Annotated in this window: 40 protein-coding genes, 3 tRNA genes and 1 pseudogene; 36 read left to right on the top strand and 8 right to left on the bottom strand. The window is 61.0% G+C overall.

Annotated elements, in window-relative coordinates; all coding sequences use genetic code 11:
* The first annotated feature begins 549 nt into the window (after positions 1-549).
* The 3 genes from HMPREF2842_RS01250 to HMPREF2842_RS01240 all read left to right on the top strand — a co-directional run bounded on the left by HMPREF2842_RS01250 (position 550) and on the right by HMPREF2842_RS01240 (position 3,945).
* The gene (locus tag HMPREF2842_RS01250) at positions 550-1,194 is read left to right on the top strand and encodes a MerR family transcriptional regulator (RefSeq protein ID WP_070641985.1); all 645 of its coding nucleotides are present in this window, start codon (positions 550-552) and stop codon (positions 1,192-1,194) included.
* Positions 1,195-1,385: 191 nt separating this feature from the next.
* Positions 1,386-2,198: a ParA family protein gene (locus HMPREF2842_RS01245; protein ID WP_005507726.1), complete on the top strand. Its 813-nt coding sequence runs from the start codon at positions 1,386-1,388 to the stop codon at positions 2,196-2,198.
* A 289-nt stretch (positions 2,199-2,487) separates the two neighbouring features.
* Entirely contained in the window at positions 2,488-3,945 is a 1,458-nt protein-coding gene (locus HMPREF2842_RS01240; protein WP_070641981.1) for a mycothione reductase, read from the top strand.
* Between the two features lie 140 nt (positions 3,946-4,085).
* Here the strand turns inward: HMPREF2842_RS01240 and HMPREF2842_RS01235 are convergent, their stop codons facing one another.
* A complete protein-coding gene (locus HMPREF2842_RS01235; protein ID WP_070641980.1) occupies positions 4,086-6,248 on the bottom strand; it encodes an AMP-dependent synthetase/ligase in 2,163 nt (720 codons plus the stop codon).
* 152 nt (positions 6,249-6,400) lie between these two features.
* Complete coding sequence (locus tag HMPREF2842_RS01230; RefSeq protein WP_070641979.1) at positions 6,401-7,267, bottom strand: alpha/beta hydrolase; 867 nt, start codon at positions 7,265-7,267, stop codon at positions 6,401-6,403.
* Between the two features lie 226 nt (positions 7,268-7,493).
* Here HMPREF2842_RS01230 and HMPREF2842_RS01225 point away from each other — a divergent pair, with 226 nt between their 5' ends.
* Both HMPREF2842_RS01225 and HMPREF2842_RS01220 read left to right on the top strand, forming a co-directional pair.
* Positions 7,494-8,243 (top strand): lysophospholipid acyltransferase family protein, encoded by a 750-nt coding sequence (locus HMPREF2842_RS01225; RefSeq protein ID WP_070641978.1) that lies wholly within the window; start codon positions 7,494-7,496, stop codon positions 8,241-8,243.
* A 322-nt stretch (positions 8,244-8,565) separates the two neighbouring features.
* A complete protein-coding gene (locus HMPREF2842_RS01220; RefSeq protein WP_070641976.1) occupies positions 8,566-9,930 on the top strand; it encodes a class II 3-deoxy-7-phosphoheptulonate synthase in 1,365 nt (454 codons plus the stop codon).
* A gap of 169 nt (positions 9,931-10,099) precedes the next feature.
* On the opposite strand, the gene HMPREF2842_RS01215 is transcribed toward HMPREF2842_RS01220, so the two are convergent.
* Positions 10,100-11,800 (bottom strand): serine/threonine protein kinase, encoded by a 1,701-nt coding sequence (locus HMPREF2842_RS01215; RefSeq protein ID WP_246823127.1) that lies wholly within the window; start codon positions 11,798-11,800, stop codon positions 10,100-10,102.
* Between the two features lie 249 nt (positions 11,801-12,049).
* Between HMPREF2842_RS01215 and HMPREF2842_RS01210 the strand changes: the two genes are divergently transcribed.
* A complete protein-coding gene (locus HMPREF2842_RS01210) occupies positions 12,050-12,418 on the top strand; it encodes an Rv2175c family DNA-binding protein (RefSeq protein WP_005506572.1) in 369 nt (122 codons plus the stop codon).
* Between the two features lie 90 nt (positions 12,419-12,508).
* Here the strand turns inward: HMPREF2842_RS01210 and HMPREF2842_RS01205 are convergent, their stop codons facing one another.
* Positions 12,509-13,741, bottom strand: coding sequence for a polyprenyl synthetase family protein (locus HMPREF2842_RS01205; protein ID WP_070641971.1), 1,233 nt, complete (start codon positions 13,739-13,741; stop codon positions 12,509-12,511).
* Positions 13,742-13,926: 185 nt separating this feature from the next.
* On the opposite strand from HMPREF2842_RS01205, the gene dinB reads away from it, so the two are divergent.
* The 24 genes and pseudogenes from dinB (at position 13,927) to nrdR (ending at position 46,072) form a co-directional block, all read left to right on the top strand.
* Positions 13,927-15,306 (top strand): DNA polymerase IV, encoded by a 1,380-nt coding sequence (gene dinB, locus HMPREF2842_RS01200; RefSeq protein ID WP_070641970.1) that lies wholly within the window; start codon positions 13,927-13,929, stop codon positions 15,304-15,306.
* A gap of 172 nt (positions 15,307-15,478) precedes the next feature.
* Positions 15,479-15,880: a DUF3040 domain-containing protein gene (locus HMPREF2842_RS01195; protein WP_005506566.1), complete on the top strand. Its 402-nt coding sequence runs from the start codon at positions 15,479-15,481 to the stop codon at positions 15,878-15,880.
* 552 nt (positions 15,881-16,432) lie between these two features.
* Positions 16,433-16,864, top strand: coding sequence for a division/cell wall cluster transcriptional repressor MraZ (gene mraZ / locus HMPREF2842_RS01190; protein WP_005507741.1), 432 nt, complete (start codon positions 16,433-16,435; stop codon positions 16,862-16,864).
* A 101-nt stretch (positions 16,865-16,965) separates the two neighbouring features.
* Positions 16,966-18,030: a 16S rRNA (cytosine(1402)-N(4))-methyltransferase RsmH gene (gene rsmH, locus HMPREF2842_RS01185; protein WP_070641969.1), complete on the top strand. Its 1,065-nt coding sequence runs from the start codon at positions 16,966-16,968 to the stop codon at positions 18,028-18,030.
* A 21-nt stretch (positions 18,031-18,051) separates the two neighbouring features.
* Positions 18,052-19,068 (top strand): cell division protein FtsL, encoded by a 1,017-nt coding sequence (locus tag HMPREF2842_RS01180; RefSeq protein WP_070641968.1) that lies wholly within the window; start codon positions 18,052-18,054, stop codon positions 19,066-19,068.
* 62 nt (positions 19,069-19,130) lie between these two features.
* Positions 19,131-20,996, top strand: a complete 1,866-nt coding sequence (locus HMPREF2842_RS01175; RefSeq protein ID WP_049362869.1) for a peptidoglycan D,D-transpeptidase FtsI family protein — start codon at positions 19,131-19,133, stop codon at positions 20,994-20,996.
* A gap of 168 nt (positions 20,997-21,164) precedes the next feature.
* Positions 21,165-22,901, top strand: a complete 1,737-nt coding sequence (locus HMPREF2842_RS01170) for a UDP-N-acetylmuramoyl-L-alanyl-D-glutamate--2,6-diaminopimelate ligase (RefSeq protein WP_070641966.1) — start codon at positions 21,165-21,167, stop codon at positions 22,899-22,901.
* The gene (gene murF, locus HMPREF2842_RS01165; protein WP_070641964.1) at positions 22,894-24,513 is read left to right on the top strand and encodes a UDP-N-acetylmuramoyl-tripeptide--D-alanyl-D-alanine ligase; all 1,620 of its coding nucleotides are present in this window, start codon (positions 22,894-22,896) and stop codon (positions 24,511-24,513) included. Before HMPREF2842_RS01170 ends, murF begins: the two co-directional genes overlap by 8 nt.
* Positions 24,514-24,519: 6 nt before the next feature.
* A complete protein-coding gene (gene mraY / locus HMPREF2842_RS01160) occupies positions 24,520-25,725 on the top strand; it encodes a phospho-N-acetylmuramoyl-pentapeptide-transferase (protein ID WP_005507747.1) in 1,206 nt (401 codons plus the stop codon).
* A complete protein-coding gene (gene murD / locus HMPREF2842_RS01155) occupies positions 25,725-27,311 on the top strand; it encodes a UDP-N-acetylmuramoyl-L-alanine--D-glutamate ligase (protein WP_070641962.1) in 1,587 nt (528 codons plus the stop codon). Before mraY ends, murD begins: the two co-directional genes overlap by 1 nt.
* A gap of 148 nt (positions 27,312-27,459) precedes the next feature.
* The gene (locus HMPREF2842_RS01150) at positions 27,460-29,628 is read left to right on the top strand and encodes a peptidoglycan glycosyltransferase FtsW (RefSeq protein ID WP_070641960.1); all 2,169 of its coding nucleotides are present in this window, start codon (positions 27,460-27,462) and stop codon (positions 29,626-29,628) included.
* Positions 29,629-29,838: 210 nt separating this feature from the next.
* Entirely contained in the window at positions 29,839-30,939 is a 1,101-nt protein-coding gene (murG, locus tag HMPREF2842_RS01145; RefSeq protein WP_070629519.1) for an undecaprenyldiphospho-muramoylpentapeptide beta-N-acetylglucosaminyltransferase, read from the top strand.
* Entirely contained in the window at positions 30,939-32,438 is a 1,500-nt protein-coding gene (gene murC, locus HMPREF2842_RS01140; protein WP_070629518.1) for a UDP-N-acetylmuramate--L-alanine ligase, read from the top strand. The genes murG and murC overlap by 1 nt, the downstream gene beginning before the upstream one ends.
* 9 nt (positions 32,439-32,447) lie before the next feature.
* Positions 32,448-34,118 carry a cell division protein FtsQ/DivIB gene (locus tag HMPREF2842_RS01135; protein ID WP_246822816.1) on the top strand — a complete coding sequence of 557 codons (1,671 nt, stop codon included), beginning with the start codon at positions 32,448-32,450 and terminating at the stop codon, positions 34,116-34,118.
* A gap of 196 nt (positions 34,119-34,314) precedes the next feature.
* Positions 34,315-35,496 (top strand): cell division protein FtsZ, encoded by a 1,182-nt coding sequence (ftsZ, locus tag HMPREF2842_RS01130; RefSeq protein ID WP_005506541.1) that lies wholly within the window; start codon positions 34,315-34,317, stop codon positions 35,494-35,496.
* A 149-nt stretch (positions 35,497-35,645) separates the two neighbouring features.
* Positions 35,646-36,494, top strand: a complete 849-nt coding sequence (locus HMPREF2842_RS01125) for a purine nucleoside phosphorylase YfiH/LACC1 family protein (protein ID WP_070641958.1) — start codon at positions 35,646-35,648, stop codon at positions 36,492-36,494.
* 36 nt (positions 36,495-36,530) lie between these two features.
* Complete coding sequence (locus tag HMPREF2842_RS01120; RefSeq protein ID WP_070635148.1) at positions 36,531-37,364, top strand: YggS family pyridoxal phosphate-dependent enzyme; 834 nt, start codon at positions 36,531-36,533, stop codon at positions 37,362-37,364.
* 792 nt (positions 37,365-38,156) lie between these two features.
* A pseudogene (locus HMPREF2842_RS09315) lies at positions 38,157-38,465 on the top strand (cell division protein SepF); the annotation flags it as partial.
* A 10-nt stretch (positions 38,466-38,475) separates the two neighbouring features.
* Entirely contained in the window at positions 38,476-38,775 is a 300-nt protein-coding gene (locus HMPREF2842_RS01110) for a YggT family protein (RefSeq protein ID WP_070629514.1), read from the top strand.
* A gap of 465 nt (positions 38,776-39,240) precedes the next feature.
* Positions 39,241-39,780 (top strand): DivIVA domain-containing protein, encoded by a 540-nt coding sequence (locus HMPREF2842_RS01105; protein WP_070641954.1) that lies wholly within the window; start codon positions 39,241-39,243, stop codon positions 39,778-39,780.
* 288 nt (positions 39,781-40,068) lie between these two features.
* Positions 40,069-40,716: a signal peptidase II gene (lspA, locus tag HMPREF2842_RS01100; RefSeq protein ID WP_141752165.1), complete on the top strand. Its 648-nt coding sequence runs from the start codon at positions 40,069-40,071 to the stop codon at positions 40,714-40,716.
* Positions 40,717-40,821: 105 nt separating this feature from the next.
* A complete protein-coding gene (locus HMPREF2842_RS01095; RefSeq protein ID WP_005506532.1) occupies positions 40,822-41,808 on the top strand; it encodes an RluA family pseudouridine synthase in 987 nt (328 codons plus the stop codon).
* Positions 41,809-41,898: 90 nt separating this feature from the next.
* Positions 41,899-45,441 carry a DNA polymerase III subunit alpha gene (dnaE, locus tag HMPREF2842_RS01090; protein WP_070641951.1) on the top strand — a complete coding sequence of 1,181 codons (3,543 nt, stop codon included), beginning with the start codon at positions 41,899-41,901 and terminating at the stop codon, positions 45,439-45,441.
* A 175-nt stretch (positions 45,442-45,616) separates the two neighbouring features.
* Positions 45,617-46,072, top strand: coding sequence for a transcriptional regulator NrdR (gene nrdR, locus HMPREF2842_RS01085; protein ID WP_005506525.1), 456 nt, complete (start codon positions 45,617-45,619; stop codon positions 46,070-46,072).
* Positions 46,073-46,204: 132 nt separating this feature from the next.
* Here nrdR and ppgK read toward each other — a convergent pair whose 3' ends face one another.
* Positions 46,205-47,056: a polyphosphate--glucose phosphotransferase gene (ppgK, locus tag HMPREF2842_RS01080; RefSeq protein ID WP_049340710.1), complete on the bottom strand. Its 852-nt coding sequence runs from the start codon at positions 47,054-47,056 to the stop codon at positions 46,205-46,207.
* 97 nt (positions 47,057-47,153) lie between these two features.
* On the bottom strand, positions 47,154-48,065 hold the full coding sequence (map, locus tag HMPREF2842_RS01075) for a type I methionyl aminopeptidase (protein WP_005506520.1): 912 nt from the start codon (positions 48,063-48,065) through the stop codon (positions 47,154-47,156).
* Between the two features lie 220 nt (positions 48,066-48,285).
* On the opposite strand from map, the gene HMPREF2842_RS01070 reads away from it, so the two are divergent.
* Positions 48,286-48,582, top strand: a complete 297-nt coding sequence (locus HMPREF2842_RS01070; RefSeq protein ID WP_083309194.1) for a hypothetical protein — start codon at positions 48,286-48,288, stop codon at positions 48,580-48,582.
* Between the two features lie 149 nt (positions 48,583-48,731).
* Here the strand turns inward: HMPREF2842_RS01070 and panB are convergent, their stop codons facing one another.
* Entirely contained in the window at positions 48,732-49,646 is a 915-nt protein-coding gene (gene panB, locus HMPREF2842_RS01065; RefSeq protein ID WP_070641949.1) for a 3-methyl-2-oxobutanoate hydroxymethyltransferase, read from the bottom strand.
* A gap of 66 nt (positions 49,647-49,712) precedes the next feature.
* Positions 49,713-51,560 (bottom strand): geranylgeranyl pyrophosphate synthase, encoded by a 1,848-nt coding sequence (locus HMPREF2842_RS01060; protein ID WP_070641947.1) that lies wholly within the window; start codon positions 51,558-51,560, stop codon positions 49,713-49,715.
* A gap of 423 nt (positions 51,561-51,983) precedes the next feature.
* On the opposite strand from HMPREF2842_RS01060, the gene glnA reads away from it, so the two are divergent.
* From glnA to HMPREF2842_RS01035, 5 genes are all read left to right on the top strand, one after another.
* Positions 51,984-53,324, top strand: a complete 1,341-nt coding sequence (gene glnA, locus HMPREF2842_RS01055; protein ID WP_049362897.1) for a type I glutamate--ammonia ligase — start codon at positions 51,984-51,986, stop codon at positions 53,322-53,324.
* A 159-nt stretch (positions 53,325-53,483) separates the two neighbouring features.
* A complete protein-coding gene (locus tag HMPREF2842_RS01050) occupies positions 53,484-56,855 on the top strand; it encodes a bifunctional [glutamine synthetase] adenylyltransferase/[glutamine synthetase]-adenylyl-L-tyrosine phosphorylase (RefSeq protein ID WP_210398780.1) in 3,372 nt (1,123 codons plus the stop codon).
* 364 nt (positions 56,856-57,219) lie between these two features.
* Positions 57,220-57,292 (top strand) — tRNA-Gly (locus tag HMPREF2842_RS01045).
* Between the two features lie 47 nt (positions 57,293-57,339).
* A tRNA-Cys gene (locus tag HMPREF2842_RS01040) sits at positions 57,340-57,410 on the top strand.
* 24 nt (positions 57,411-57,434) lie between these two features.
* Positions 57,435-57,506: transfer RNA gene (locus tag HMPREF2842_RS01035), tRNA-Val, on the top strand.
* Positions 57,507-57,671 lie beyond the last annotated feature (165 nt).

Below are 57,671 nucleotides of genomic sequence, written 5' to 3'. Positions count from 1 at the left end.
AACGGGTAGCGGCCTCTAGACTTGGACGAAGCCGACGCTGGCACGCTCGGAATTTCTACCCCTTCGTCCAACACGAAGAGCTTTCTCACCAGGGGGCTCCCGGCCTGCCAAGGCTATTCACTCAACTCAGCTGTAAATGCGTACGGACTACCAGCCCGTACGCATTTACTTTTTAAACCCCCAGGGGTGTGATGGCGCAGAAAAAGAACAGAACGGCGGGGGAGGGGTGCCCCGCAGGGGAACGATACCGAAGAATGAATCTGAAAAGATCGTTCGCTCCGGTGGGTTCAATTTTAAGTAGAGCCCTCTATCAGTTAAAATAGGTTGAACAACCGCGCCTATCGCGCATCGGTCGCACTGTCGAACCGCTGTGTAGTATTGAAAACCGCGCCGGAACCCAGTAGGGGAGCCACGCGAATCATAGACGCAGATTCTAGACCTCAACCCTAGAATCTCACCCCGAGAATCGGGTCTACACCGGAACGACATCGACCGCATTTGATGGGGCGCGGTGAAGCACTTAAAAGGGTTTAACGAAAAGGAGGGACCGTGCTAGAGCAGCAGGTAGCCGAAAATGCAGGCGAGGCCGCAACCGCGCACGCACCCCAGGGCTTCGACCAGCCCCTGGACGGCTTCGACACCCTCTTTCCCGTAGCCCCGCCTCCGCGCGGTGAACAGGGCGTACTCTTCACCGACCCTGTCTCTGTCGTCGAGGAAAACCTCGGCTACCGTGGCGCTGTCGCCTGCAAGGCAGCCGGCATTACCTACCGCCAGCTCGACTACTGGGCACGCACCGACCTGGTCGTACCCACCGTGCGTGGCGCCTCCGGATCCGGTACCCAGCGCCTCTACAGCTTCCGCGACGTGCTCGTGCTCAAGATTGTGAAGCGACTGCTCGACACCGGCGTGTCCCTGCAGCAGATTCGCACCTCCATCGAGCATCTGCGTACCCGCGGTATTGACGACCTCGCGAACATTACCCTCATGAGTGACGGCACCACCGTCTACGAATGCACCTCCCCGAGCGAGGTCATTGACCTGGTTCAGGCAGGTCAGGGCGTCTTCGGCATCGCTATCGGTCGCGTCTGGCGCGAAATCGAAATGAACCTCAACGGCCAGCCCGGCGAAGAGATGCACGAAAACTTCGAAGGCGACGAACTTGCCGCCCGCCGTGCCCGCCGCGCACAGGCATAAAACACAAAACGTGAATCAGCCCGCGCTCACTACCTATCGGGTAGCGAGCGCGGGCTGAAGCTTTAAATGCGAGGGAATATTCAATGCTCACTTGAGAAAAAACTCAAGATACACCCCTGTCAGAGCCAGAAGAAAAGCGAAGATTCGCTAAAATAAAGGGGCATTACACCTCACTCATAAAAGGGACCTGCATGCCCCGCATCGTCAGTATCAGCAGCCTCAAGGGTGGCGTTGGCAAAACGTCCATCACTTTGGGGCTCGCCTCCGCGGCATTACACAGCGGACTCTCCACACTCGTTATTGACCTCGACCCCCACGGCGACGCCAGCACCGGCCTGGCAGTGGATGAAACCATCCCCGACGTCGCCTCCCTGATTGCCAGTTCCAATGAGCGCGCCTTCGCGGAGGAAGCCGGTAGCTCCTCCTGGAACGCGCTCGTCGGCAAACCCACCCTGCTGACCAACAACCCCGTGACCACCGGTAGCGTGAAGGTGGCGCGAGGCTCGGCACGCTCTACCCTCGTAGACCGGCAGGAAGCCGCGCCGTTCATCCGCCGCTTCAAGCGCATGGTGGAGGCGGCTGCGGACGCCTACGACGTCATCCTGATTGACTGCCCGCCGTTCCTCGGAACCCTGTCTTCGATGGGCTGGGCGGTTAGCGAGCGCATCCTTTCGGTCGCAGAGCCTTCCCTTTTCTCCGTGGCGGGCACCGAACGAACCCTGCGCGCCATCGTGCGCTTTCAGCAGGAAAGCGGCATCAGCATTGACGGTGCGGGAGTAGTTATCAACAAGATGCGCCCCAATGACAGCGAACACCGCTACCGACGCGACGAAATGCGTTCCCTCTTCGGCGAGCTCGTGGCAGATCCTGTGCTCGCTGAAAGCCCCGTGCTGCAACGCGCCCAGGGTGCGGCGTACCCGATTCATTTTTGGCCCGACGAAGAATCGGTTGATCCCGCCATTGACTTCACCCGTCTGCTGGCTGGGCTCATGGCAGACCTCTAAGCGCAGACATCTAATCGTCACTAATCCGCGGGCTCACATAGTTTCAACGCTTGAGGTCTCAACGCTTGAGTGCGTCTTCTCAAAGAACCTCTGTATTTTCAGCGCTGTGTTCTCAGTGCTGTGGTTCTTTGGGACGGTGCACCTTTCGCATATCCGTCAACATTGACACCAGATAGTGGGAATAGCCGGAAGCTTCCACGCGTTATAGTGGCAGTAACAGAAATAACCCCGCCATCGAGGGGCACGCTGGGAACGAGCCCAGCCTCAACACCAACAACGAGAGGACCACATGAGCATCGAGAACGTAGAACGCATTGACGGCGTAGCACAATACGACCTCATCGTCATCGGCTCCGGATCCGGCAACACCCTCATCGGCCCCGAATGGGACGACAAGAAGGTCGCCCTTATCGACGGCGGTATCTTCGGCGGCACCTGCCTGAACGTTGGCTGCATCCCCACCAAGATGTACGTCTACCCGGCGACCATCGCGCAGAAGACCCGCGAGGTCAAGCACCTGGGCGTCGACGCACACGTAGACGCCGTGCACTGGGCGCAGATTCGTGACCGCATCTTCGCCTCCCGCATCGACCAGATCTCTGAAGGTGGCCGCGACTGGCGTGCCGGTCTGCCCAACGTCGATTTCTACGACCAGTACGCGCGCTTCGTCGGCTCCCACACCGTTGAGCTGACCGACGGCACCCGCCTGCAGGGCCGCCAGATTGTCATTGCGGCAGGTTCGCGCGCCGTGTTGCCTCCCGTGCCCGGTATCGACTCCTCTAAGGTCTACACCAATGACAACGTCATGCGCCTGGACGAGCTGCCCGCCCGCATGGTCGTCATCGGTGGCGGCGTGATTGCGGCAGAATTCTCCCACGTTTTCTCCGCATTCGGCACCGAAGTAACCCAGCTGAACCGCTCCTCCCGCCTGCTGCGCGGCGTGGATGAAGAGGTCGTGGCACGCTTCGAAGAAGCCGCAAGCAAGCAGTGGAACATCGTCAAGGATGCGTCCCTCTCCGAGATCCGTGAGAACGCCGACGGCAGCGTAACCGTCGTAGCGAAGCGCACCACCGAGAACGGTGAAGAACTGCTCGAAATCCCGGCAGACGCTGTGCTCGTAGCAACCGGTCGCCGCCCCAACACCGACACCCTCAACGCAAAGAACTACTTCGACGTGCAGGACGGCGGTCAGCTCAGCGTCGATAAGTACCAGCGCGTGCTCTACAACGGTGCACCCGTACCCGGTGTCTACGCCCTCGGCGACGTCTCCAGCCGCTACCAGCTCAAGCACGTGGCAAACCACGAGGCCCGCGTTGTGCAGCACAACCTCAGCCACCCCGAGGACCTGCGTGCCAGCGACCACCGCTACGTACCCGCCGCGGTCTTCAGCAACCCGCAGATTGCCGTGGTCGGCATGACCGAAGAGCAGGCGCGCCAGGCCGCTGAGCGTGAAGGCTTTGAGATCACCGTCAAGGCACAGAACTTTGGCGACACCGCCTACGGCTGGGCAATGGAAGACAAGATCGGCCTGTGCAAGCTGATTGCCCGCAAGGACAACGGTGAGCTGCTCGGTGCACACCTGGTCGGTGAAGAGTCCTCCGTGCTCATCCAGCCGCTCCTGCAGGCAATGAGCTTCGGCATGGATGCGCGCACCCTCGCACGCGGCCAGTACTGGATTCACCCGGCACTGACCGAAATCGTTGAGAACGCGCTGCTCGGTCTGGAATTCGACGAGCCCGCAAACTAAGAACCCGCCATCTAACGACGGCTAGATAACGTCCGAAAATCGAGGTTTCTAGCGAACAAACAGAGAGGAGGGGATCGTACCTAAGCGGTACGACCCCCTCCTCTCGTGTATGGCCTCTCGTTAATGGTGGCCAGAGCCGGTTATGCCTTGTCGCTGTCAGACTTCTGAGAGCTCTGCTGCGCGGGCTTCTCAGAGGACTTCTCAGCGGGAGCGGCTGCGGAAGAGTCCTCAGTGGAAGAATCCTCGGCGGAAGAGTCCTTATCCTTCTCTTCATGAGGCTTCTGCATCATTTCGGCGGTCTGCTCACGCAGCTCCTCAAACTTCTCAGCCGCCTGCTCACGCAGCTCGGCAAGACGCTCCGCCTGGTGGTCCGCGTACTCGTGCAGACGCTCTGCCGCCTGCTCACGCAGTTCAGCGAACTTCTCAGACTGCTCCGCCGCGTACTCCTGCAGGCGAGCCAAAGAATCCGACGTGCTATCGGAAACCTTGCCGTACATCTCATCCACGTAGGAGGAGAAGTCCTGCAGAATCTTCGCGCGGCGCAACTTCTGCGAAGGAGTCAGATAGCCGTCCGCCTCGGTCAGATCGCGGTTCATAATGCGGAACTCGCGAATACCCTCAGCGCGGGAAACCAACTGGTTCGCCTCGTCCACGAGCTTCTGAACTGCAGCACGAACCGCCGGGTGAACAGCAGCCTCCGGGATGGAGAGCGAACGCGGCAGACCCAAGTGCTCCAACTGCTCGGGCAGGGTATCCGGATCCAGGGTCACCAGAGCCGCAACGAACGGCTTCTCATCGCCTACCAGCATCGCCTGAGAAACCAGGGGAGAGGTACGAAGATGAGTCTCCGCAATACCCGGAATCACGTTCTTACCGCCGGCGGTGACAATGATTTCCTTCTTGCGGCCCACAATCTTCAGGTAGCCGCGCTCATCGAAATGAGCCAGGTCACCGGTACGGAACCAGCCGTCCTCAGTGAACGCCTGAGCGTCCTCTTCGGGGTTCTTGTAGTAGCTGCTAATCACGCCCACGCCGCGGACCAGGAGCTCGCCGTCCTCAGCAATATAGCCTTCGGAACCGGGGATGAGCGGGCCAATCATGCCAATCTGGTACGGGTTGATGCGGCCAGCCGCAATCGGGGCGCAGGTCTCGGTCAGGCCGTAACCCTCAACCACCTGCACACCCACCGCGTGGAAGAAGTGCGCCAGGCGCTCGCCGAGGGGACCGCCGCCGGAGACCGCGTAGCGCAGCTCGCCGCCCAGAGCCGCACGCAGCTTCGAGTAGACCAGCTTGTCGTAGAGAGCGTACTGCGCCGCCAGCTTCAGCGGGACACGGCCCTCAACCTTCGCCTGTGACCAGCGCACCGCAATATCGGTGGAACGCTCAAAGAGCGACTTATTGAACTTGCCGCCCTTAGCCGCCTTCGCCATGGCGCCCTCGTACACCTTCTCAAAGACGCGGGGCACCACCAGCAGCATGGTCGGCTTGAAGCTATCCAAGTCAGCAGCCAGGTTCTTAATATTGGGGGAGTGACCGATGACCAGACCGGCATCCAGTGCCAGCACCTGAATCAGACGCGCCAGAACGTGCGCCAGCGGCAAGAAAAGAATGGAGGAGTTGCGGGAGTTCGCAATCTCGGGTTCGACCATTTTGGTGTTGACACTCAGGTTTAGGAAGTGGCCGTGAGTCAGCGCGCAACCCTTGGGGCGGCCGGTCGTGCCGGAGGTATACACAATGGTCGCGATGTCATCACAGCCGGCAGCGGAACGTACCTGCTCCAGCTGCTCATCGCTCACCTCGGACGCGCGAGCGCTGAGGGCATCAAGGTCGCCGTTCTCAATGACCCAGCGGTGCTTGAGCTGGCACGGTTCAGAAGTGGAAGCGGCGTATTCTTCAGCCTCAGCCACACGATTCAGGAGCTTCTCATCCTCGACGAAGATGGCGACAGCCTCAGAATGGGACAGCGCCCATGCAGCCTGGGCGGCAGCGTTCGTCTCATATACCGGCACGGAGACAGCACCGGCATACCAGATGGCGAAGTCAATGACGGTCCACTCGAAGCGGGTGCGGCTCATAATGCCCACACGGTCACCCGGGCGGATACCCGCAGCAATCATGCCCTTAGCCAGGTCGGTCACCATCTGGTGGAACTGCTGGGCTCGAACCGGCTGCCAGTTACCCGGCGACATCTGACGGCGGTACAGCACCGGGTTGGAGCTATCGGCTCGGTGGCGCTCAACAATGCTTGTCAGGTTCAGCGAGGGGTCGACAAGAACCTCAGCGGGAGTGGAGAAGACTTTCATAATGCGCCTTTCAAATCAGGGCGTAAGCTCGGGCGGTCCGGTGCCGCGGGCTGTCCTCGATTTCTCGAGGTGCCGTGATGGCTTTCTGAGTGTTCTGTCCACCGCGGCGGGTGATGCATTCGCCGGTGTGCAGCGGGCGGAACTGTCAGAATTTAGTGGTTTAGTGATGCGACAAAAGCTTGAACAGTAGAGAGAAGATACTCGGCGTCGTAGTCGAGCGTTGCCACATGGTAGCTGCGGGTCAGCCACCTAAATTCTACAGGAACTGAACAATGTTCGAGAAAATATTTATGGGAGCTATCCGACACAGTATGATCGCCCAGTGAACGCAAATACAGAACCGGCGACTTCAACTGCGGGATCAGAGCACGAGTCTCAGCACCCAAAAGATGTAGCTGATGCACTGCTGCCGTTGGAACGATAGAATACGCGCCCTCGCTCACACCCGGAACCGCAATATCAGACCCGATCGCCTTGAGCACCGGCAGAACCTTCGACACCTTACCGGCGTGACGCATCATCGGGTTCACATCCACCATGTAGGGGTTGATGAGTACCGTACCCGCCACCGGCAGGCGCGCCGACAGATGGGTCGCCACCGTGCCGCCCATCGACATACCAACGACCACCACACGCAGACCCTGATCGGCTAGGCGACGGTACCCCTGCTCGGCAGAAGCTAGCCACTGCTCATAGGTGCTATCGCGCAAATCTTTCCAATGAGTACCGTGACCGGTCAGCAACGGCATCTCCACCGCATACCCGAGCTCCATAAAATGCTGAGCCAACGGGCGCATGCTATGCGGTGAACCCGTAAAACCGTGCACCAGCAAAATACCCACAGAATGCTGCGCCGGGTCAGGACTAAAAGAAACGGGGGAGTGATCGAACGCTTCCTGGTCGCCCTCGAGGCGACGCGCCAGGGAGTCCTTAACATTTTGGGTCGCTAGAAGCCTGCGCTCGCGAGCCTTGCGGCGCATCCGCTTGAGCGGCTCCAACGAGTTATCAAAAATGCTCATGGTCCTCCTTAGCCAACCTGCGCGAATATGAACGCAGGTGCAGGCTCTATAGCGTACCCCGACCGGCTACCGCGGGCACAGCGCCGATGCTGGTATATCGCCTCCAGCGCACCCAATACACCGGTGCGCAGAAAAATCGTTCTCTTTTCTTTAATTATCGCGCGTTCTCTCGCGCCTCTCCAGACACGCTAGAATTGAGCCGGGAACATTCAGAGAGGAGACCCCAATGCCTAACACCGCCCTCTACTCAACGCTCAAGGTTCTTGGCTCACCCCTGCTGCAGGGACTGTACCACCACGACGTGGTTGGCCTGGAAAACCTGCCCGAGGGACCCTACATTGTTGCCAGCAACCACCTGGCATTCTGCGACTCCATTTTTATTCCTCTCGCCATGCCTCGCACCGTGAATTTCCTCGCCAAGAGCGACTACTTCACTACCCCCGGCGTGAAGGGGCGCGCCATGGCGGCGTTCTTCCGCGGTGTTGGTCAGCTTCCCATGGACCGCTCCGGCGGTCAGAAGAGCCAGGAATCCCTCAACGCCGGTGCGCAGGTCCTTAAGGACGGCGGCGTTATCGGTATCTACCCTGAAGGTACCCGTAGCCCCGACGGACGAGGTTACCGCCCCAAAGTTGGTGTTGCCCGCCTCGCCCTGGAAACCGGCGTGCCCGTAGTTCCCGTCGGCCAGATCGGTACCGACCTGATTCAGCCCTCCGGCTCGAACCGTATTCGCCTGCGCCACGACGGCAAGCCCATTCAGGTGCGCACCATCATCGGCAAGCCTCTCACCTTCGAGGAATACACCGACGGATCGGACCTGAGCCACCGCGTTCAGCGCGAGATTGCCGACCGTATTGGCTCAGAAATTCGCGCCCTGAGCGGCCAGGTATACGTGGACGTGTACGCCGACCGCGTCAAGAAGCTCATGGCTGATAAGAACATGAGCGCTGACGAAGCTATCGCGCACCTGCAGCACTAGACCTGCAGTACTAGACATTGAGACAGTACCCCAAACGGGTGCGCACATACGCCAGAGGGCGGGATGCGGTACGCGCCGCATCCCGCCCTTTCGTATGCCGTTCTGCAACGGCACTTATCAACCCGCTTATCGCCGATACCGGGTGGCGCTATCTAAACATGTGAGATGTACCTGACTGCAGGGTTAGGGGATGAAGCAAGCAAGAGTACAATTAGTCTATTCATCCCTGAGAACCACGTGCACGTACGCCGAACACGGCGCACCGGGCACCCGGACCAGGGCTGAACCAGAAAACGCACAAGACCATCCCGATGGAGTGAAGATGAGCAACCAAAACCTCAGCACCTCGCAGGCCCCCGACCACGGCCTGGACACCTGGCGCGAGCTGCACATTGACCAGCAGCCCACCTGGAGCGAGCACGAAGATTTTGAAAGCACCATCGCCGAACTGAACTCGGTGCCCCCGCTCGTCTTCGCCGGTGAGGTCGACGCCATGCGCCAGGCACTCGGTGAGGTTGCTGAAGGCCGCGCATTCCTCCTGCAGGGCGGTGACTGTGCAGAAACCTTCGCGGGCGCAACCGCCGACAAGATCTCCGGCCGCGTCAAGACCATCCTGCAGATGTCTGCAGTGCTCACCTACGGCGCCTCCATGCCCGTGGTGAAGATGGGCCGTATGGCGGGTCAGTTCTCCAAGCCGCGCTCCGCAGACATGGAAACCCGCGGCGACGTCACCCTGCCCTCCTTCCGCGGCGAAACCGTCAACGGTTTCGACTTCACCCCCGAAGCACGCGTGCACGACCCCAAGCGCATGTTGCGCGGCTACCACACCAGCGCCTCCACCCTGAACCTGGTGCGCGCCTTCACCAAGGGCGGCTTCGCAGACCTGCGCGCCGTACACCAGTGGAACCGCGGCTTCACCTCCAACCCCGCGCATGAGCGCTACGAGAAGACTGCCAGCGAAATTGGTCGCGCCCTCAAGTTCATGGAAGCCTGCGGCGTTAACTTCGATGCACTCAAGACCACCGACATGTACGTCGGCCACGAAGCCCTGGTAATGGACTACGAGCGTGCCCTCACCCGCATCGACTCGCGCACCCAGCTACCCTACGACACCTCCGCACACTTCCTGTGGATTGGCGAGCGCACCCGCGGCGTCAACGACGCACACGTGGACTTCCTCTCCAAGGTCCGCAACCCCATCGGCGTGAAGCTGGGCCCGACCACCACCGCAGAGGATGCACTCGCACTGATCGATAAGCTCGACCCGAACCGCGAACCCGGCCGCCTGACCTTCATCACCCGCATGGGCGCAAAGAACATCCGCGAGAAGCTGCCCGCAATCGTTGAGGGCGTGCAGGCTGAAGGCGCGAAGGTCGTCTGGGTCACCGACCCGATGCACGGCAACACCATCTCCGTGCCCTCCGGCTACAAGACCCGCCGCTTCGACGACGTGCTCGACGAGGTTCGCGGCTTCTTCGAGGTGCATGAGGCACTGGGTTCGTTCCCCGGCGGTATCCACGTGGAAATGACCGGCGACGACGTGACCGAATGCCTGGGCGGCTCCGACGCCATCGACGAGGCAGCACTGGCTGACCGCTACGAGTCCCTGTGCGACCCGCGTCTGAACCACTCGCAGTCCCTGGAAATCGCGTTCCTGGTCTCCGAGTACCTCAAGAACCGCGCATAAAACGTTCATGCGCCTCGCCGTACTAGTCGGTGAGAAATAGCAGAAAAAACAATGCCCGGGTCTTCATTCATCGTGAATGAAGACCCGGGCATTGCGTTTAACCTGCGCGCTGCAAATACGAGGACAGAGTGCACAGACGAGGACGGAGTGCTCGAGTAGGGGAGCACTACTAGAAGGTCAGGAACGCCTCAATATTGCGCCACCACTGCGACTGCACCAGCGAGGTCGCAAGCCACCAACCGGTAAAGCTCGAACCCATGCCCAGCAGAATCAGCGCCAGAGCCCAACCGCCCACCGCCATACCCGAGGGCGGGGTCCTAAACTGCTTGGCGGGTAGGCGAGGATCCTTCTGCGAAGACTGCTCGGATTCCTGAGAAGAAGCGGCCTCCTCTGCCGGTGAAGCCTCCGACGCGCTCGCCGCTCCCTTAGACTTCGAACGACGCGTACCGGAAGGACTCAACGAACGCTCCGCATGAATTGGGGCGTACTCGCCATGAGCTGAGATGAACTCCTGCTCCGTCTGCGGGCCAATACCAACGGACTGAGTCAGCGGGCCCTTCGCCGCGGCGGTACGGCGGCTCATGAATGAGCCCAGACCACGCTTGCCGGATTTGCCCTTTGAATCTTCCTGCTCCTGATCAGTGTCAGAATAGTCATTATCGGAGGCAGAACTCACCAGAGGCGGAATGCCCTGGCGGTTGAGCACGGAGTCCTCAGCATCCACGTCGGCAAGGTGCACGCCCTGACCCGCCGTCGAAGCATCGTACACGAGGCTGTCGGGGGAGTAGACATCGTAGGCGAGCAAATCGCGGGCATCGCTAAAAGCACTAATCGGGGTGTTACGCACCATCTGCGCGGCACCGCTACGCTCCGCAATATCGGCAACAGCCTCCCAAAGGGGAAGCTCCGGCTCCGGGCACGAGGGGGCACGCCAAGCACGCTCAGACTCACCCAACGACTCAGAAATCTCCAGCAGAGCCGTGAACAGCTCGGTCGCATCCTCCGGGCGGGCGTGAGGCTGCTTGCGGGTACACCACGAAATCAGCCCCGCAATATCGCGGTCCGCACCCGGCGCGACATCGGTCAGCGCGGGCATCTCAATATTGGCGTTGTGGTAGAGCACCTGCTGGTCATTCTCCAGACCCACAAAGGGCAGACGACCTGAAAGCATGCGGTACATCATCACGCCGAGCGCAAAAATATCAGCCTGCGCGCCGACCTTCACCTTCGGATCCAGAACCTCCGGCGCCACGTAGGCGGGGGTGCCCATGGGGGCGCCCGCATCCACCTGATCGTCACGGCGGGAAAGACCAAAGTCCGTGAGCTTCACCTGGCCGTTAGCGTCGAGAAGAATATTGCCCGGCTTGATATCGCCGTGCAGGTAGCGGTTCGCGTGAACCTCCGAGAGCGCCTCCACCACCGGAATGAGGATATCCAGAGCCTCACCCAGAGACAGCGCATTACGCACACGTAGCAGCTGGCTCAGCGTACAACCGTGCACGTACTCGAGCACGATATACATGACCATCTGGCCCGAAAAATATTCGGTACCCGACGAAATCACGCCCACCGTATGCCCGCCGCCACCCACCTGGCGCATCGAGCGCTCCTCACGGTGGAACTTCTGACGGTTCGCTGCATCCTCAGCCAAAGCGGGGGAGAGAACCTTGAGAGCAACCGGGTTATTCGACCACAGGTCCAGCGCATAATACACCTCGCTCATGCCGCCGCGGCCAATAAGCGAACCCACCTGGTAGTGACCCTCAATAATGGCGCCACTGAGCCACTGCGAAGAACCAATAGCGGTATCCGGGGCAGCGGGACGAGTGGCGGGAGGAACAGGAGTATTTGCAGAAGAACGAGGGTTCACAGGAGAAATCCGGCGTGGGCTGGGAGTATTCATACGTCTCAACATTTTAGCCCGCCCACCTGGGCAGAAGCGATGCCAAAGGGCGCCGGGCAGGTGAACACTCAGCGAATTCTTACAAAGTGCCGGTGGACCCGACTCCACCGCAAGAACAACGGACAGGGCACAAGAACGAAAGATATATGGCAAGGCTCCAAAGCCTGCGGCGGGTCAAAAGTGGTAAATACGTGTCAGCTCTGGCACTCTTAAAAGGTGACTAACGAAAATATTGCTCAGACCTTCGCCCTCGTCGGCGATTGGGTAACTATCCCCGAAATTGCGCAGGCACTCGACCTGAAGGTGACCCGCGTTCACAACCTGATTTCTGACGGTACGCTCATCGCTCTGCGCGATCCGGAAACCAACGTGCGCAAGGTACCCGCACTGTTCATGAACGGTTCGCGAGTACTCGAATCCCTCAAGGGCACCCTCGCTGTCCTGAAGGACTCCGGCTTTAGCGATGAAGAAGCTATCGTGTGGCTGTACACCAGCGACGAGTCCCTGCCCGGCCGTCCCATCGACGCGCTGATTGACGGTCGTAAGACTGAGATCCGTCGCCGTGCGCAGGCACTGGCTTGGTAATAGCGGCTCAGAACTATAGCTAAATACGTTGAGGCGGCATACTTCGGTATGCCGCCTCAACTTGTTTAACGTTCTAACTGTGTTGAACCTCTACGCCTTACGACGCAGGGCACGGCCCACGATATCGGTCAGTGCCGCATGCGTCAGCTCGTCCAGGTTCATCGCCTCCAGTGCCTCAAACACAGCCTGAGCCTTCTGCTCAATCAGCTGCTCATGCTTGGCGAAAGCGCTCGAAGAAACCATCAGGTCGCGGATGCGCTCCACCTGCTCATCGCTCAGCTCGGGGTTGCCCAGGCTATCGTGCAGGAGTGCCGCATCGCTCTCAGAAATAGCGGCGGAGGTGAGTGCCACCAGCACGGTGCGCTTACCCTCACGCAGGTCATCGCCAGCGGGCTTACCGGTTACCTCGGGCTGACCGAAGACGCCCAGCTCGTCATCACGCAGCTGGAAGCCCTCACCCAGCGGCAGGCCGAACGCACGGTAGCCGGCAAGTACCGGGTGCTGCTCGCTCACGGCACCGGCACCGCTCTCCAGCGCGGCAGCTTGCAGAGCCAGAGCACCACCAATCGTGAAGGGGTGCTCGCACGAGTACTTGGCGGACTTGAAACGAATCACGTTCAGGGCACGCTGCAGAGCCGCCTGAGCGTCCTCGGTTTCGAGAACCTCGGAGTAGACATCCAGATACTGACCCGCTAGAACCTCGGTGCGCATCCGGTCAAAAATAGTGCGCGCAGGGGCGCCATAAATCGCTCCCTCACCCAGGGATGCGAAAACCTCGGCAGACCACGCCAGGGTCAGATCGCCGGCAAGAATACCGCCGGTCAGACCGTAGTTGAAAGCATCACCGCGCCAACTATTCTGCTCGTGCGCCGCTTCGAAACGCTTGTGCACGGAGGGAGCGCCGCGGCGGGTATCGGAGCGGTCGATAATGTCGTCGTGAATCAGCGCGGAGGTCTGGAACAGCTCCACCGCCATGCCGGCCTTCACAATAGACCAGGATGCGCGGTTCTCGGTTACGGGTGCGCCGCCGGCACCTCGCCAACCCCAGTAGCTCAACAGGGCACGCAGGCGCTTGCCGCCGGTGGAGAGGGACTCAATAGCCTCCAGCAGGGGTAGAGTCTCAGAAGAAATGCCCTCGAGTAGCTCGCGCTGGCGGGTAAAAAACTCAGCCATGAGAGTGTCAAAAGCGTGCAGGTAGGCTCGCTGCTCTTCAGCAATACGCTCGGCGAGGTGCGCAGAATCCGCCGGGATATTCGGTGCCGCTACGGTGAGGCTCTCGGTCGCCTGGAGAGTGGGTGCTCCGGAAGGAGAAGGGGGAGTCATACTATCCTCGCTGATGGTTGCTGTGTACGGTCCTGATGCCGTGCGGTGTGCACTTCTTCTAGCTTAGTGGAGAAAAGCCTGAGAGAACGCATTTACGAACACGTTTACGATATATTACCCCTAGTATTCGTAGAAATGTGCTATATTTTTGGTGGGTGGGCGTAGAAGCTATGAGAGGAGGCGACATGGGGCAGACGCGAACCTGCAAGAACAGCGGCGCAAGGAGGGGCCGCGTCATTATGCACCTGGACATGGACGCCTTCTTCGTCAACGTCGAACTCCTCGAAAACCCCGCTCTGCGCGGTGAGCCCATTATCGTGGCGCCCCTGGGTCCCCGCTCGGTCGTATGCTCCGCCTCCTACGAGGCACGCGCCCACGGAGTGCGCTCCGGCATGCCGCTCAGCCGCGCCCGAAACCTCAGCCCCAACGCCACCGTCCTGCCGCTGCGCGGCGACTACCGCCACTACTCCCGCGCCGTCATGGCAATCCTTCACGACCTGAGCCCCTACGTTGAGCAGGTCAGCGTGGATGAAGCCTTCGTAGACCTCACCGGCGCCTACCTGCACGGCCAAGACCCCGTCGCCCTGGCGCAGCGCGCTCGCGACCGCATCGCGCAGGAGCTCTCCCTGCCCTCCTCCGCGGGGGTGGCGCCCAATAAACTACTCGCCAAAATGGCGTCCACCGGTAGTAAGCCGAACGGGCTGTGGGTCATTCCGCCCGAGCGCGTTCAAGAATTTCTTGACCCGAGAAAAGTCTCCGACCTGTGGGGAGTGGGTGCGAAAAGTACCGAGCAGCTCTCCCGATACGGTATTCACACCATTGCCCAGATGAGGTCCATGAGCCTGGATTGGCTCAAAGAACGCTTCGGTGCCGCCCAGGGCGAGCACCTCTGGGCCATGGCGCGCGGCATTGACGAACGCCCCGTGATCACCGAGCGCGAAGAGAAAAGCATGGGTGGCGAGCACACCTTCGAGACGGATACGACCGATGCCCAGGAGGTGAGCGCTGCTATTCGGGAGCTGAGTCTCAAGCTGGGAAAGCGCCTGCGATCCGCGGGGAAACTCGCCGGAGGGCTCAGCCTCAAAATCCGCTACAGCACCTTCGAAACGCACACCCGCGCTATCCCACTAAACGTGCCCGTGGACTCCGGCATGCAGATCGCCTCCCTGGCGTTGGAAGCCCTGCGAGCAGATGAAATTCTGGTGGGTCAGGAGGCGCCACGCGCCCTGCGACTCATCGGAGTGCGCGCCGAAAAACTCGCCCGCGCCGAAGACGGGGTGCAGCAGACCCTCTTTGATGCCATCGAGAACGCGGCAAGCTCACGGTCCGCACAAACTGCCTCCCCACAACGAGGCGGCGGGGGAGCGGACAATAGCCCGCAGAACGGTACTCGCTCGGGAGCTGGCGCTCACTCGGGGTCTGCTGCCCGCCTCGTGAAGAGCGGCAGATGGTCCGAGGTTGAGCACGTCATGGACGCGATTCACCGTAAGTACTCACAGGAAAGCCTCAAGCCAGCCTCCGGAGTTACCGCGCCCGAGAAGAGCATTGACGAAAAGAGGTCATAAAGAGCTTCTGTCCGAAAAAAGAATGCGCCAACCCCACCCCGCGCGGTACGATGGGAAACATACGACCGGAAACATCCAGCGGGAAGAAGCGCCCACCGCGCCAGCTGATGCACTAGCTAACCCGGCTGATACCGACGTCATCTTGAGTAGCGACACCTCAAAGGAGAAAACGATGGCACTGTCCGAGCGTGAACAGAAGGTTCTGGACCAGCTCGAAGAACTCATGAGCAATGAGGACCCGCACTTTGCCTCCTCCATGTCTTCAACCGGCAATACTGCGCCGGTTTTTAGTGCTCGCCATTTGGCTCTCGGTATTCTCTTCGTTCTCATCGGCCTGGGCATCATTATTGGCGCGGTCGCATCTAACATGATTTGGTTGGGCGTATTTGGCTTCCTCTTCGCGGCCGGTGGTGTGTACTTTGCGACTACCAGCAAGAAGACCCCGGTCGACTCCTTCCTCGGCGGTAAGGCAGAGGGCGCAGCTCGCGTGCGTCAGCGCGAGCAGAAGGAGCGTTCCTCCTTCATGAATCGTCTGGAGGACCGCTGGGACGAACGCAATAACGGCCAGTTCTAGTACTGCTTTGGTGCAATAGTTTTTCCCAGCAGTTTTTCCTTAGGCGAGTATCCGTACTCTCTAGGGACCCAAGACTTCATCAAGACTTCACAGGCGGAAGGTAAGAATTCTCTTACCTTCCGCTTTTTCTATGCCCGAAATAGTGAAGCGTGGATGCTTTATGAAAGCTGGTAGACGGGTCACGCCGATTCCTGAAGCTTGCCCTGTTATTGAGCCTTTACTTGAGCCGGGGTATGGCAGGCATGCTGAGGGTATTACGCTGAGCGGACACGCCCGAAGCTGTGTAGAAGCTGTGCGTCAGCGTTAAAAATGCAGGAGAGAGCATAAAAACACTAAAAGATGCTCTGCCGGGTGGGGTGGGTGGTGGAAAGTGGGGTAAAGTGGAGGGGAAAGCTGAAAGTCAGTCCTATCGTCGTGCCCTCAAACACGCGGCGGAGGCACCGGTCCGGCACACCCCGCCACCGGCACCTGCAGGATTGTGGAGCAACCCCGCTCCCGCAGACTTCAGCACATCGGCACACGTCAGGGGCACACATCGGGGAGGTGAAGTGAATGTTCTTAGGTACCTACTCACCACGAATGGACGCCAAAGGACGCATCATCCTTCCCGCCAAATTCCGTGAGGAACTCTCAGCAGGCCTCGTTCTGACCCGCGGTCAAGAACGATGCCTGTACGTTTTCCCCGCCGCAGAATTTGAACGCATCCACGAACGGATGCGCACCGCGCCCCTGCCCGGACGAGCCGCCCGAGACTTCCTGCGAGTTTTCCTCTCCGGAGCCTCAGACGAACTGCCCGACAAGCAGGGACGCATCACCATCCCGCCGATACTGCGCCAATACGCAGGACTGACCGACAACCTCGTCGTCATCGGATCCGGTACCCGCGCAGAAATCTGGGATGCCGCCGCCTGGGAGGAATACCTCGCCCGCACCGAAGCTGAATTCGCCTCCCTCGACGAGGACCCGTTCAGCCCGCTGCTCTAACCGGCATCCCGCCGACGCGACGGCTACCGCCCCGGCATCTCTAGCACCCGCACCACTCTTCCGTAAGCCTTCCCGCAGGACAAACTCTCACAGGAGCACCCATGAGCGTAGAACACGCCCCCGAAACCGGTACGACCGACTCCGGTACTGCCGCCAAGGCCCCCGGCGCATCCATTGAGAACCTCTCCCAGCGTGAAGCCAGCGAACGCCACGTGCCCGTCATGCTGGACCGCTGCATTAACCTGCTGGCACCCGGCATTGAACGCGCCGTCGAGGAGCGCGGCACCGCCTACGTTATTGACGGCACCCTCGGTATGGGTGGCCACTCCGAGGCGCTGCTTGAACGCTTCGAAAACCTTGTGCTGATCGGCATTGACCGCGACCTGCAGGCACACGCCATCGCCGGTGAGCGTCTGGCACGCTTCGGTGACCGCTTCGTACCCGTCCACGCCGTCTACGATGAGATTGACCGCGCCATGGAAGCTGCCGGCGTGCAGGGCATCGACGGCATCCTGATGGACCTGGGTGTCTCCTCCATGCAGCTGGACGAACGCACCCGCGGCTTCGCCTACTCCTACGACGCTCCCCTGGACATGCGCATGAACTCCGAAGACGAGCTCACCGCCCGCATCGTCGTCAACGAATACAGCGAAGACCAGCTGCGCCGCATTATCCGCAACTGGGGCGAAGAGAAGTTCGCATCGCGTATCGCCCGCGCCATCTGCACCGCCCGCGCCAACACGCCCCTGGAAACCACCGGTGAGCTCGTGCGCATTATCCAGAAGGCTGTGCCCGTCGCCGCGCAGCGCACCGGCGGTCACCCCGCCAAGCGCACCTTCCAGGCGTTGCGTATCGAAGTGAACCACGAACTGGAAGCCCTCGAACGCGCCGTACCGGCAGCCCTGGAGGCGCTCAACCTCGGTGGTCGATTCGTCGCCATGAGCTACCACAGCCTCGAAGACAAAATCGTCAAGAGGGCACTGGCCGCAGAGGCAACCTCCAAGGCACCCAAGGGCTTCCCGGTAGAGCTTGAAGAGCACAAGCCCACCGTCAAAATCATTACCCGCGGCGCCGAACCGCCTACCGACGAGGAAATCGAACAGAACTCTCGCGCCGCCAGCGCCAAGCTGCGCGCCGCCGAGAAGATCCGCATCCCCGCCAAGTAGAAGAATAGAAAGCGAAGAAGAGTGAGCACCCAGCACGCATCCCCGCGCCCCACCCGCACCCAGGGCGCCCCGCGGAGTCGACGCGCCGGTTCCTCGCGCCCTGCAGCCGGCACCCCCGGCGCCGTTGGCTCTACCCGCGCATCCTCTACTGGCTCTACCGGCGGCTCTACCGGGGCGAGCCGCGCCTCCACTCGCGCCCACTCCGGTCGCACTCGCACCGCGCGTCTGGAGCCGGTCACCGCCTCCCAGCCGGTGGTCCGCCCCGTCAGCACCGCCGCATCTCACGGTGGTAAGCGCACCTCAACGAACGCGAGCCGTGTTCCCTCGAGCGTCCGTGCGGCAGCACGCACCGAAGAAGCACGCGAAACGAAGCCCAAGCAGCGTAACCCGCTGTCCACTGTGCGCCGCCGAGCCCGTAAGCTCAGCCCGCCCACCATGCTCGCTGTTTTTGCGGCAATTCCGCTGACCCTGATTTTTATTCTGCTGCTTAACGTGCTGATTGTGACCCGACAGTACGACATGGTGGATTTGCGCGCGCAGGAACAGCGCCTCGTGCAGGAGAACCAGGCGCTGCAGCAGGAGATTGGTTTCAAGGAAGCCCCGCAGGATTTGGCGATACGCGCCAGTACCCTGGGCATGTTTGTGAGCTCTTCGCAGGCGACCCTGAACCTGCAGACTTCCACGATTGAGGGCACCCCCGCCCCGGCTGCAAGCCCCACCGGTATTGAAGGATCCAAGCAGGAGAACCTGATTTCGCCGCCGGCAGCGGGTTCGGAAGAAAGCTACGCCAAGGGCATTGTGGATGCTGACAAGTCTGTTCAGCAGCGACACAGCCAGGCGAGCGCTACGGCAAAGGCATCTGCAAGCGCCTCGGCAAGCCCCGCGCAGCAGGCTAACCCCGCCCAGCAGGCCAACCCCGCTCAGCAGGCCAACCCCGCACCGGCGAATAGCGCCCCTGCTAGCCCGGCTGCTTCCGCCGCACCGAGCGCCGCTCAGCAGCCCGCAGCTAGCCCCGCGGCAAGCCAGGTTGCACGATAAACAATATTGACCACAGGATGCGTAGCATCACCGATAGACTAGACCAGCGAAAGGACCACCGCATGAGCTCCGACGCGCGTAAGAACGCGAACGAATCGGCATCCGGTCAGCCGGACCTGACCCGCCGTGGCTTTGTCGCCGGCGCCGCTGCCACCTGTGCTCTGGGCGTCATTGGTGCGAATCTGTTTATCCGCCAGGGCTTTGATCCCGGTGCGGTGGCGAATGCGTCCCGTCAGAAGCGTTTGCGCTCCCAGGTGCTGCCTGCTGTGCGCGGCCAGATTCTGGATATCAACGGCAATGTCATGGCGCGTACTGTGCAGCGCTATAATCTGACCGCAGATCAGAGCGCCGTGGCGACCTTCAAGCGTTACAACGAGGACCGCACCCAGAAGATTGAGGTCACCCCCAACCAGCTGGTGTACGAGATGGTCGATATTCTCAAGACCGTTGACCCGGGCATTACCGACGAGTTCATCAAGTCCAAGCTGGACGGCACCTCCAAGTACTCGGTGATTAAGGCAAATATCACCCCGGAAATTTTCAATAAGATTGATGCTCTGGGTGCGCCCTTTATCTACGGTGAGGCGTTCTCCCAGCGTCTGTACCCCAACGGTAGTGTGGGTGGCTCCGTGGTCGGCAAGTACAACATTGTTGAAGAGGCTGACGGCAACGGCAAGGGTGGCACGGTGTCCCGTAACTTCTCGGTGGGCATTGAGCGTGTCTTTGAGAAGGAGCTTGCCGGTACCCCCGGTGAGCGCACCTACGAGATTAGTGCTGATGGTGTGCGTATCCCCGTGGCGAAGGAAGAGCAGCGCCTGGCGGTGGACGGTAAGAATATTCGTCTGACCATTAACCGTGATGTGCAGTATTTTGCGCAGCAGGTGGTACGTGCTCGCGCTGAGGAGCTGAAGGCTGAATGGTGTACCGCCATTGTTATGGATGTGCGTGACGGCTCCATTTTGGCTCTCGCTGATTCCTCTACGATGGACCCGGGTGCGGCAACCATTGAGGATGCGGCGGATATGACTCCGCGCGCTATTTCGCAGAACGTGGAGCCCGGTTCGACCGAGAAGATGCTAACTGCTTCGGCGCTGATTGAGCAGGGCCTGACCACCCCGACGAGCGTGTATGACGTGCCCGCGACCCTCACGATTGACGGCCAGACTTTCAAGGATGCGTTTGAGCACGGGGCGCAGCGGCGTACTTTCTCGGGCATTATTCATGACTCGATGAACACCGGTACGGTGCTGGTCGGTCAGAAGCTCAGCAAGGAAGAGCGCTACAACTGGTTGAAGAAGTACGGCGTCGGCGAGTTTACCGGCATTGAGCTGACCGGTGAGGAGCAGGGTATAATCGCTGATTGGCGTGATTGGGATGGCCGTCAGCAGTACACTGTGCTGTTCGGTCAGGGTGTTGCGCAGACTCCGCTGCAGACCGCCATGATTTTCCAGGCGCTGGGCAATAAGGGCGTTCGTCTGAAGCCGCGCATTGTGGACGCGATCATTGACGCCGACGGTACCGAACATAAGCGTGCCGTAGAGCCTGGCGAACGCATGGTCAGCGAGGAGACTGCCGCTTCCTGCCTGACTCTCATGGAGAATGTGGTGGAGCAAGGCCACGCCCGTCCGGCGAAGGTGACCGGCTACCGCGTGGGCGGTAAGACCGGTACTGCGGAAACTCCGAGTGAGAAGGGCGGCTACGACGGCAACACGACGTCCTTTATTGGTGTGGCGCCGATTGAGAACCCGCAGTTCTTGGTGGCGGTGACCATGCAGCGTCCTGAGGGTAGCGTGGGTGCGAACGGTACGACGGCTGAGTTCTCCAAGATTATGGAGAAGACTCTGCACACCTATAATGTGCCGCGTTCTACCGGTGAACCGGAGTTGATTCCGCTTTTTGCTGAGGATAGCCCCAATAAGACGAGCTAAAGGCGAGCGGGGGAGAGGCGCCCGGTAGCTGATTAGTGATGGAGAAGCGCCGGTACTGAATACCTGTCGAAGCCTAAAGACCGTAGAATATTGAATGACCCTGTGTGCCTTGAGCGCATTGACCATACAGAGCTCACCGCTTCGGACAGCGGAGAGGAAAGAAGGACGATGGATATCGCATCTCACGCACCCGGCCAGAACCTGCTGGGCGGCGACGCTCAGACTCTGCGCCCGAATTCTGTGCGCCCGGTGAGTTTGGCGCACCTTCGCGAACATCTGCAGGGCCTGGGTGCTCAGGTGAGCTCCCAGCCGGCTAACGGTGTTCAGAGCTCTGAATCCGTTGAGGTCACCGGTATCAGCATGGACTCCCGAGGCGTGCGTCCGCAGGACCTGTACGTGGCTCTGCCCGGTGCGAAGGTACACGGCGCACAGTTTGCTGAGGCTGCGTTGAAGTTGGGTGCTTCCGCTATTTTGACGGATGCTGCCGGTGCGCAGCTGCTGGGCGAGGCGCCGGTGCCTGTCCTGGTGACGGAGAACCTCCGCGAGTACGTGGGTCCGTTGGCTGCGCTGATTTATGGTTCGGCGTCGTTCCCCGCCACTCACCGTTATGCTGTGACCGGTACGAACGGTAAGACCACCTCCACCTACATGCTGGAGTCGGTGTTCCGCACCGGTCTGGGGGTGAAGACCGGTCTGATTGGCACTATTCAGATTCTGATTGATGGTGTGTCGGTTCCTTCGAAGATGACCACCCCGGAGTCTCCTCACGTGCATTCTTTGCTGACGATTATGGGTCAGCAACAGGTGCGTTGCGCGGCGATGGAGGTGTCTTCGCACGCGATTGATTACCACCGTGTGGACGGTGTGAAGTACGCGGTTGCAGGCTTTACGAATCTGACCCAGGACCACCTGGATCTGCACGGCACCATGGAGCATTATTTCGAATCGAAGGCTCAGCTGTTCACTCCCGAACGTGCCGAGCTGGCTGTGATTACTGCTGATGACGAGTGGGGCGAGAAGATGTTCTCCGCCGCTTGCGAGCAGATGGGTGCGCAGCAGGTGCACCGTCTGGTGACTGCTCGCGGTGCCGGTCTGGCTGAGGTACCCGCAGAGTTTGGTGCCCGCGACTGGGCTGTGGTGAAGGTTCAGCGTGAGGGCCTGGGCCACCGCTTCCACGTGGCTAACGGTGCCGGTGAGAGCGTTGAATGCTACACCGGTCTGCCCGCTGATTTTAACGTTTCGAATGCTGCGCTGGCGGCGCTCATGGCGTACCTGGACACTGACTCCGCTGAGCGTGAGCGTCTGTTGCCCGAGCTGGCGTCCGGTTCGGCTCTGACTCCGGTGGTGCCGGGTCGTATGCAGCTAATTTCTTTGGCTCCGCACGCGATTGTGGACTTCGCCCACAACCCTGACGGTCTGACCCGTGCCCTGGAGGCGATGGATCGCCCCGGCGACGGCAAGGTCATGATTGTTTTCGGTGCGACCGGTGAGCGTGACCAGCTCAAGCGCCCGATTATGGGTGCGATTGCGGCACAGTATGCAGATATTGTGGTTGTGACTGATGACGATCCGCACGGTGAGGCGCCCGAGCCGATTCGTGCCGCCGTTGAGGAGGGCGCGCAGAAGGCTGAGAACCGCCGAGCCACCCAGATCCTGAATATTTCTCCGCGTGCCGCCGCTATTGATGCGGCAATTGCCCTGGCGGGCGAGCATGACGCCATCCTGATTGCTGGCCGCGGCCATGAAACCGAACAGGATGTTGACGGCGTGGATATCGCCCTGGACGACCGCGTTGAAACCGCCCGTGCCCTGCGTGCGCACGGTTTCGAGATTCTGCCTGACTACCAGCGCATGCTCGAAGAAAGTGACTCTAAGACCGCTGAAGGTATGGTGAAGAATGATTAAGCTCAGCGCCGCCCAGATTATTGAGGCAACCGGCGGCACCGCTATCGGCCTGGAGGGCCGTGAGGAGCAGGTGTACGCAGACTTCGCCACCACCGACTCCCGTGAGGTGCAGACCGGTACCCTGTTCGTTGCGAAGCCTGGCGCGGTCACTGACGGTCACAGGTTCATCCCCATGGCGTTTGAGAGGGGCGCGACCCTGGCGCTGGTCGAGCGTGAAGTACTCGACGAGCAGGGCGTGCCCTACCCGAGCATCCAGGTGCCCGATGTGGTGCTGGCGATGGGCGATTTGGCGCGCTATTCCATTGAGCAGATGCGCGCTCAGGGTGAGCTGACCGTTATCGGTATTACCGGTTCTGCCGGTAAGACCACCACCAAGGACCTCCTTGCCGCCATTTTCACCCCGGAGGGCCCGACCGTTGCCCCGGTCGGCTCCTACAACAGTGAGGTGGGCGTGCCCCTGACCGTTTTCCGTGCGGATGAGTCCACCCGCTACCTGGTCATTGAGATGGGTGCGGACCGTGTGGGCAACATCGAGTACCTGGCGAATATTGCGCACCCCGATCACGGTGCAATCCTGAAGGTCGGTACCGCGCACGCTGGCGAGTTCGGCGGCGTGGACAATATTGAGCGCACCAAGGGCGAGCTGGCTGAGGGCGTTCAGCCGACCGGTTCCCTGGCGCTGAACGCTGACGATGAGCGCGTGCTGCGCATGGCGTCGCGTTCGGTTGCACCCATTACCTACTTTGGCGTGGGCGAGAAGACCGACGCGAACGGCCAGCTCTACGAACGCTACGTGGCGGCGCTGAACCTGCGCACCACCGACGCTGGCTGCCCCGAGTTCACTCTGCGCCTGCCCGACGGTAGCGAGTACGAGATTTCCTCGCAGCTGATCGGTGAGCACCACGTGCACAACCTGCTGGCTGCTGCGACAATCGCCTACAACAGCGGTATTTCGGGTGAGAAGATTGCTCGCGCGCTCAACAAGGCGGCGGCGGCTTCGAAGTGGCGTATGGCGCGCACCGACCGCGCTGATGGCGTGACCGTCATTAACGACGCCTACAACGCGAACCCTGAGTCGATGGCGGCTGCACTGCGCACTCTGGCGCAGCTGGGCCGCACCGTTGACCCTGCGACTGGTCAGCCGCACCGCACCTGGGCTGTTCTGGGCGCCATGCTGGAGCTCGGTGACGCCTCCGTGGAGGAGCACGACCGCATCGGCCGCCTCGTGGTGCGCATGAACATTTCCAAGCTGATTGCTGTGGGCGACGAGACGAAGCCCATCTACAACGCTGCTCATCTGGAAGGCTCCTGGGGTAATGAGGCGACCTGGGTGAAGACCCCGGAAGAGGCAGAGCAGATCCTGCGCGCCGAGGTTCACCCCGGCGACATTGTGCTCTTCAAGTCCTCGAACGGCGCGAAGCTGGGCATTCTGGGTGACCAGGTTGCTTTCGCCGAGTACACCTTCGGCGCTGAGGAAGAGCAGGCACCGACCTGGCTTTCTGCCGGTGACTTTGTTGAAACCACCGATTTGAGCGACCACCTTGCCGCTCACCTGGACGGTACCGCTAATGGCGACCGTACTTCGACCGAACAGACCACGAACGAAGGGTAGCGCTTTATGATTACCGTGCTGATTGCTGGAATCTTCGGATTCCTCATCTCCCTCACCGCGCTGCCGGTGTTCATCAAGAAGATGAAGTCTCTGAAGCTTGGCCAGCTCATCCGTGAGGAAGGCCCGGCAGCCCACCAGCACAAGGCGGGCACCCCCACCATGGCGGGTCTGATTTTCATCCCCGCGGCGATTCTCGCCTACTTCTTGACCCTGGCGGTGAGCGCCCTGCTCTTCGGAACCGCGCCGGTACCGACCGCTACCGCGTGGCTGACCATCGCCTTCACCCTGGGCATGCTCGGTGTGGGCGCGGCGGACGACATCATGAAGTTCCGCAATAAGGGCAACGAGGGTCTGACCGAGAAACAGAAGACCATTGGTCTTCTGGGCGTGACCCTGCCCTTTGCGTACCTGGCGTTCCAGTTCCCGAATGAGTCGGGTGCTCGTCCGGCGTCGACCGCTATCTCCTTCGTGCGTGACCTGCCTATTGATCTGTTCGCGGCGGGTGCGGTCTTCGGTTCCATCCTGCTGGTTGGTTGGATTACCCTCATCTCCCTGTCCGGTACGAACGCGGTGAACTTCACCGATGGTCTGGACGGCCTGGCTGGCGGCATCATGATGACCATCTTCTCCGGCTACCTGACCATCAGCATCTGGCAGTACGTGCACGCCTGCTCCGCTGGCGCTGGCACCGCCTGCTACGATGTGCGCGACCCCGGCTCGCTGGCGCTGATTGCTGCTTCCCTGGTGGGTTCGCTGGCTGGCTTCCTCTGGTGGAACGTGTCGAAGGCACAGATCTTCATGGGCGACTCCGGCTCCCTGGCATTGGGCGGCGCAATGGTTGCTTTCGCGCTGTTCACCCGCACCGAGCTGCTTCTGCTGGTTATCGCTCTGATTCCCGTGCTGGAAGTGTTCTCTGTGATTGTGCAGAAGTTCGTGTTCAAGACCAGCCGTAAGCGTTCGGTGGCAGCGGGGGAGAAGCCCCTACACGCGCACCGTTACTTCCGTATGACCCCCTTCCACCATCACATGGAGAAGGTCGGCGTCAACGGCAAGTACTCAATTGATAAGCGAGGCATTGCCCCCGGTACCGTCAGCAGCGGCGAAGTGAACTCCGTGTTCCGCCTCTGGGTTGTTAATGCCCTCTGCGTGCTCGTCGCCCTGGCGCTGTTCTTCGGTGACTGGTTCTCGCAGACTTCTGGAGTGATTCACTAATGTCAACTAATGAACAGCCGGATACAGCTCGCATTGAAGCGAACGCCGCCGCTATTGCGGTGAACCCGGTGTATGAGAACGAGCGCCTCGCGGAACTGACTCACTGGGGCGCCCCCTGGGCTAACCTGCGCGTGGTCGTGGTGGGTATGGGCACCAGCGGCGACGCTGTGACCGACGTGCTTGCCCAGCTGGGCGCGAAGATCGTTGTCATCGACGGCGCGGATACTCCGGAGAAGCGTGAGCGCATCGAGATTTACAAGAACGCGTACGGCCCGGTTGAGGGCCTGTTCGGTCCCGAGCACATGCGTGCCCTGCCCCTGGTAGACGGTCAGGAACCCGAGCTTGTGGTTACCTCTCCGGGCGTGCGTCCCGACCACCCGGTCATGCTGGACGCTTATGAGCGTCGTATCCAGATTTGGGGCGATGTTGAGCTGGCATGGCGTTTAAACGAGCGTAGTGGCCTGCCGACCCCCAAGTGGCTGTGCCTGACCGGTACGAATGGTAAGACCACTACCGTGGGTATGGTCGATTCCGTCCTGAAGGCTGCCGGCAAGAAGGCTATTCAGGTAGGCAACGTGGGCATGCCGATTGTGTACGCCATTGCCGATGATGAGCCCTATGAGTTCTTCGCGGTGGAGCTGTCCAGCTTCCAGCTGCACTGGACCCATTCGTTGTCCCCGTACGCTTCGGTGGTTCTGAACATTGCTGAGGACCACGTGGACTGGCACGGTTCGTTCGAGCGTTACAAGGCTGATAAGGCTCGCGTGTACGAGCACACTCAGGTTGCCTGCATCTTCAACACCGACCATGTGGACACCCTGCGCATGGTTGAGAACGCGGACGTTATTGAGGGCGCTCGCGCGATTGGCTTCAGCTCCACTGAGATGCCCGCCGTGTCGATGCTCGGCCTGGCTGAGGACATTATGGTGGACCGCGCCTTCTTGAAGAACCGTTACAACGAGGCGTATGAGCTGGCGGTTCTGGAGGATTTGGCTCCGGCTCCCGGTAAGATGCCTGCGAAGCACACCGTGGAGAACGCTCTGGCGGCTGCGGCGCTGTGCCGTGCGGCTGATATTGACCCGAAGGCTGTGGGCGCGGGCCTGCGTTCTTTCAAGACCGGTGCGCACCGCAACCAGCTGGTGGGCTACGCGAACGACATCATGTGGGTGAACGATTCGAAGGCTACGAATCCTCACGCCGCGAACGCGTCGATGAGCGGCTACCCCTCGCTGGTGTGGATTGCTGGCGGCCTGTCGAAGGGCGTTGAGTACGATGAGCTGATTGCTGCCCACGCGCAGCGTCTGAAGGCTGTGCTGATTATCGGTACCGATACTGCGGCGTTGAAGTCGGCATTGGCTAACCACGCTCCGCAGGTTCCGACCTGCAATATGACCGCCGCTGTGGCTGATTCTTCGGACGGCGTTGCCGTGATGAACGCGGCCGTTGCGAAGGCTGCTGAGCTGGCGCATCCGGGGGATACCGTGCTGATGGCTCCCGCGTCTGCGTCGATGGACCAGTTCAAGAATTATGCGGTGCGCGGTGATGCGTTTGCGAACGCTGTTGCCGCCCAGCTGGCAGACTCTTAGGACGTTGCCTGCAGGGGCGTCTCGGGTAACCGGGGTGCTTTCTGCGGGTTCTTCTCGGGGGTGGGATGGTAACGGTGTCCCACCCCTGAACCTTTTTCGTGTATTCGCCACGACGGATCCGTGGCAGTTGAGGCCTATAGGAGGGCATGTGAGTACCAGCGCATCTTCGGAGCGTTCGGCTTCTTCAGCGCGTTCGACTACGAGTGGTCGTTGGGCGTCTTTGCGAGCCGGTTTGGAGGATTTCTCAGCGCCGTTCCGTGCTCGTGCCGGTAGGCTGTACCGTCGTGGTTTGAAGGCTGACCTGTGGGATGTGCCGGTGATGCTGCTGGTGACGACCCTGGGTCTGGCTATTTTTGGCTGCATTATGGTGCTGTCGGCCTCGAGCGTCACCATGATTTCTCAGGGCCAGTCGCCGTTCTCGCAGGTTTCGTCGCAGGTCATGTTCTTGGTTCTTGGCGTGATTGCGATGGCGGGTATTACGCGCATCCCGGTGGGTGTCTACCACAAGAAGTTTGTGGTGAACGCGATGCTGATTGCCGCGTTGGTCATGCAGCTTGCTGTGGTGGTCGTTGGCGTTGAGGTGAACGGTAACCGTAACTGGTTGAAATTCCCCGGCGGCGTGCAGATTCAGCCGTCGGAGTTTTCGAAGCTGGCGATTATTATGTGGCTGGCATGGGTGTACAGCCGCCACGGCGATATTTCTCGCAGTATTTGGCGTACTCTGTTCCCCTCGATTTATGGTGTGGGTGCCCTGGTGCTGCTGATTATGCTCGGCGGTGATATGGGTACCGCCATGGTGTACGGCTTCATCTTTGTGGGCATGATGTGGCTGGCGGGCGCTTCTCGTAGCTCGCTGCTGAAGATTGGCGGCGCGTTTGCGGCGTTGGCGCTGGTGGGCGTTCTCAGTAGCGCGAACCGTGTGGCTCGTATTTTCGGTGTTTGGGGCTCGTGCACGAACGCTAACTGTGACCAGGCGAATTCTGGTGAGGTGGCGCTGACGACCGGCGGCTTCTTGGGTGTTGGCCTGGGCCAGTCGCGTCAGAAGTACAACTACTTGGCTGAGGCGCATAACGACTATATTTTCGCCATTATTGGTGAGGAGCTGGGCCTGCTGGGTACGCTGGCGGTTCTGCTGCTGTATGCGGGCCTGGTGTATTGTGCGGTGCGTATTATGCTGCGCACTACTGACCCGCTGGTGCGTTTGGCTACGGGCGGCATCATGATTTGGCTGACTTCTCAGGCGATTATCAATATGGGCATGGTGTCCCGTATTTTGCCGGTGATTGGTGTGCCTCTGCCGTTTGTCTCCTATGGTGGTTCGTCGCTGTTGTCTTCGTTGTTTGCGGCGGGTTTGTTGTTGGCGTTTGCGCGGCAGACTCCGTTGCGTGGCGCGACGGCACCGTCGAATATTGAGACTCAGAGCGTGCGTGAGGTTCGTCGTGCGAATGCTGATTGGCAGCGTCGTACGCCGTTGCAGATTGTGCTGAATCAGGAGGAGGCAGCTCGTGCGGCTGCCGGTGGCCACCTGATGAAGGAACATAATCCTTTGAAGGTTGTTTTCGGTCCGGAGAGTACGTTGCGCCGCTGGTTGGGTTTTGCGCCGGATCAGCAGCGTGAGTTGTCTCGTATAGCTCGTGAGCAGCGGAAGGAGCAGGAGCGCCAGGCTCGGGAGCAGGCTCGTCGCGAGGAGGAACAGGCTCGCCGGGAGGCGGCGCAGGCTCGAGAAGAGGCTCGTCGTGCTCGTGAGGAGGCACGTCTGGCTCGTGAGGAAGCTGCCCGTGTGAAGGCGGAGCAGAAGGCTGAAGCTCAGAAACAGAAGGCCTCGCAGAAACCTGCCCCGCAGAAGCCTGCACCGAAGAAGGCAGCTCCGCAGAAGGCTCCCGCTCAGCCTCGTACCGGTCAGCAGGCTCGTGTTGCCCAGAAGAGTACTGCCTCTGCTCGAGCGGCACAGGGTAAGCCTGCTCAGCCTCGTACTGCTCAGCCCCGTACCGCTCAGCAGCCTGCTGCTCAGCCTCGTACCGCTCAGCAGCCCGCCGCGCAGAAGCGAGTGCAGCAGCCTCGTGGCGCTCAGCCCCGTAGCGCACAGCACCGTCCGTCGGGTTCGCTACCTGCGGGTCTGCAGCCGTTGCATCCGGAGGACCGTCAGCGTCGTGCCCAGCGACTGGGTAATCCTCGACAGGGCGCTCAACGTCAGGCAGCGCCGCGACAGGGCACCCAGGCAAAGGGTACTCCGAAGAACAGCGCTCAGCAGGCGCAGCGTCCGGCTCAGGGCGCGGCTCGGAACTCGGCTCAGCGCGGCACCCGCAAGCAGGGCTAAACCCCGCGGAACCCGCTCCGCGAAGCCTGCATATCGGGGGCTGGCAATCGGGGAAGTGAGCTGCGGTTCGCACCTCTACCCGTGATGAATATGCGCTGAATAAGAGATAACGCCCTCGCCGTTGAGTCATAGCTCAATGGCGGGGGCGCTCTATTGAACAGGTGCGATAGCGTAAAATGATGCTGTACCGATGTGTTGGGAGAAAGACCTATGACGAAGAAGGCGCCCTCTATAGTCTTCGCCGGTGGTGGCACCGCCGGTCATATTAATCCGATGCTCGCGATTGCGCGTGCGGTTCGTGATCTTGAGCCGAACGCTAAGATTCTGATGCTGGGCACTGCGGACAAGATGGAAGCCGAGCTGGTTCCGGCAGCTGGTTTCGATATTGAGTTTATTCCTCGTGCGGCGTTCCCTCGTAGCATTAACCGTGACGCTTTGGCTTTCCCCGCTAAGTTCTTTGGTGGTCTGTCGAAGACCCGCCGCATCCTCAAGGAAGCAGATGCGGATGTGGTTGTTGGTGTGGGCGGCTACGTGTGCCCGCCGGCGTATCTGTCGGCGTTGAGCGCTAAGATTCCCGTGGTGATTCATGAGGCGAACGCGAAGCCCGGTTTGGCGAACCGCCTGGGTGGCACGTTTGCGAAGTTCACCGGTGTGGCGTTCCCTAATACTCCTTTCCCGCGCGCGACCCTGGTGGGTATGCCGATGAAGGATGAGATTGCCTACCTGAACCGTGAGGCGCACCGTTCGAAGGCTCGCCGTAACCTGGGCCTGAACCCGCAGAAGCCGACCGTGATTGTGACCGGCGGTTCGTTGGGTGCGTTGAGTCTGAATAATGCGGTGGCGGCGTGCCGTGACCACTTTGCGGAGTGGGACTTCCAGATTCTGCACATTACCGGTAAGGGTAAGGCTGTTCTGGATGAGAATGGTGAGCCGCTGAGTGCGCCGAATTACCGTCAGATTGAGTTCAGCAACGGCATGCAGGATGTGTATGCTGCCGCTGATCTTCTGCTGGTGCGTTCGGGTGCGGCGACCGTCAGTGAGGTTGCCGCTGTGGGTGTTCCCGCGATTTTTGTGCCGCTTCCTATTGGTAATGGTGAGCAGGCTCTGAATGCTCGTTCTCTGGTGGAGTCGTCTGCGGCTCTGCTGGTGAAGGATGCAGAGGTCACCGGTGAGTGGTTCGCCCGTGAGATTCCGGCTCTTATGGCGAATCCGGAGGAGCTGGAGCGCATGGGCGCTGCGGCGTATGAACTTGGTATCCGTGACGCGGCGAGCGTTATGGCTGAAGCAGTATTGAAGGCAGCTGAGAAGTAATGACTGAATTGATGAATCTTGAGATGGTGTTGCCTGCACCGCTGAACCCGCCGTTCCCTGAGCGTGCGAAGATGAGCGAGTTGGGCCGTGTGCACTTCATCGGTATTGGTGGCGCGGGTATGAGCGCTATTGCCGCTCTGATGCTGCAGGCTGGTGTGACGGTGAGCGGTTCTGACCGTGCGGAGTCGGCTACTATTGAGTCTTTGCGTGCTGCGGGTGCTCGTGTGGGTGTTCCTCAGCAGGCTGAGAACATTGTGGATGTTGATACCGTGGTGATTTCTACCGCGATTCGTGAGGATAACCCGGAGCTTGTTGCCGCTCGTGCGCAGGGTCTGCGTGTGCTGCATCGTTCTGAGGCTCTTGCCGCCGTGATGGGTGAGTCTCAGGTGGTTGCTGTTGCCGGTACTCACGGTAAGAGCACGACCAGCTCCATGATTTCTGTGATGTTTGATCAGCTGGGTGCTGACCCGTCGTTTGCGGTGGGTACTGTGATTGCTGGTCGCGGCACGAACGCGCACCTGGGTGCTCAGGGCCCGGAGTCGATTTTTGTGGCTGAGGCTGATGAGTCGGACGGCTCGTTTGTGCGTTACCGCCCGGCTATTGCTGTGGTGACGAATGTTGAGCCGGACCACCTGGATTTCTACGAGACGGATGAGCGTGTCTTTGAGGCGTTCAACCGTTTTGTGGGTTCGCTGGCACCTAACGGTGTTGTGGTGACCTGTGCTGATGATGCGGGCGCGGCTGATTTGGCTGCTCGTTCTCGTGCGGCGGGTGTGCCCGTGGTGACTTACGGTGAGTCGGCGGATGCTGACTTGCGTATTAGTGAGATTACCAGCGCTGGTTCTTCCTCGTCGTCGCACCTGTCCTGGTCGTTTGAATGCCGTGGCGTGCGTTATGAGGGTGAGCAGGATCTTGCGCTGAAGGTGCCGGGTATTCATAACCAGTTGAACGCTTCGGCTGCTTTTGCGTCGGCGTTGATTTCTGGTTACGAGGCTGCCGATATTGCTCGCGCTCTGGCTGAGTTTGTGGGTGCTGACCGCCGCTTCACCCTGCGTGGTGAGGTTGCGGGCGTGAAGGTCTTTGATGACTATGCGCACCACCCGACCGAGGTGTTCCGTGCTCTGGAGACCGGTCGTACCGTGGCTGATGGCCACAACCTGTACGTGATTTTCCAGCCGCATCTGTTCTCTCGTACTCGCGAGTTCGCGAAGGAGTTCGCTGAGGCTCTGTCGATGGCTGACCGTGCTCATGTGCTGGATATTTACCCGGCTCGTGAGCTGCCGATTGAGGGTGTGACTAGTGAGCTGATTACCGGTGCTGGTTTCTCTGAGGTTCGTTACGCTACCGCTGAGGACGCTATTGAGGATATTGTGACCTGCGCTCAGGCTGGCGATATTGTGATGACCGTTGGCGCTGGCGATGTGACCGCTTTGGGTGCGCGTCTGCTGGAGTCCCTGGAAATCCGTCACGGTGGCGAGTCGAAGAAGTCGGAGGCTTAGGCTGTGCCGATGAGTTCTGGTCTCTCTTCGGAGGGGCATTCCTCCTCGCGCGCGCCGAAGGCTCCGCGTTCGCGTGCTCGTTTGCGCGCCCAGCAGGTAGCTGAGAATGCGCAGGTTGAGGCTAAGAAATCTGAGTCTGTGCAGGCTGAATCTGCGCAGTCTCAGCTGACTCAGCCGCAGGCCACCCAGCCTCAGGTTGTGAAGAGCGCAGAAGCTACTGGGACTGCAAAGCCCTCGGAAGCTATGAAGTCTGTGGACGCCGTGAAGCCTGTCGAGGTTGCATCCTCGGAGGCTTCTGCTCAGCCTTCTGGTGCGCAGTCTGCCGCTAATCAGCCTTCCGCTACTCAGTCTTCGAGCTCCGTGCGACACATGCCGCGTAAGCCGGTGGTGCATAAGTCGCCCAGTCAGAACGGTGCTGATTCTTCGGCGTCCAAGAGCGCTGCGGCGGTTCATTCTTCAGCACAGTCTTTGAAGGATTCGGTGCGTTCTGCGCTGATGACCGGTCGTACCGTGTCTGAGGTTGAGCATGCGCCCGAGCTGTTTGATGTTGAGGCGTTTGAGGATTCTTCGTCGAAGACTTCATCCGCCAAGGGTGCATCTGCTCAGACTGCATCCTCGCAGTCGGTGAAGAGCGCAGAAAAGGAAGTAGCCGATCAGAAGGCTGCTCAGAAGAGTTCTGATAAGAAGTCTTCTGCCGATTCTGCTGAATCTCGCGAAGAGTCTGCCGCTCAGAAAGCTGAAGAAAGCGCCGATAAGGCGGGGGAGAAGGCTGTTGAAGAGCCTCGTCCCGCGAGCCGTTTTGGTCGTTGGCGTGCCGAGCGTGAGCAGCAGCGTGCAGCGGAGATTGAGAAGGAGCGCGAGCGTGCGAGCCGTCAGGCTCACCGTGAGCGTCTGCGTCAGGATCCGGGTCTGGACGGTCTGCGTGCTGAGGAGCGCCCCCGTAAGGAGCGTGCGCCTCTGACTCGTGCCCGTAAGCTGCTGTACACCGTCTCGGCACTGGCTATTATCGCGGTGCTGTATGTGGTGCTGGTCTTCTTCTCGCCCCTGTTGGCGACTCAGAAGATCACGGTGCGCGGCACGTCCCTGCTGGAAACCACCCAGGTGGAGCAGAAGCTTGAGCCTCTGCGCGGCGTTCCGCTCACTCGCATCGATGAGAAGAAGGTGCGTGAGCTGATCGGGCAGGATAATGTGATTCGTAGCGTGCAGGTGGAGAGCCGTCCGCCGCATGAGCTGGTGGTGACTCTGAAGGAGCGTACCGCGGTTGCGGTTGTGAAGCAGGGCGATACGTACCATACTGTTGATAGTGATGGTGTGAGCCTTCTGGAGTCGGCAACTCAGCCCGATACGTCGGTGCCGCTGGTTCGTTTCAGCGGTGATGACCCGCAGACTTCGGCTGAGTTCCGCACTATTTCTACCGCGCTTTCGGCGATGCCCTCTGAGCTTCTAGCTCAGGTTAAGGAAGCCGGCGCTACGTCAACCTCAAGTATCACTCTAACCTTGAGGGATAATACTACGGTGCAGTGGGGAACCGCTGAAGAGAGTGAGTTGAAGGCTAAGGTCCTGCTCTCCCTGCGCCAGGCTATTGCTAAGCGTGCCCAGGAGGAGACCTCCTCCGAGGCACAGACGCAGAAGGTGACCGTCTATGACGTGTCTGCCCCGCGCGTACCGGTGACCCGTTAGGGGAACCATTCAGGCGCTTTATCCTCCCTTTTTGTGTGAAATCCGCAAAAAGAGGGGGTAATTGCGCTGTGTGACTAGGAACCGACAAAAACAGTTTGGTATCCTAGCAGATAAAGTCATTCTTTAGAGGAAACCTTCAGGCTTAGATTAAGCTGCGGGTCTTCCGAAGCTGGAACACGGAACAATCGAGGAATACATGGACGCTGGAACTCCCCAGAACTACTTGGCAGTCATCAAGGTCGTTGGTATCGGCGGCGGTGGCGTCAACGCAGTCAACCGCATGATTGAGGTTGGTCTGCGCGGCGTTGAGTTCATTGCTATCAACACTGACGCTCAGGCTCTGCTGATGTCCGATGCAGACGTTAAGCTGGACGTTGGTCGTGAGCTGACCCGCGGTCTTGGCGCGGGCGCAAACCCCGAGGTTGGCCGTCAGGCAGCCGAGGATCACGCGCAGGAAATTGAGGAAGTCCTCAAGGGCGCAGACATGGTCTTTGTGACCGCAGGTGAGGGTGGTGGCACCGGTACCGGTGGCGCACCCGTCGTGGCACGTATTGCCCGCTCCCTCGGCGCTCTGACCATTGGTGTGGTGACCCGCCCCTTCACCTTCGAAGGCCGTCGCCGCTCCAACCAGGCTGAGACCGGTATCGCTGCTCTGCGCGATGAGGTTGATACCCTGATCGTTATTCCGAACGACCGACTGCTGTCGATTTCGGATCGCAACGTCTCCATGCTGGACGCATTCAAGTCCGCTGACCAGGTTCTGCTCTCCGGTGTGCAGGGCATTACCGACCTGATCACCACCCCCGGCCTGATCAACCTTGACTTCGCTGACGTTAAGTCCGTCATGCAGGGTGCTGGTTCGGCTCTGATGGGTATCGGCTCGGCATCCGGTGAGGACCGTGCCGTGAAGGCAGCTGAGCTGGCTATCGCTTCGCCGCTGCTGGAAGCATCCATCGACGGTGCACACGGCGTTCTGCTGTCCATTCAGGGTGGCTCCGACCTGGGTCTGTTCGAGATTAACGAGGCTGCACGCCTGGTTCAGGAAGTTGCTCACCCCGACGCAAACATCATCTTCGGTGCGGTTATTGACGACGCACTGGGCGATGAGGCTCGCGTGACCGTGATTGCTGCTGGCTTCGACGCAGTGAACCCGGAGACCAACTCCAACGCTTCCACTGCTGCGGCTACTCAGGCTCAGCGCACCCAGGCATCCTTCGGCGGTTCCACCGCTCCGGCTGCTAACGGCTACGGCTACAACGCACCCGCTGCTGCTCCGGCTTCCACCGGCGCTGCTGGCTTCGACGTTGACCTTCCCCCGGTTGTGGAGGAAGCTCCGGCTCGCCGCGACACCCTGGACGTCCCTGACTTCCTGAAGTAGTCTGCCCGGCTGTGAACGCATAGGCGTTGCACAGCTGAGAGTCTTATGAAGCTATAGGGGAGCTGAGAAACAAGCACATTGTGCTGTTCTCGGCTCCCCTTTGCTATACCCGCCGTTATACCTGCTGACACCTGATGAAGGAATAGATGATGAGCGACGCTCCCAAAACTCCGCTACTTGCTGCTGCCGATACCCGCACCTTGGGCTCTTGGCGTGTGCGGGTGGGTTTCACCTCCCGCGCGGCGGGCAACCTGGGTCTGCACGTGGACGATGAGCTCGGTGGCGGTATGGATGCCTCCCTGGTGCGCACCCTCAACCACCGTGCCGCCCTGGAGGAGGCGCTGGGTACCGAGCCGTTCTTCTACCTGAACCAGGTGCACGGCGTGCAGATTGCCTACCCGGAAGACTATGCGGTGGAATCCTACGCCCCCGGCGCCCCCGAGGAGCGTACCGCTGAGCGTGCCCGCGCGGTGCTGGAGAACTCCCCGGTCGCCGATGCGGCGATTAGCAGTGAGGGCGTGCCCCTGGCGATTATGGTGGCGGACTGCATTCCCGTGGTGCTGGTGGGTGAGCGGGTCGCGAACTGGCAACCAATCCTGGCGGTGGCTCACGCTGGCCGCCGCGGCCTGCTTGATGGCGTGCTTCAGCAGACTGTGCAGCGGATGCGTCAGCTCGGCGCGGAGAAAATTACCGCCTGGCTGGGTCCGAGTATTTGCGGTAGCTGCTACGAGGTGCCCGAGGCGATGCGCACCGAGTCCACCGAACTGATTCCGCAGGTGCATTCGGTGACCAGCCAGCAGACCCCCGGCCTGGATCTGCCCGCCGGTGCCCGCGCCGTGCTGGAGGAGGCGGGCGTGCAGGTGAGCATGGACTGTGCGCAGTGCACGTTTGAGGAGCCCGAGGTGTATTCGCATCGCGGGTTCACGAACCGCGGTGAGAAGCCAGGCCGTATTGCGGGTCTGGTGTGGATTGAGAAGGCGGCAGAGCCCGCCGCCTAGAGCTGCTAAAGATAGAAAGCCGCTGAAGGAGAGAAGATGTCTGAAATGAACGTAGAAGAGAACCTGCAGTACACTCCCGAACGCGCCGAGCAGCTGCTGCAGAACTACCGCCGCGTGCTTGAGCGTATCCGCACTGCGGAGCAGGACCACAGCGCTGTGCGTACCGAGGCGAGCGCCCCGGTGCAGCTGGTGACGGTCACGAAGTTCTTCCCCGCCTCCGACGCGGCGGCACTGCTGGATGGGGGAGTGACCCTCTTCGGTGAGAACCGCGACCAGGAGGCGAGCGGGAAGGCTCGTGAGCTTGCCGCCTACTGCGCCCAGCGTGAGGTGCAGCCCCCGCATTGGGCGTTTATCGGTCAGCTGCAGACGAACAAGGCGAAGTCTGTGGTCAAGTACGCCTCCAGCGTGCATTCGGTGGACCGCCCCTCCCTGGCGGACGCGCTGGCGAAGGCGTACGCAAACCAGCTGGCACGCTTCGAGGCGGGGGAGGCGCCCGCACCCGCGGCGGCGGAGCATGGTGCGCTGACCTGCCTGGTGCAGGTGTCCCTGGCGGAGGTTGCGACGGCTGGGCACGCCGCTGAAGGCGCGCGCGGTGGTACGAGCGCCTCCGAGCTGCTGGAGCTGGTGGAACGCATCGAGAACCACGAGCATCTGCGTTGTGGCGGCGTGATGGCGGTGGCGCCGCTGGGCATGAACCCGGATGAAGCATTTGAGAAGCTCTACGGGCTGGCATCGCTGGTGCGTGAGCAGGTGCCGCATGCGACCGAGATTTCCGCCGGCATGAGCGGGGATTTGGAAGCTGCGGTGCGTTGGGGCTCGACCTGTGTGCGCGTGGGTAGCGACATCATGGGTAAGCGCCCGGCGCTCTAGCCTCGCCTAAGCTACGCGCCGTGCGTTGTCTCTTCGAGCTCTGGACTGCTTTCGGTGCGGACCGGCGGCATAATCATCGGTGCCCTTGACCGCCTGCGCGGGGTGGGCGCTGGTAATATATACATGCCGGTGCATGGCGTACCGTTACGCACACACCTTCTGATGACGCACTACGGCAGAACCTGTACACCACCAACGTGAAAGAACAGCGAGAGAATCATGGCGAAACAAAGCCGTCTGGCGGGTTTCCTCGGCCTGGAACGATACCAGGGCGCTGAGACGACGCCGGAAGAATCCCCGCAGGCTGTGCAGGCTGACTCCCGCCGGGAGGCAAACGCCTCCGCAGGGCAGGCTGCTACAGCGCAGAAGACCGAAAGCTCTCACAGGCTTTCAGCACTGCCCGGTTCGGCACAGTACAGCGTTGCCGAGTCGCAGAGCGAAACCTACCCCCTGCAGGACGAACCCGCCTATACTGAACAGGAAGAGTACCTGCAGGCTGATAGCTACGATGACGGTACAGAAACCGAGTATCTGGACGCAGAAGAATCTGCCGACGGACGAGCAACCGTAGATGCAGCGGCATACGCCACCGCTCATACACCTGAAACCACAGCTGACCTGGCAGAAACCGAGCAGACTTGGGACGACGCCAGCGCAGACAATTGGGAGGACACCCCGGTGCCGAATACCGAATACACCGAGCAGTACGCCGAGACGTACTCCAACGACGGCTACTACGACCAGGGCTACGAGCCCGAAGAAACCAACGGATACACCTACGGTTACGAGGAAGAAGAGGACGAATTGCGTCGCATCACCACTATCCACCCCCGCTCCTACAATGACGCAAAGATCATTGGTGAGGCATTCCGCGAGAACATCCCCGTGATTATGAACGTGGAAGAAATGCCTGACGCAGACGCAAAGCGCCTGGTGGACTTCGCATCCGGTCTGGCATTCGCACTGGAGGGCCGCATTGAGCGCGTCACCGCTAAGGTGTTCCTGCTGACCCCCTCCAACCTGGAGGTTCTGGGCGTGGCTAACTCCGAGGTTCCCGCCGGCTTTGAGACCGACGGCGAATTCCCCTTCGACCAGGGCTAAGGACTGATAGATGGGTTATATTTTCGCCCTCATTACGATTATTCTGTACGTTCTCTACGTCTCCATGCTGCTGCGCATGCTCTTTGACTGGGTGCGCATGTTCGCTCCGGAGTGGCGCCCCAAGGGCATTGTGTTGCTCTTCGCCAGTGGCGTGTACGCGGTGACGGACTGGCCGATGAACCTGTTGCGTCGTCTGATTCCGCCGGTGCGTGTGGGTAACGTTGCGTTGGATACCGGTTTTCTGATTCTGATTGTTCTGCTGTCTTTCCTGCTGAACATCATGATGACGATTACCGCGAAGCTGTCCTAACGTAGCCCCTCCATCGGAGAGATACGAGAACTAGGCATGAGAGCCCCGCTTGCGCTTGGCATCCTGACATGGGATGACGTGCTGGCGGGGTTTTCTGCGTCTGGGGTCTGTGCCTGGGTTCTGCGCCGGGGTCCGCTTGGGGAGCGTCAAGATGTCTCTGCAAAAACCTTCTTGAAATGCACCGCAGGGCAGAAAACATAAGGGGGATAGCAGGGACTAGGGCGGATACGTCACGTGGTGAATCCCACCCTTGCGCCGAGCGAATATTTTACGGTTCAACCGACGTATAACCGGGCACAGAAACCAAAGAATAGTAGAATTGGTGCCAACGACTGCATAGCGGAATAGCCATGCCCTGACCCATCGGGACCCTGAATTATCGGGAATCACGACCTATCTGGCTGGTGAATCCGCGGCACTCATCTTCACCACCAAACCCCGTAGGGATACCCAGAGGAGAAGCCCATGGCAATCACCCCCGAAGACCTGATCACTAAGAGCTTCAAGATCGTCACCGAAGAGTCCGGTTACGACCGCAACGAGGTCGACGACTTCCTGGACGAGCTCGTTGTCGAACTGCGCGCGCTCTACTCCGAACGTGACGCTCTGGAGCGTCAGGTCGAGCAGCTCTCCGCAAATGCTCCCGATTCCCCCGCAGCGGCTGTGGCACCCGCACAGTCCTCGGCTGCATCGGCTGCACCTCAGGACGCGGCGGCGCTGCTCGCTATGGCTCAGAAGGTTCACGACGACTACGTGGCACAGGGCGAGAAGGCTAAGGCTGAACTGCTCGAAGAGGCTGAGAAGAAGGCTGACGCTATGGTGAGCGAAGCTCAGCAGCAGCGCGAAGAGGTTCTCTCTCGCCTCACCGACGAGAAGGAAGAACTGGAGATCGCTGTTGAGGCTCTGCGCGGCTTCGAGAGCCGCTACCGCTCCAAGCTGCTGCAGCACCTGGATGCACAGGTTCAGGAGCTGAAGAACCTCAAGTCCATTGAGGCTTCCGCATAAATCAGTTCGCTTGAATGAGCTAACGACGCTTTGAGGCGTATGCCGCCCGGATTCTTTCTCTTCCACCGCTATTCACCGGGGAAGATGGAGAGAACCGGGCGGTATTCTCATACCTGCTCCGCCCGGCTTGAGAACACAGGATGAGAAGCGGGGGAGAGCACCCGCCACATCACCGCCGAATACTCGATGCACTACCCCGATTTGCTAAGCTAGAGGGGCACTATCGAACGGTACCGCACCAGGTTTGCGTTCGGGCGCGTAGCAACCGGCACAGACTAGAGGAGAGCTATGACCAACACCCCCAAGACTGCTGAATCCTCAGTCGCACAGGCTAGCGATAACGCTGCCGAAAACACCACCGAAGAAGCTACTGGACGCCGCGTGCGCATCCTTTCGGCTCGCTCCGCGGGGATTCTCGCGCTCGTGCTCGCCGCCGTCGTGTTCGTAATCGACCAGGGCACCAAATACCTGGTCGTTACCCAGATGCAGTTGGGGGAACGCATCACCGTCATTGACGGGCTTCTGTGGTGGTACTCGATCCGTAACTCCGGCGCCGCATTCAGCATGGGTGAGAACGTCACCTGGGTCTTCACCCTCGTCATGGTTGCCGCCGCGGCCGTGGTGTTCTACCTGCTGCGCCGCACCCGCGCCCTGTCCTGGACCCTCGCGCTGGGCGGTCTGCTCGGCGGTATCTGCGGCAACCTTTTCGACCGTCTCTTCCGTGAGCCCGGCTTCGGTTCCGGTCACGTGGTTGACTTTATTTCCGTACCGAACTTCGCGATTTTCAATATTGCAGATTCTGCAATCTGCGTGTGCATGGCGTTCATCGTGCTGCTGAACTTCAAGGGTCTGAACCTCAACGGCACCCGCGTGCAGGCGCCCGCTGACGAAACCCCGGCTGACGATAAGAGCACCGACGAAAAGAGCGCCAAGTAGCTCCCCGCCCCGGCTGCATCGCCGTTACACGTGCCTATAGCCGTTCTCACACAGACGACCCCTCACACAGAAAACCTAAGCAAACACCACCCGAAGGAGAGCCGCATGAGCGAAACCACCAACGCCGCCGAAGATACGGCACGCATCCGCGCCGAATTCACCGTTGAAGGCGCGCTCGCCGGTATGCGCCTGGACGCCGCACTCGCCGGTGCCCTCGACGCGCCGCGCACCCGCACCTCCGGGTGGATTCGTGACGGCCACGTGACCGTGACCAACAACGGCAAGACCGTGAAAATCGGCAAGTCCTACAAGCTTTCCGCAGGGGACGAGGTCGTCGTGGACGCACCCGCACCGCGCGATCTGGCGGACATCCGCCCCGAGAAGGTGGACGGCTTCCGCATCGTGCACCTGGACGAGGACATCGTTGTGGTGGACAAGCCCGCAGGCGTGGCGGCACACCCCTCACCCGGCTGGCACGGCCCCACCGTCATCTCCGCGCTCATGGGCGAGGGCATTTCGGTTGCCACCTCCGGCGCGGCAGAGCGCCAGGGCATTGTGCACCGCCTGGACGTGGGCACCAGCGGCCTGATGGTCGTAGCCCGCAGCGAACGCGCCTACACCGAACTCAAGCGAGCCTTCAAGGAACGCACCGTGGACAAGGTCTACCACACCCTCGTGCAGGGCCTGCCCGACCCGCTACGCGGCACCATCGACGCACCCATCGGCCGCCACCCCGGCAACGAATGGAAGTTCGCCGTGGTCGAAGACGGACGCAACTCCATCACCCACTACGACGTGCTCGAAGCCTTCGGCCCCGCATCCCTGGTGGAGGTGCACCTGGAAACCGGACGCACCCACCAGATTCGTGTGCACTTCTCCGCGCTGCGCCACCCCTGCTGCGGCGACCTGACCTACGGCGCCGACCCGCGCTTTAGCGCCGAACTGGGCCTGACCCGCCAGTGGCTGCACGCGCACCGCCTGGGCTTCGACCACCCCGGCACCGGCGAGCGCGTGACCTTCACCAGCGAGTACCCGCTCGACCTGTCCTACGCGCTGACCGCTCTGCGCGAGGGTAAGGTTCAGCTCGGCTAAACAGCCGGCTATTTATAGCCACCCGCGCGCTGCCGCATACAGCTTCACATTCACCGCCCATCCTCCAGCCCACACCTCCAGGAGATTCCCGTGGCAACCAAAGAATTTACTCACCTGCACGTGCACACCGAGTACTCCATGCTCGACGGTGCCGCGCGCCTGGGTGACCTGTTCACCTACGCTAAAGAACTCGGCATGAAGTCCATGGCGACCAGTGACCACGGCTTCCTCTTTGGTGCCTTCGACTTCTGGCGCCAGGCTAAAACGCACGATATCAAGCCCATCATTGGTGTGGAGGCGTACCTGACCCCCGGCACGCACCGCACCGACCGTTCGCGTGTGCGCTGGGGCGACGGCTCCCGCGACGACGTTTCCGGTGGTGGCGCGTACACCCACATGACCATGTGGGCTGAAACCACCGAGGGCATGCACAACCTGTTCCGTGCCTCCTCCATTGCGTCGCTGGAAGGTCAGCTGTACAAGCCGCGTATGGACCGCGAGGTGCTGCAGACCTACTCGAAGGGTCTGATTGCGACCACCGGCTGCCCCTCCGGCGAGGTTCAGACGCGTCTGCGCCTGGGCCAGTTTGACGAGGCGGTCCAGGCGGCGAGCGAATTCCGCGATATTTTCGGCAAGGACAACTTCTACTGCGAGGTCATGGACCACGGCCTGGATATTGAACGCAACGTCCAGGAGGATCTGCACCGCCTCGCCAAGAAGCTGAACCTGCCCTTCGTCGCCACTAACGACCTGCACTACACCCGCCAGGAAGACCACACCGCCCACGCGGCGCTGCTGTGCGTGCAGTCCGGCTCGACCCTCACTGACCCCAAGCGCTTCAAATTCGACGCGGATAACTTCTACCTGCGCTCGGCTGAAGAAATGTACGCCCTGTTCGGCGACATTCCCGGCGCGTGCGAGAACACCCTCGAAATCGCTGAACGCTGCAACGTGGAGTTCAATACCAAGGCGAACTACATGCCGAACTTCCCCGTGCCCGAGGGCGAAAACGAGGAATCTTGGTTCGTGAAGGAGGTCGAGAAGGGCCTGCACTACCGCTTCCCGCAGGGTGTTCCCGACACCGTGCGCAAGCAGGCAGAGTACGAGGTGGGGGTTATTACCTCCATGGGCTTCCCCGGCTACTTCCTCGTGGTCGCCGACTTTATCAACTGGGCTAAGCGCAACGGTATTCGCGTGGGCCCCGGCCGTGGCTCCGGTGCAGGCTCCATGGTCGCGTACGCGATGCGTATTACCGACCTGAACCCGCTCGACCACGACCTGATCTTCGAGCGATTCCTCAACCCCGACCGCGTCTCCATGCCCGACTTCGATGTGGACTTTGACGATCGTCGCCGCGGCGAAGTCATCGACTACGTGACCGAAAAGTACGGTGAAGAGAAGGTCGCGCAGATCGTCACCTTCGGCACCATTAAGGCGAAGCAGGCGCTCAAGGACGCCTCCCGCGTGATGGACCAGCCGTACTCGGTCGGTGAGCGCCTCACCAAGGCGATGCCGCCGGACGTCATGGGTAAGAACATCGCCCTGGCGAACGTGTACAACGAAGAGGATAAGCGTTACGCCGAGGCGGCAGATTTGCGTGCCCTCATCGAGGACCCGGTCGATAAGATCTACGGCCAGGTGTTCGAAACCGCGAAGGGCCTGGAGGGCCTGAAGCGTCAGTGGGGTGTGCACGCTGCGGGCGTGATTATGTCCAGCAAGGACCTCGTGGACGTGATCCCCGTGATGCGCCGCGAAGCCGACGGCCAGGTTATCACCCAGTTCGATTACCCCACCTGTGAGGGCCTGGGCCTGATCAAGATGGACTTCTTGGGTCTGCGTAACCTCACCATCATCTCTGATGCGGTGGAGAACATTAAGGCTAACCGAGGCATTGACCTGGACCTTGAATCCCTCTCGCTGGACGACCCGGAATCGTACCGTCTGCTGGCGCGCGGCGACACCCTCGGCGTGTTCCAGCTCGACGGCGGCCCGATGCGCTCGCTGCTCAAGCTCATGGAGCCCGAGGAGTTCGAGCACATTTCGGCAGTATTGGCGCTGTACCGTCCGGGCCCGATGGGCGCGAACTCGCACACCAACTACGCTCTGCGTAAGAACGGTAAGCAGGAGATTGAGCCGATTCACCCCGAGCTGGAAGAGCCGCTGAAGGACATTCTGGACACCACCTACGGCCTGATTGTGTATCAGGAACAGGTTATGGCGATTGCTCAGAAGGTCGCGAACTACACTCTGGGTGAGGCAGACCTGCTGCGCCGTGCGATGGGTAAGAAGAAGAAGGCGGAGCTGGATAAGCAGTACGCTACCTTCCACGACGGCATGATTTCTAACGGCTACTCTGAGGGCGCTATTAAGGCGCTCTGGGATATTCTGCTGCCGTTCTCTGACTACGCGTTCAACAAGGCGCACACGGCTGCGTACGGTCTGGTGTCGTACTGGACGGCGTACCTGAAGGCGCATTACCCGCAGGAGTACATGGCGGCGCTGCTGACCAGCGTGGGCGATAACAAGGACAAGCTCGCGCTGTACCTGAACGAGTGCCGCGCCATGGGCATTACCGTGCTCGCGCCGGATGTGAACGAGTCCACCCTGACCTTCGCCCCTGTGGGTGAGGACATCCGCTTCGGCATGGGCGCGATCCGTAACGTGGGCGCGAACGTGGTCGAAGGCATGATTGCCGCCCGCAAGGAGAAGGGCCGCTACGAGTCCTTCAACGACTTCCTGAAGAAGGTGCCGCTGCAGGTGTGCAATAAGCGCACCATCGAGTCGCTCATTAAGGCGGGAGCTTTCGACGACCTGGGCCACACCCGCCGTTCCCTGTCCCTCATTCACGAAGCGGCAGTGGACGCAGCCGTGGCGGTCAAGCGTAAGGAGGCGGCGGGCCAGTTTGACCTCTTCGGTTCCCTCGGCATGGACGATGCTCTGGGTGACGAACTGACCGTGACCATCCCGGACGTGCCCGATTGGGATCGCCGCGAGAAGCTGAACTTTGAGCGTGATATGCTAGGCCTGTACGTTTCGGACCACCCGCTGCGTGGCCTGGAACGTGCGCTCTCTGATGCCGCCTCCCACTCGGTGCACGACATCATCGGCGAAGACTCGCACGTGCGCGACGGCGAAACCGTCACCATCGCGGGCATGCTCACCGGCGTTTCGCGCCGTATCGCCAAGTCCAGCGGTAACCAGTACGCCTCCGTGGAACTGGAAGACCCCTCGGGCGCAACCATTACGGTCATGTTCTTCTCCCGCGCCTACGAGACGATGGGCGCCGCCCTGGCGGACGACCTCATCTGCTCGATTCGTGGCCGCGTGCAGCGCCGCGACGACGGTAGCGTGAACATGAGCGCGCAGGAACTGCAGATCCTGGAAATCAGTGATGACGGCCGCGCCGCACCCATCACCATCGTGGTACCCGAGTACCTGGTGACCGAGGCGAACCTGAAGGAGCTGAAGGAGACCCTGCGCGACCACAAGGGTACCGCGGATGTGCGCATGCTCATCCGCACCCGCGATAAGGAGCAACTGGTGTTGCTGGATGCGAGCGTGCGCGTGGAGCCGAACCCGAGCCTCTTCGGTGAAATCAAGACGATTTTCGGTCCGAGCTGCATTCGACGCTAAACATATATAACCCCGCAAGGTGGGAATGACAGGGTGGATTCTGCATAGCAGAGTCCACCCTGAGCGTATATTCACTCACACCATACGGTGTATCCGCTGTATATCACGGTAGAATAGGTATAAATATTCTTGAGCGCTGTATACGCGGGCGCTAGCGCCCAGCCAAGGAGAAACAATGTACTGCCCCTATTGCAAGCACACCGACTCGCGCGTGGTGGATTCCCGCACCACCGATGACGGCGCCGCAATTCGCCGCCGCCGCCAGTGCACCTCCTGCGCTCGCCGCTTCACGACCGTTGAAACCACCACCATTTCGGTGATTAAGCGTTCCGGCGTGACCGAGCCTTTTGACCGTTCGAAGATTGCCGCGGGCGTGCGTAAGGCATGCCAGGGCCGCCCCGTGGGTGAGGATGATTTGGCGAAGCTCGCCCAGGAGGTTGAGGAGCTGATTCGTGCTCGCGGTCTGGCGGAGATTAACGCGCACGAGGTGGGTCTGACCATCCTGGAGCCGCTGTCGAAGCTGGACGCGGTCGCCTACCTGCGTTTTGCGAGCGTGTACCAGGCGTTTGAGAACCTTGAAGACTTTGAGGAGGCGATTGCGCGTCTGCGTGAGGACCGCATCGCCCAGTAACTAGCTAGCCCAGTAACTGGCCAGCCCAGTAGCTAATGAGCTCAGCCGCCGCTACATGAGCGGCGGCATATAAAAAGGGGCTGTTCCCGAGATATCTATCTCAGGAACAGCCCCTTTAGCTGTAGCTACACTTTACGCTTCGCCGCGGCGCTTGCGTTCCTGCAGCATGCCGCCAGCCCACAGTGCCGCACCCACAATACCCGCGTTGTTACGCAGGGCAGCCATGACCATGGGGGTACGAATCTGGTCCTCAAAGTAGGGCATGAACTTCTCCGGGTTCTTGGAGATGCCGCCGCCGATGATGAACAGGTCGGGGGAGAAGAGCATCTGAACGTGCTCGAAGTAGCGGTACAGGCGCTTGCCGTACTTCTTCCAGGACAGCTCGTGCACCTCGCGGGCACGGGCAGAAGCCTGAGACTCGGCGTTGTGGCCGTCGATCTCCAGGTGGCCCAGCTCGGTGTTCGGGATCAGCACGCCGTCGTTGATGAGGGCGGAGCCAATGCCGGTGCCCAGGGTGATGACAGCGATCAGGCCGTCACGGTTACGGCCCTGGCCGTAGGTTGCCTCAGCCAGACCGGCTGCGTCAGCGTCGTTGAGGCCGTAGACGGTGCGGCCGCCCAGAGCCTCGCTCATGACCTGTTCCAGGTCGGTGTTGATCCAGGAGTCGTCCACGTTCGCTGCGGAGAAGACCATGCCGTTCTTCACCACTGCGGGGAAGTCGATGCCGACAGCGGACTCGGGGTCCGGTGCCAGGTCGCGGCCCTGCAGCTCATCCACTACGCGGCGTACAACCTCAGCCACAGCCTCGGGGGTTGCAGGCTTGGGGGTGTCAATGCGGAAACGGTCGGACACGAGGTTACCGGTGCGCAGGTCGACGATACCGCCCTTAATGCCGGTACCTCCAATGTCCACACCAATCTGCAGGTCCTTGGGGGTGGGGGCGGGCAGCTCGTTGATGACGCCGGGTTCTGCGTATTCGCTCATGGTTTTCTCTCTCTTTCGCCCCGCCTACTGCCGTGTAACCTAGGGGAGTGGGCGGGCTTGTCAGTGGGTGAATTGATATAAAAGTGAGGTGCTGGGCTTAGGGCAGGGTCAGGATGTCCGCGCCGTCAGCGGTCACCACGAGGGTGTGCTCGAACTGCGCGGTGCGCTTGCGGTCGCGGGTGACCACGGTCCAGTCGTCATCCCACAGGTCCCATTCGATGGTGCCAAGGGTCAGCATGGGCTCGATCGTGAAAATCATGCCCTCACGGATCTCGGTGTCGTAGGCGGGTGCCGCATCGTAGTGGGGGATGATGAGGCCCGAGTGGAACTCACGACCCACACCGTGACCGGTGTAGTCGCGAACCACGCCGTAACCGAAACGTGCCGCATACTTCTCAATGACGCGACCAATCACGTTGATCTGGCGGCCCGGCTTCACAGCCTTAATCGCACGGTTCAGGGACTCTTCGGTGCGCTCAACCAGCAGGCGGGACTCTTCGTCCACGTTGCCGACGAGTAGGGTCTTGTTTGTATCGCCGTGCATGCCGTCCAGGTATGCGGTGACGTCCAGGTTGAGGATGTCGCCGTCCTCCAGCACGGTGGAGTCCGGGATGCCGTGGCAGATGACCTCGTTCAGGGAGGTGCACACGGACTTGGGGTAGCCGCGGTAATCCACGGTGGAGGGGTACGCGCCGTGGTCGCAAATGTACTCGTGGACCAGCACGTCAATCTCGTCGGTGGTGGTGCCGGGCACGCAAATCTTGGATGCTTCAACAATGGCGCCTGCCGCAATCTTGCCGGCTGCGCGAACCCGCTCAACTTCCTCGGGGGTGTACATGTTCGAGTCGTTACCCTCGTTGGCGGTGGGCTTACCCACGTACTCGGGGCGAACAATGTGCGAGGGGACCGGGCGCATGGGGGTGATGCGTCCGGGGGTCAGACAACCCACGGGTGCTCGACCGGGCTCTGCAGGAAGATTGTGCGAAGTATTCGTTTTGGTTGAAGACATAGTTTCATCTTACCGGGCGTGGGCGGGTTGTGTCCCTTGCTCAGGCGCTAAAAAAGCGGCGGATACACAAGCCGTACCTTTTTCCCAGATTGTGAATAAAATTTCATGCACGCTAGCGGCAAAACCGCGCGGCGGGGAGCGGAGGAGAAGACATGAGAAAAGGGGAGGAACGCCGCGAGAAGCTTCGCCCGCCTCATTGCCACGAACCTGGGCGCGTGAGATGCTAGACATACTGACTCAATACCGTCGAAGGAGAACCCATGAGCGAGAAGAAAACCACCTGAGCGAAGCTATCGAATCGGCGGTTGAGAAGACCCTGAACGCAGCCGCCGACGCCACCAGCCCGCACGCTGACGAATACTGGTACAACCTCGCCACCGGTGAGGTTGAGCGCGGCCAGCAGAGCGCCGTCACCTCCCTGTGGGGCCCCTTCAAAACCTACGAGGAGGCGGCACACGCCATGGACCGCGCTCGCGAACGCAACGAGGCGTGGGACAAGGACGGCGGCCTGCTCTAAAGCCCAACGAACTTCTGCACGCATGCCTCTAATAGAGACATCTAACAGAGGCAGAAAAATAGATACAGCAAGACCCCCGAACCCGGAACACCGGATGCGGGGGTCTTCGCTTTGTCTCAAGCTATCTTCTCAATCTAAAGCCTTAAAGCCTATTCAAAGGTGTGCTCAGCCGCCGGGAACTCACCCGAACGCACCTGCTCACGGTAGGCGCGCGCGGCGTCCTCCATGACCTGGCCGACCTGCGCGAACTGCTTCACGAAACGCGGCACGCGGCCGGAACGAACACCCATCATGTCCTGCCAGACCAGCACCTGACCGGTCGTCACATTCGAGGCACCAATACCAATCGTCGGCACAGTACCCACAGCCTCATCCACACGGCGTGCGGTCTCGGTAGTCACCATCTCCATGAGCACGCAGAACGCACCAGCCTCAGCCAGAGCCACCGCATCCTCACGAACACGCTCGGCAGCCTCGCCACGACCCTGCACGCGGAAGCCACCCAGGGCATGCTCCGACTGCGGGGTGAAACCAACATGCGCCACCACCGGAATACCGGTACGCACCAGGGCACGAACCCACTCGGCCATCGAAGCATCCGCCTCAATCTTGACCGCGTGCGCGCCGCCCTCCTTCATCAGACGAACAGCGCTCGCAACCGCCTGCTGCGGCGACTGCTCATAGGAGCCGAACGGCAGGTCAGCAACCACCATGGCGCGGGAGGCACCGCGAGAAACCGCCGCAACCAGCGGAATCATCTCATCCAGGGTGATGGTCAGGGTCGACTCGTAACCGAGTACCACGTTCGCCGCAGAATCGCCCACCAGCAGCATGTCGATGCCCGCGCGATCAAAAATCTGCGCAGTCAGGGCGTCATAGCAGGTCAGCATGGAGAACTTCTGCCCGGTCGCCTTAGCCTGCGCCAGGTGAACGGTACGCACCTTCTTGACGGTGTCCAGGTCAAAAGGCTTCGATGCAGAAGCAGTCGCGGGAGCAGCCGCGGAGGTAGCGGCAGGCTGTGCCGCGTAGGGCGAAGAGATCTCGGAAGAACGCTCAGTAGTCATGCTGACTATTCTAACCCTGCACGGCTCCAAGCTGGCGTACCGCTCACCACGAGGGAACAACTATGCCTAGTTCCAGATGAGGTTAATGTAGTAGGTCGGGAACGACGCAGCGGCGTTCTTATTCATCAGCTCCGGAACAGCGGAAGAAGCATCACTAAACTCACGCGGCAAATCGCGCTGAATGAGCGCCTGCTGCACCAGAGCATCCCAGTACAGCTGCATGATTGAATAGGTGCAGACTTCCTTCACGACGTCCTCCGCGTAGGACTCCCACGCCGGGAGTGCCGCATCGTTATCGAAGAACCCCTCATAGCCCTGGGACAGGCCCGTATCGCAGGCGTTCACCGCGTTCTTCGCGTACTGCAACCAGTAGCTACGGCTCAGCTCATCGGTGGTGTTGAAAGTAAACGCCTCATAGTCTGCCTTCAGCAGGGCGTAAGACGCCTGAATAGAACCGGCGAGCGGGGCGTGCGAAGAGAAGACAATAACGTCCAGAAGAGCAGCGATGTACTCCATCTGCACCTTCTCGTAGGCAATGCCGGAAGGCTGAACCGGACCAGAATGCATCTGCACCAGCGCCTCCACCGCGTTGATGAAACGCTCAACGTCGGCGGTCGCCTTCACCATCAGATTCAGCAGACGCTGAACACACTGATAATCCTCAGAGATCTGCGAGAACACTCCAAAGGACAGGACGCCACGCTCCGAAGCAGCCGTCGCCAGAATCTGGCTCGTCAACCGCTGGCTCTCCGCCTCAGCCTTCGCCACGCTTACCAGCAGGGCACCGCAATACGCCAGCGCGCGGCCATCCACCAGCTGAGGCTGCTGCTGATGCAACGGCAGAAGACGCTCATGAAGCTGACGGAAAATCGCGCTCTGCATCAGAGCCTTCTTGCCCAGCTCCTCAGTCTTCAACAGCACGGTATCCGCCGAGAAATCACGCGGCACGAAACGGCGCGCATCCGGCACAGTAAACGGCGAATAGGGGCGACCCATCACCGGATGCAACAGCGACATCGTGGTAAACAGCGAAAAACGAGCCGCCACCGGCCCCAGCGAATCCGGGTAGTTCGGCGCATCCGGCGCGTTGACACGCTCCGTGCACAGCGTCAGCCAGGTCTGCTCCACCGCCCGATCAGACGCAATGCCAACACCCATACCCAGGATGCTCTCACCGAACGCCTCCGACGGAAGCTTACCGGGGTTCATGGCACGCGCCTGCATGAGCGCCACAGCCAGCTCCACCGTATAGTTCGCGCGGCGCTTCTTGCCCGCCTCATCAAGGTGCTGGAACGGACGCATGCCCGCAATCTTCTGTGCGCGCGCCAGCGTATGCAGCTCCTTGCTCATCGCGAACTGCTGCGGGTTACGCTGCATCATCTTCGACACCTCGTAGGCGCTCTTACGGTTCAGCTTCTCACGGCGCTGAGCACCCTCAGCCGACAGCGCATCATACTTGCCGCGGCTTGCGTGAACGTACCAGGAACGAATTACCTGAAGCGGCAGGAAGAAGAACGTGTACTTCCACGACCAACTAAAAATAATGACCGGAATAGCCGCGCTCGACCCCAAACGGCCCGTGTAACCGGTCCAGATGAACTCCACAAACGCACCAACCAGCGCCCACAACGCCAAAGTGCGAACCCTAAACGCCACTCGGGAGGGGCGGTCCAGCAGGTAGGTCGCACCACCGGTCTTGTTATTCTTCATGACGGTCGGGCCAAAGACCGCAACCGCAAAAAGACAGACCAGATACAACACCAAGAAAACAATGGGGGCAGCAATAAGTAGCAGCCACTCAAGCCCGGTGGGGTCAGCAGCAACCAGTGTGCTTGCCGCTAGAGGAATCTGTGCGGGCGCCACCTGTGCGGGTAGCGCCTGCGAAGCTGATGAGAGAAGAACGGAATGTAGCATACCCCCATTATCGCAAGGCGCCCCCGAACACGCCCCGCGAACCGTCATCTGCCAGGTATCTGAACACAACCATATGCTAGGTATCTGAACACAACCCGCACCGCAGAAAGCGGGGGAGCGGCCCCGATACCGCCCAGAATCTGAGCTACCGCGGCACACGAAAAGAGAATTTACACAAACGAAACCTCCCACCCCCCCGCCACACAGCAGAACCCGATAGGCTAGATAACAACAGGACACACGCCGGGGCAAGGAGGCGCCAGCACCGCTGGTACACAACCCGCCGCAACCCCTTGGAAGCCCAAGGGACACGCAGGACCTTCCGCAACAGGGTCTTCTTCACCTCGGCAGCAAATTTAGCGCGCCTCCGCCACCCACAGACGGGTACCACGCGGATGCGCGCCCGCACCGAGAGGGCAACTCATGGACCGCCAACAGGAATTCGTACTGCGCACCATCGAAGAGCGCGACATCCGCTTCATCCGCCTCTGGTTCACCGACGTGGTCGGCACCCTCAAATCCGTTGCGCTCGCACCGGCTGAAGTAGAAAGCGCCTTCGATGAGGGCCTAGGCTTTGACGGCTCCTCGATTGAGGGTTTCTCCCGCATCTACGAATCCGACATGTTGCTGCAGCCGGACCCCTCCACATTCCAGATCCTGCCCTGGCGTGGCGAGGAAGACTACACCTCCCGCATGTTCTGTGACGTGCTCACCCCCGACGGTGAGATTAGCGCATCCGACACCCGCGGCGTGCTCAAGCGCGTGCTCAACAAGGCCGCGGAGATGGGCTTCACCTGCTACACCTCGCCCGAAATTGAGTTCTACCTGCTCGAATCCTCCAAGCTCGGCGCCGACGGATTCCCCGTGCCCGTGGATCACGAATCCTACTTCGACCACACCCCCGGCGGCATCGTGCAGGACTTCCGCCGCAAGGCAGTGACCATGCTCGAAGAAGTCGGCATCTCCGTCGAATTCAGCCACCACGAAACCGGCCCCGGCCAGAACGAAATCGACCTGCGCCACGCCGACGCCCTGCAGACCGCAGATAACGTCATGACCTTCCGCACCGTCATCAAGGAAGTCGCCTACTCGCTCGGCATGTACGCAACCTTCATGCCCAAGCCCTTCACCAAGTACGCCGGTAGCGGCATGCACACCCACTTCTCCCTCTTCGAAGGCGACACCAACGCGTTCTTCGAAGCCGGCGCCGAATACCAGCTGTCCAAGACCGCACGCCACTTCATCGCCGGTGTGCTCAAGCACGCCCCCGAATTCACCGCGGTCACCAACCAGTTCATCAACTCCTACAAGCGCCTCTGGGGCGGCGGCGAGGCACCCTCCTACGTCTCCTGGGGCCACAACAACCGCTCCGCCCTCGTGCGTGTGCCCCTGTACAAGCCGAACAAGATGCAGTCTGCCCGCATCGAGTACCGCGGCCTGGACTCGGCGTCGAACCCGTACCTCGCCTACGCGGTGATTCTCGCCGCAGGTCTGAAGGGCATCGAAAACGAGTACCCGCTCATGCCCGCCGTGACCGAAGACCTCGCCGCCATGACCAACGCCGAACGCCGCGCCATGGGCTACAACCCGCTGCCCGCGTCCCTGCGTGAAGCCATCAATATCACCGAGGAATCCGAGTTCATGGCGGAGGTTCTGGGCGAGCAGGTCTTCGAGCAGTTCCTGCGCAATAAGCGCGCCGACTGGGACCAGTATCAGGCTCAGGTGACCCCCTACGAGCTCAAGCACAACCTCGGAATCCTCTAACGGCTGGATCCTCTCACCTCCTCACAGGATGAGTGAGCGCTGACAGCCTCAGGGCGGTACCCGCTACCGGTAACACGCCGGCGGGTACCGCCCACAGGTGTATCAGCATCGCTTTTTATCCCGCCGAAATTTATACTCTCTACCCACAGTTCTCACGCTATGACTGACAGCTCCCACTACCCGACCACCGGGCTCATCCGCATTATCGACCCCGCCAAAGAACCCAAACCGCTCACCGACATCGCCCCCGACGCACTCGACGACGAGCAACGCGCCGAAGCCGAACGCAAAGCCCAGCTACGCCTGCGCACCCGCATGATCGCCACCGGCTTCCACGACCCGTCCAAGGCAGAACGCTGGCTCAACGCACCCGAACTGAGGCACGTCTCGCAGGATGCACTCTTTGCCGGGCTGCGCCTCGCACCCTCACCGGATATCGCCCTGCCCGCCCTCGTGCGCCTCATCGAGAAGCACCCGGCGGTCGCCGAACGCGCCAACCGCGGCAAAGAAGAATTCGGCATGTACCGCCTGCTCGGCGCATCCCAGGCGATTGGCGATTTTCTCTACCGCCGCCCCGAACACATTGACCCGCTCTTCGACACGCAGGTGTACCCGGCTGAGAGCGCGCTGATTCGCTCCCAGCACCCGGCGTCGATTCTGCCGGAAACCGACGGGGAATTCCTGACCCCCATCGCACCGCTGGACACCCCCTACCGCCGCGACATCCTCACCGCCCTCGGCGCGGACCCTCACGCGGAGCGTCCGCGCGCTGCCGCCGAACAGACCGGCAAAGACGGCTACGTGACCCTGCGCGTCGCCTACCGTGCCGCCCTGGCGCGCATCGCCCTGCTCGACGTATGCTGCGAAGACCCGGTCGAAATGATGCCCACCATCGGTCGTCACCTCGCCGATCTGGCTGCCGCCGCGCTGGAGGGTGCGCTCGCCATTGCCCGCACCGAAGTGGCGGAGGGGCTGGGCCCCGGCCTGGCGGCTCCTCGCCGAGGTGAAGCCGTAGACGCCCTGGACTTGGCGATTATCGGCATGGGTAAGTGCGGTGCCCGCGAGCTGAACTACATCTCTGATGTTGACGTGGTGTACGTGGTTGCGCCCGTGGAACCCGCCGCCGCTGGCGCCGTGCCCAACGCCGGGGCAGAGGGGGAGAGCGCCCCGCTCAAGCTCACCGAGAACGAATGTTCCACCATCGGCACGGAGCTCGTGCACGCCCTCACCCGCGCCATCATGGGCCCCGCACCCGAACCCGCTCTCTGGGAGGTCGACGCGAACCTACGCCCCGAAGGTAAGGACGGCCCGCTCGTTCGCACCGTCGAATCCTACGTTCAGTACTACAAGCGCTGGGCGGAAAACTGGGAGTTCCAGGCGCTGCTTAAGGCGCGCCCCATCGCCGGTTCGGCGCAGCTGGGCGCCCGCTACGCCCGCGCCATTGACCCCTTCGTGTGGGAGTCCGCCGCCCGTGAATCCTTCGTGGAATCCGTGCAGGCGATGCGCGCCCGCGTGACCGATAATATTCCCTCACACCAGGTGGACCGCCAGATTAAGCTGGGCCCGGGCGGCCTGCGCGATATCGAGTTCACCGTGCAGCTGCTGCAGCTCGTGCACGGTCGAACCGACCCCGCTGTGCGCACCAAATCCACCGTGGATTCCCTCGCGGCGCTGACCGCCGTCAGCTACATTAGCCGCACCGACGCCGAAGCATTCAGCCGCGACTACAAGAAGCTGCGCGTGCTCGAGCACCGCATCCAGCTGCAGCAGCTGCGCCGCACCCACCTGATGCCCGAAAAGGACGCCGAACAGCGCGCCCTCGCCCGCTCAATCCTCTCCCCGGAACGCAACGGCACGCTCTCCGCCGAGCAGATGCTCAAGGCTTGGCAGAAAATTAAACGGAACGTCCGTTCACTGCATGAGCGAATCTTCTTCCGCCCGCTGCTCGCCGCCGTCTCCACGCTCAGCCGCGACGAAGTGGTACTCAGCGAACAGGCGGCACAGGACCGTCTTGCAGCCCTCGGCTACCGCGACCCGCGCGGCGCCATGCGTCACATCAAGGCGCTCACCACGGGTCTTTCCCGCAGTGCAGACATTCAGCGGCACCTCATGCCCGTGCTGCTGGGCTGGTTCGCCCGCGGCGTGGACGCAGACGCCGGCCTGCTCGGATTCCGTATCGTCTCCGAATCGCTCGGCAGCACCAGCTGGTACCTGCGCATGCTCCGCGACTCACCCGCAGCCGCCGAACGCCTCAGCCAGCTACTCTCCAGCTCTCGCCTCATGACCGACCTGCTCGAGGATGCCTCCGCCTCCATCGCCTGGCTGGACAAGGTCGCCGACCTCAAACCGCTGGGGGAGGAAGCGCTCGCCTCCGAGATTTCCTCCCTGCTGGCACGCCATGCGGACGCCGCCGAGGCGATGCGCGCCGTGCGCTACCTGCGCCGCCGCGAAACCCTGCGCACCGCCATGGGCTGGACCCTGGGCATCGTCGACGTTGAGGACACCTGCGCCGGTCTTGCCGCCATCGACGAGTGCACGATCGGTGCGGCGCTGCAGATTGCCCTGCGTGAACTCCAGACGGCACCGGAAGGCGCCGAACCCGCCGAAGTAGCCGAGCCCGCCGAAGCTGAGGCGGTAGCGGGGGAGAAGCTGCTCACCCGCATCGCCGTCATCGGCATGGGCCGCCTCGGCGGCGCCGAGAATGGCTTCGGCTCCGACGCGGACGTCATGTTCGTCCACGAACCCCTCGACGGGGCCGACGAAGACGCCGCACAGGAACAGGGGGCACGCATCGTCAACCGCACCCTGGCGCTCCTCAAGCAGCCCGTCAAACCCGCCATTCGCGCCGAACGGCCCCTCGAAGTGGACGCCGACCTGCGCCCCGAAGGTAAGCAGGGCGCTATCGTGCGCTCGCTGGACTCCTATCGCTCCTACTACGAACGCTGGGCGGAAACCTGGGAGTTCCAGGCGCTCACCCGCGCCCGCCCCATCGCCGGCGACGAGGCGCTAGGCGAGGCTTTCGTGGAGCTCATCGCCCCGTACCGCTACCCTGCAACTTTCACGCCCGAACAGGTGCAGCAGATTCGCCGCATGAAAGCACGCGTTGAAAACGAACGCATGCCGCACGGTGCCGACCGCACCCGCCAGCTCAAGCTCGGCCGCGGCGGACTCTCCGACGTGGAATGGCTAGTCCAGCTCGTACAGCTACGCCACGCGCACGCCGTGCCGGGGCTGCGCACCACCTCCACGCTGAAGGCGCTGGACGCCGCGGTTGAGGCGGGACTGGTCGAGGCTGCGGACGCTGAAATCCTCAGTGGCGCCTGGCTGCTTGCCACGAAGATCCGCGGCGGCAACGTACTGCGTGGCGTGCGCCAGTCCGACACCCTACCCTCGGGACGCGCCGACCTGGAAGCAATCGCCCGCTGGTGCGGATACCTGGCCGGCAGCGCACGCGCCCTTGAAGAGGACTACCTGCGCCAAACTCGCAACGCCCGCAAGGTCTACGAACGCCTCTTCTTCGAAGAACTCTAGAAAGACCGCCCTGGCGTTTTTGCCGGTGCGGATTTCATAGGGGAGGGGCGGGGAACCAGGTTCCCCACCCCTCTTTTCGTGCCCTATTGAAATTTTTTGTGGGCAACGCCTTCCTTAACCTCATCTCAACTAGAGCCGTATCCATCCCAAAACCCTGAAAATGTGACCGGCACCATGAAAATAAATTTTGCCAACATGTCCCAAAAAAGAGACAAAATACCCCGTTTTACCCCGGAAACACGCGGAACACCGGGTGTCTAACAAGGGATTTGGCAAACGCTCAAAAACCCCGTATAGTATTTACCTGTCAGCACGACGGAGCGAAAAACTCCAACGGAATGATTCAAATTGAATACGCTGATATGCGGTTGTAGCTCAGTTGGTAGAGCACCACCTTGCCAAGGTGGATGTCGCGAGTTCAAGTCTCGTCAACCGCTCGTAAGGACTCCAAGAGTTCGAACGCGTTCCCTTGTGGAGCGTATGCGGTGAGGTGGTCGAGTGGTTAGGCAGCGGCCTGCAAAGCCGTGTACGCGGGTTCGAATCCCGTCCTCACCTCGCAACAAAACAACTGTTTTGTGAGCGCGATTGGCGCAGCGGTAGCGCGCTTCCCTGACACGGAAGAGGTCACTGGTTCGATCCCAGTATCGCGCACAGATAAAGCCCTTAGCTTTCGAGCTAAGGGCTTTTGTGTTTAACTTTTTTGGTTTTGGTTAGAGGGGCGGTGCTCCTCAGCTGACTTGTGTTTATTCTGGAGGCGGTGCTCCGTATATTTCCTCCGCGCCGTCGCAGGGGACCCGCCCTCGCTTCGCTTCGGGC

The organism is Rothia sp. HMSC069C10, assembly GCF_001812205.1.
GTDB lineage: Bacteria > Actinomycetota > Actinomycetes > Actinomycetales > Micrococcaceae > Rothia > Rothia mucilaginosa.
This window is presented reverse-complemented; position numbering and strand designations above follow the sequence as displayed.

Bases quoted from the DNA above. Each gene is read 5' to 3' on its own strand.
- HMPREF2842_RS01240 (WP_070641981.1), top strand. From the start codon at position 2,488: ATGAGCATCGAGAACGTAGAACGCATTGACGGCGTAGCACAATACGAC.
- lspA (WP_141752165.1), top strand. From the start codon at position 40,069: ATGACCAACACCCCCAAGACTGCTGAATCCTCAGTCGCACAGGCTAGC.
- nrdR (WP_005506525.1), top strand. From the start codon at position 45,617: ATGTACTGCCCCTATTGCAAGCACACCGACTCGCGCGTGGTGGATTCC.
- murG (WP_070629519.1), top strand. From the start codon at position 29,839: ATGACGAAGAAGGCGCCCTCTATAGTCTTCGCCGGTGGTGGCACCGCC.
- mraZ (WP_005507741.1), top strand. From the start codon at position 16,433: ATGTTCTTAGGTACCTACTCACCACGAATGGACGCCAAAGGACGCATC.
- HMPREF2842_RS01050 (WP_210398780.1), top strand. From the start codon at position 53,484: ATGACTGACAGCTCCCACTACCCGACCACCGGGCTCATCCGCATTATC.
- HMPREF2842_RS01105 (WP_070641954.1), top strand. From the start codon at position 39,241: ATGGCAATCACCCCCGAAGACCTGATCACTAAGAGCTTCAAGATCGTC.
- rsmH (WP_070641969.1), top strand. From the start codon at position 16,966: ATGAGCGTAGAACACGCCCCCGAAACCGGTACGACCGACTCCGGTACT.
- panB (WP_070641949.1), bottom strand. From the start codon at position 49,646: ATGACTACTGAGCGTTCTTCCGAGATCTCTTCGCCCTACGCGGCACAG.
- HMPREF2842_RS01220 (WP_070641976.1), top strand. From the start codon at position 8,566: ATGAGCAACCAAAACCTCAGCACCTCGCAGGCCCCCGACCACGGCCTG.
- murD (WP_070641962.1), top strand. From the start codon at position 25,725: ATGTCAACTAATGAACAGCCGGATACAGCTCGCATTGAAGCGAACGCC.
- HMPREF2842_RS01195 (WP_005506566.1), top strand. From the start codon at position 15,479: ATGGCACTGTCCGAGCGTGAACAGAAGGTTCTGGACCAGCTCGAAGAA.
- mraY (WP_005507747.1), top strand. From the start codon at position 24,520: ATGATTACCGTGCTGATTGCTGGAATCTTCGGATTCCTCATCTCCCTC.
- HMPREF2842_RS01230 (WP_070641979.1), bottom strand. From the start codon at position 7,267: ATGAGCATTTTTGATAACTCGTTGGAGCCGCTCAAGCGGATGCGCCGC.
- HMPREF2842_RS01205 (WP_070641971.1), bottom strand. From the start codon at position 13,741: ATGACTCCCCCTTCTCCTTCCGGAGCACCCACTCTCCAGGCGACCGAG.
- HMPREF2842_RS01120 (WP_070635148.1), top strand. From the start codon at position 36,531: ATGTCTGAAATGAACGTAGAAGAGAACCTGCAGTACACTCCCGAACGC.
- HMPREF2842_RS01060 (WP_070641947.1), bottom strand. From the start codon at position 51,560: ATGCTACATTCCGTTCTTCTCTCATCAGCTTCGCAGGCGCTACCCGCA.
- glnA (WP_049362897.1), top strand. From the start codon at position 51,984: ATGGACCGCCAACAGGAATTCGTACTGCGCACCATCGAAGAGCGCGAC.
- ppgK (WP_049340710.1), bottom strand. From the start codon at position 47,056: ATGAGCGAATACGCAGAACCCGGCGTCATCAACGAGCTGCCCGCCCCC.
- HMPREF2842_RS01070 (WP_083309194.1), top strand. From the start codon at position 48,286: ATGCTAGACATACTGACTCAATACCGTCGAAGGAGAACCCATGAGCGA.
- HMPREF2842_RS01175 (WP_049362869.1), top strand. From the start codon at position 19,131: ATGAGCTCCGACGCGCGTAAGAACGCGAACGAATCGGCATCCGGTCAG.
- murC (WP_070629518.1), top strand. From the start codon at position 30,939: ATGACTGAATTGATGAATCTTGAGATGGTGTTGCCTGCACCGCTGAAC.
- murF (WP_070641964.1), top strand. From the start codon at position 22,894: ATGATTAAGCTCAGCGCCGCCCAGATTATTGAGGCAACCGGCGGCACC.
- ftsZ (WP_005506541.1), top strand. From the start codon at position 34,315: ATGGACGCTGGAACTCCCCAGAACTACTTGGCAGTCATCAAGGTCGTT.
- HMPREF2842_RS01245 (WP_005507726.1), top strand. From the start codon at position 1,386: ATGCCCCGCATCGTCAGTATCAGCAGCCTCAAGGGTGGCGTTGGCAAA.
- HMPREF2842_RS01135 (WP_246822816.1), top strand. From the start codon at position 32,448: ATGAGTTCTGGTCTCTCTTCGGAGGGGCATTCCTCCTCGCGCGCGCCG.
- dinB (WP_070641970.1), top strand. From the start codon at position 13,927: ATGGGGCAGACGCGAACCTGCAAGAACAGCGGCGCAAGGAGGGGCCGC.
- HMPREF2842_RS01125 (WP_070641958.1), top strand. From the start codon at position 35,646: ATGAGCGACGCTCCCAAAACTCCGCTACTTGCTGCTGCCGATACCCGC.
- HMPREF2842_RS01110 (WP_070629514.1), top strand. From the start codon at position 38,476: ATGGGTTATATTTTCGCCCTCATTACGATTATTCTGTACGTTCTCTAC.
- HMPREF2842_RS01170 (WP_070641966.1), top strand. From the start codon at position 21,165: ATGGATATCGCATCTCACGCACCCGGCCAGAACCTGCTGGGCGGCGAC.
- map (WP_005506520.1), bottom strand. From the start codon at position 48,065: ATGTCTTCAACCAAAACGAATACTTCGCACAATCTTCCTGCAGAGCCC.
- HMPREF2842_RS01095 (WP_005506532.1), top strand. From the start codon at position 40,822: ATGAGCGAAACCACCAACGCCGCCGAAGATACGGCACGCATCCGCGCC.
- HMPREF2842_RS01225 (WP_070641978.1), top strand. From the start codon at position 7,494: ATGCCTAACACCGCCCTCTACTCAACGCTCAAGGTTCTTGGCTCACCC.
- HMPREF2842_RS01235 (WP_070641980.1), bottom strand. From the start codon at position 6,248: ATGAAAGTCTTCTCCACTCCCGCTGAGGTTCTTGTCGACCCCTCGCTG.